A 56,275-nucleotide genomic window follows, 5' to 3' on the forward strand; every position below is an offset into this window, starting at 1 on the left:
GAGACGCTCGATTCGCACAAGCTGCGTCAGGCCTTTGGCATCATGCTGCTGCTGAACGGCGGACTGGCGCTGGCGCAGTTGCTGATCGCGCCCTGGGCGGCGGACTATTATGACCAACCCATGGTCGGCGATCTGCTGCGGGTACAGGCGCTGCTTTATCTATCGACGCCGTTCATATCGATTCCCGAAGCGCTGATGGGGCGGGCACTGGATTTCAAGCGGCCAGCGCTGGTCAATCTGATTGCGGCGATAGCGTCGGCAGCCGTGGCGCTGGCTGGCGCGCTGTCGGGATGGGGCGTGTGGACGCTGGTATTCGCACCGATGGCAGGATTCTGGGTAAAGGCCGTGGGCTATATATTCGCCACCGGCTTCCGGCCGATCCCAAGCTTCGATTTTAGGGGCACAGGGGCGATGGTGGCTTATGGCGCATCGCTGCTGGGCGGCCAGCTTTTCTGGATCGTGCAGAGCCAGGCGGATATTTTCATCGGCGGGCGCGTGCTCAACGCGCATCAGCTTGGCCTCTATGCCGAAGCCTTGTTCCTCACGCAGATTTTTGTGTCGAAATTCATCCCGCCGCTCAATGATGTCGCCTTTCCTGCCTATGCGCGCATGCAGAAAGATCCGGCACGAATCGCCTGGTCCTTCTGCAAGGCGGTGCGGCTGCTGCTGCTCATTTCCTGTCCGGTATATCTGGGGATGGCGGTGACAGCCGGGCCTCTAGTGGAAACGCTTTTCGGGACAAAATGGCTGGAGATGGCGCCCTTCGTTTCGGTATTGGCGCTCGCCATGCCGTTCATGACGCTACAGGTGATGTTCGCGCCTGTCAGCAATGCGCTGGGGCGGCCCGGCACGACCGCGCGAATCGCCGCGGTGGGCGCGGTTCTCATGCCCGCGGCTTTCCTGATCGGCATTCAGTTCGGCGCGATTGGCCTCGCATGGTCGTGGCTAGGCGCCTTCCCTGTCCTGACGATCGTTACGGCGCGCCTCGCCGGGGGACCGATGGGGCTCCGACTGTCCGACCTGATTCGGGCGGCGGCTCCGGGGCTGGGTTGTTCGATCCTGATGGCGGGCGCGGTCATGGCCATCGATTCGCAACTCCCCGCCATGTCAGCGCTGGCGCGGCTGAGCCTGCTGGTTCCGGCGGGCGGCCTCGCTTTTCTGGCCGCATTGATGCTGTGCGCGCGCGGCACGCTGATGGAATTGGTCAGCCTGGTGATTCGGCGAGCGCCGCCCCTGCCTGCCGCCGCCTGAATCAGGCCGACTGTATATAGTCGCGCAGCGATGCCGCTTCCGATTCGATGCTGTCGATCCGGAACTTGACCAAGTCGCCGATGGAAACGAGCCCGATAAGGACTCCGTCAACGACGACAGGCAGGTGACGCACCCGCTTCTTGGTCATGAGCGACAGGCAGTGAATTACCGGCGTCTTGTCATCCGTGGTGATGGCAGGCGCCGTCATCACTTCGCTCACCTTGCGATCCAGCACCGCCGCACCGTCCCGCGCGATTTGATGGACGAGGTCGCGTTCGGAAAAGATGCCCACCACCTGCCCGTCACCGACAACAGGCACGCAGCCGATCCGCCGTTCGGACAATAATTGAACCACGGAAAGAACGCTGTCGTCGGGCCGGACCTGAGTGACTTCGCGTCCTTTGCCCTGCAGAATCGCGGTGATCGTCATGCCCCGTCTCCTTGCCGTTCAGACATTATGTCTCAGTCCCTTGATGATCCCACTTTCGTTCCCCAAAGAAAAGAGATGAGAAACAAACAGGGCCTCGATGATCCTCTGATTGCCGCAACCGCATGGGGACGGTTCCGCCGCATCATGTTTTGGATGGCAATCGGTGGCGCGCTGTGCGTCGGCATCGCGCTTGTCTGCTTGCGGATATGGGCTGGACCGATGCCGTTGCACATGGTTCTGGCCACCATCATCGGGGTCTGGTTGACCTTCATGCTGGGGACCGGATTGATGGCGCTCGTGTTCCTGTCGAGCGGGACAGGACACGACGATCAGGTCATGGACCCGCTGAAGGACGAGGTATCGATTGATGACTGAAAAAAGGGGCGAACTGGTTCTGCGGGTGGTTCCCGGCATCACCCAGATCAACACCAACGGCCATATTTTTGGCGGGTGGATATTAAGCCAGATGGATATTGCGGGCGGCATCGTAGCGGGCCGACTGGCCGAAGGCGCGGTGGCGACCGTCGCGATCGATGGGATGAAATTCATATCGCCCATGCTGCTGGGCGATATCGTGACGGTCTATGCGCATGAGGAGCGCCGCGGGCGGACCTCGATGGGCATTCGTGTCGATGTGGTGGCAACGCGCGGGGCGGATCAGCAGCAGATCGACCTTACCAGCGGCCTCTTCACCTTCGTCGCTCTGGACGACCAGCATCGGCCCCGGGTTTTGCCCACGCGCTGAATTGCTACTGGTCGAATATGAAAAAGGGAGCGGCGCGAACGCCACTCCCTTTAATTCTATCCAGCCGCCTGTCTCAAGCAGCAGCTTAGATCATTCCGCCGCTTCGGCAGCCGGGCGCGCACGGCGAGTGCGCTTGCGCGGCGCTTCCTCTGCGGCGGGCTCGCTGTCATTGTCGGCACGCGCGATCGATGGCGGCAGGACGGAAAGATCCAGTCCTTCGCTGCCCTCCGACTTCACTGTATCGGCCTTGCGGGGGCGGCCCCGGCGGGCGCGGGGCGCTTCAGGCGCTGCCGCAGCTTCCGCTTCGGGCTGAGGCGCGGGCGAACGCTCCACCACAGGCGCGGGGGCTTCCGGCGCTTCCATTTCCTGTCGTTCGGCTGCTTCATAGGCAGGGCGGTCCCGGCGAGGCCGATCCCGACGATTCCGGTCGCGATTATCCTGCTGATCACGCGGCTGATCTCGGCGACGATCGCCTTCATAGCCACGCTCGAAATGCTGCTGCTGCTGCGGCTCGCCACGATTATCATCGCCCGCATATTCCGGAGCGTCGAAATCATCGCCTTCATAATCGCCATTGTCTTCCGGTCGGCGGTAGCGCTGCTGCTGCTCCTCCTGCCGGGCGCGATTGTCGGCCAGCACGCGGAAATAATGATCGGCAAACTGCAGATAATATTCCGCATTAACCCGGTCGCCCGCCATCTGGGCGTCACGAGCCATATTCTTGTATTTTTCCAGAAGCTGGACCGCGTTGCCGCGTGCGCGGTTGTCAATCCGGTTGCCGCTATCGCCACCGCCCCGGTTACCGCCGCTGGGACGTCCGTTATTGTTGTTCCGGCCGCGATTCCGGCGACCGGCCTGCCTGTTGTTGATCAAGAGCTGGTCCTTGCGTTCACTTTGCCATCATTCACTGAAAACATTGGTCAGTCGCTATCCTAAAGCACGGCCTGCTTATCAGGCCGGGTAGGGCTCCGCCGGACAGGGGCTGCGCGACAGCCCTTGCCCTTACGCTGCCAGAGGCGCCTGCGCAGCAGCGCCGTCGTGACTTTGAAGGAGCGGGAAAACGGCCTTTTCTCGGCTAAGCCCCACAGAGCAGATCCTCAGGATAATGCCGTCCCTGCTCCTCATGTAGTGTCTTTGGCGGGATAAACCAAGCAAATTTCACTTGCCCCCGAGCAATTCCGGCGTGTGCGGTTCGCAGGCTGATCAGCACGAGGATCAGGAGCGCTCAAAGCTGTGGAGAACGAGTAACGATCAGGCAACGGACATGTCCCGCCATATCCTTACGCACGGCCACGCCAAGTCCCTGTTCCTGAAGCAGGGCGGACACGCTTTTTCTCTGGTCATGACCGATCTCGATCGCCGCCACGCCGCCTTCGGCCAGCAGCCGGGCGATCATGGGCGCGATACGTCGATAGTCGTCAAGGCCGTCGACACCGGCGAAGAGGGCGCTTGCAGGTTCATGCAACACATCGCCCGCAAGGTCGGCGTCGCTTTCAATATAGGGCGGGTTAGCCAGGATGAGGTCGAACCGTTCAGCTATCCCCTCAGCCCAGTCGCCCAGTTGAAAGGCCGCGCGCCCGGCAAGCCCGAGATGTTCGGCATTGGCCCGGGCAACGGCGAGCGCGGCGGCGGAGCTGTCCACGCCGATGCCCGTCGCCTGCGGCCAATGATCCAAGGCCGCGAGCAGCAGCGCGCCCGATCCGGTGCCAAGGTCCAGGACGCGTGCCGGTGCGCGGCCTTGGAAATGGTCAATCGCGGCCTCGATCAGCGTTTCGGTGTCTGGGCGCGGGATTAGGACATCGGGCGTCACCCGCAGGCTGATCGTCCAGAAATCGCGCACGCCGGTGATATAGGCGATGGGTTCGCCTTCAATCCGTCGATCAATCAGCGCGCCAAAGCCGGAAGGCACCGTGAGGTCTTGCTGGCGAAGTAGCAATTCATTGCGACTGATGCCCAGCGCATGGGCGAGGAGCAGTTCCGCGTCGAGACGCCCTGTATCACTGACATTTTGGAGCCGGGCAGCCGCATCGCGAAGCGCCTGGGCGATGCTCACCCGATGCCGTCCAGTTGAGCGAGGCGCGCGGCCTCATCCTCGGCGATCAACGCGTCGATGATTTCAGCGAGCCCCGGCCCTTCCAATATTTCCGGCAGCCGGTGCAAGGTCAGGTTGATGCGGTGATCCGTCACGCGGCCCTGCGGGAAATTATAGGTGCGAATGCGTTCGGACCTGTCGCCTGACCCGACCATCGCCTTGCGCGCACCCGCTTGCTCGCTCTGCGTTCGTTCCCGCTCCGCTTCGTAAAGCCGGGCGCGGAGAACCTGCATGGCCTTGGCCTTGTTCTTGTGCTGCGATCGTTCGTCCTGCTGCGTCACCACGATGCCGCTCGGCAAGTGCGTGATACGCACGGCGCTGTCGGTCGTGTTCACATGCTGCCCGCCTGCGCCCGATGCCCGGTAGATGTCGATCTTGAGGTCGCCGTCGGCGATTTGCACATCGACCTCCTCTGGTTCAGGCAGCACCGCGACGGTCGCGGCAGAGGTGTGGATACGCCCACCGCTTTCGGTGACGGGCACGCGCTGCACGCGATGGACGCCGCTTTCGAACTTGAGCTTGGCAAAAACGCCGATGCCGTTGATGCTGGCCACGACTTCCTTGAAGCCGCCGACTTCAGCGGCATTGGCGGAGATCATCTCCATCTTCCAGCCCTGTGCATCAGCATAGCGCTGATACATGCGGAAAAGGTCACCGGCGAAGAGCGCGGCCTCATCGCCACCCGTTCCAGCGCGGATTTCCAGCATGGCCGGGCGCGCGTCGGCGGCGTCGCGGGGAAGCAGTTGAAGTGCCAGGGCGCGTTCGGCATCCGGCAGCTGACTCTTGATCAGCTGCATTTCCTCCTGCGCCATTTCGCGCATCCCGGCGTCGGCATCGGCATTGTCGCCCCCGGCCATATATTCGAGGGCCTGCAACTCCTGTCGAAGCCGCCGCACCTCATGCGCGGCGCGGGCTACCGGCTCAATCTCCGCATATTCCTTGGACAGCCGCACGAACTCCTCGGGCGCGAGGTCGGCGCGCGTCATCGACGCCTGCACCTCGTCCCGGCGCGCTTCGATCTGCGCGATGCGTTCGGCGGAGATTTGCATCAAAGAGCCGTCAGCTTCCCGACTAGATCGGCCAGCGGCACGGCCTGCTGTTCACCCGAACGCAGGTCGCGCAAACCCGCTTCGCCACGAACCAGTTCATCGTCGCCGATGATGACCGCCCAAGCGGCACCCGAAGCATTGGCGCGTTGCATCCGCTTCTTCATATTCCCCCGAAAACCCATGTCGCACATAATCCCGGCGCGGCGAAGATCAGCGACCAGGCCAATCGCCTTCGCTTCTGCCGCCTCGCCCAGCGGGATCATGACCACTGCGGGCGCGGAAGGTTCCGGCGCATCGATCAGCATCGCAAGCCTCTCTATCCCCGCAGCCCAGCCGACGGCCGGGGTCGAGGGACCACCGAGATTTTCGATCAGCCCGTCATAGCGGCCTCCGCCCAGCACGGTGCCCTGCGCGCCCAGCCGATCGGTGATGAATTCAAAAGCGGTGTGACGGTAATAATCGAGGCCGCGTACCAGACGCGCATCGCGTTCCCACGCCACGCCTGCCGCATCAAGGCCCGCCGTCACCTTGCCGAAGAAGTCGCGCGCTTCATCGGTCAGATAAGCGTCGATATCCGGCGCGCTGTCCGCCACGGGGCGGTCGCGCGGGTCCTTGCTGTCGAGGATGCGCAGCGGATTGCGATGCAGACGGTCGAGACTGTCCTCCGACAGCTGATCGCGATGCGCCTCGAAATGGGCGACCAGCGCGGCGCGCCACGCATCACGGCTGGCCGCGTCCCCCAGCGTATTGAGGTTCAGCGTGACGCCATCGGATACGCCAAGCTCGCGCAGCAACTGATCCGCGAAGACCAGCAATTCGATGTCAGCGCCCGGCTCGCCCGCGCCGATGACCTCGGCATCCAATTGGTGAAACTGGCGGAAACGGCCCTTTTGGGGGCGCTCATAGCGGAAGAGCGGTCCGTGGGTCGCCACTTTGAGCGGCGAATATTGCTGCCAGCCTTCGGTAATATAGGCGCGCGCGATCCCGGCGGTGAACTCGGGACGCAGGGTTATGCTGTCGCCGCCACGATCATCGAACGTGTACATTTCCTTGGAAACGACGTCAGTGCTTTCGCCAAGCGACCGGGCGAACACCGCCGTTGCTTCGAAGACCGGCACTTCAACGCGATGAAAGCCATAGAGCCTGCGGACCCGTTCAAAGGTCGCGACCACATGGGCGAAACGTTCCTGGAACGCTTCCGCCGTGCCCCCCAGCATGTCTTGCGTGCCGCGCACCGGGCGCGGGGTTTCAATTTTCGCCATGGGGATGCGCCTTTAACGGCAAAGAAGGCTCAAGGAAACGCGCTTTTTTTGTCAGATAATTTCGTCGCTGTTCTTCGCGGTGGACGCATAGATTTTGGTTCGTCATGCTGAGTTCATGAGGCAATTCCTGCCACGTCTTTCACGGAGACAGCCATGATCCGCAGCCTTGCTGCCGCTTTCCTGCTTTCCACAGCCATCATCACCCCGCTCGCCGCTCAGGATGCCGTAAGGTCACGGCCCGCTGCCCTGCCGGTGAATGACGCCAGCCCCGCGCCGCGCGACATCCCCTACCCCGGCGGCACCATAAGGCTGGAGGTGGACGCGACCGACACGACTCAACGAATCCTCCGGGTGAAGGAGCATATCCCCGTCGCGTCGAGCGGCCCAATGACCCTGCTGGTGCCCGAATGGCTGCCGGGCAACCATGCGCCGCGTGGCCAGATCGAGAAGATCAGCGGCCTCACCTTCACCGCCGATGGCAAGCCGGTCGGCTGGAAGCGCGATCCACTCAACGTCTACGGATTCGTCGTCGACGTACCGCAGGGCACGCGAGAAATCACCGCTTCCTTCCAGTTCCTATCAGCGACGCAGTCCAGTCAGGGGCGTGTCGTCGTCACGCCCAAGATGCTGAATATCCAATGGGAGTCGGTCTCGCTCTATCCCGCAGGCTATTATACTCGGCAGATTCCGGTTCAGGCCACGGTGACCTATCCCGATGGCTGGCAGGCGGCCACCGCGCTGCGCGGGCGGAAGACCGGATCGACCGTCGCTTATGAAACGATCGACTATGAAGCATTGCAGGATTCGCCGGTATTCGCCGGGCGTTATTTCAAGCCGGTGGACCTGGGCCATAACGTTACGCTGAATATCGTCGCCGATGATGCCGACGAGCTGGAGGCCAAGCCAGACCAGATCGCCAGGCACAAGAAGCTGGTCGATGAAGCAGGCGCGCTCTTCGGCACCTATCATTTCGATCATTATGACTTCCTGTTCGCCATCACCGACGAGATGGGCGGCATCGGGCTTGAACATCATCGATCATCGGAGAATCAGGTCGAGCCGGGCTATTTCAAGAAGTGGGGGGATGGCGAGGCGCTACTCGACCGCAACCTTTTGCCCCATGAGTTCACCCATAGCTGGGACGGCAAATTCCGCCGCCCGGACCTGCTGTGGACGCCCGACTTCAACGTGCCGATGCAGGACAATCTGCTGTGGGTCTATGAAGGGCAGACGCAATTTTGGGGCTATGTGCTGGGCGCGCGGTCGGGCCTGTTTTCCAAACAGGAGACGCTGGACGCCTATGCTCATATCGCGGCCAAGCTCGACACGACGCACGGGCGCGAGTGGCGGCCGATGGAGGATACCACCCACGATCCGATCATTTCCGCCCGCCGTCCCAAGGGGTGGACAAGCTGGCAGCGGTCGGAGGACTATTATAATGAAGGCCTGATGATCTGGCTGGAAGCGGACGCGATCATCCGCAAGCAGACGCGCGGGGCGAAGGGCCTCGATGACTTCGCCAAGGCGTTCTTTGGCATCAACCCCGGCGATTGGGGTCAGGTCGTCTATAATCGCGACGATGTCATCAAGACGCTGAACGGGGTTGCGCCCTATGATTGGGCCGGATTCTTCGCGCGATATGTCGATAGCACGACGCGCGAGACGCCCAAGGGCGGCTTTGCCATGGGCGGCTACAGGCTGGTCTATGGCGACACGCCCAACGCCTTCACCAAGGCCGCCGAGGGCAAGAATATCGACCAGAGCTTCGGCGTTGGCCTGATCGTCAAGGGCGACGGCGAAGTCTCCAACGTCGTCTGGGACAGCGCCGCGTTCAAGGCGGGGCTGGCGGTCGGCACGAAGATCGTCGCGATCAACGGAGACGAATATTCCGGCGAAGTGTTCAAGGCTGCTCTGAAGGCCGCCAAGCCGATGCAGATCATCGTCAAGCAGGACAGATATTACCGCACTTTGACGCTCGCTTATTCCGGCGGCCTGCGCTATCCGCGCCTCGAAAAATCAGGAGAGGGTGAAGGCAGCCTCGATCGGCTGCTCAAACCAAGGACATAATCACCCGCAACGCCAATTTGCATCAAAAGGCTTGAAGTCCATGAATATCGAACTGATCCCGGTTGGGGACGATCCGCCCAACAGCCTGAACGTCATCATCGAAGTGCCGATTGGCGGCGAGCCTGTGAAATATGAATTCGACAAGGCGTCGGGCGCACTGTTCGTCGATCGCATCCTGCATACTCCGATGCGTTATCCGGCCAATTACGGTTTCGTGCCGCACACCCTGTCGCCCGATGGCGATCCGCTGGACGCGCTGGTCATCGCCCGCTCGCCCTTCGTGCCGGGATCGGTCGTGCGCGCTCGCCCGATCGCCGTGCTCAATCTGGAAGATGAAGCGGGTGGTGACGAAAAGCTGGTCTGCGTTCCCGACAACAAGACCTTCCCCTATTATAGCGACGTCGATGAAAAGGACGATTTGCCCGGCATCGTGATGGAGCAGATCGAACATTTCTTCACCCACTATAAGGATCTGGAAAAGCAGAAGTGGGTGCGCATCGGCACATGGGGCGGCGCTGAAGATGCCCGCCGCATCACGCTGGAAGCGATCGAGCGCTATCAGGCTGACAAGAAGGCCGCGTAAGCGCCGTAGAGAGAGATAAGGGGCCGCGCGGGAGATGTCCTGCGCGGCCTTTTTTTTGTTTGGTTTATTCCGTCATGCCAGCGAAAGCTGGCATCTCAGGAGAGGGCGCGCGAGCAGGCCGGAGATCCCAGCTTCCGCTGGGATGACGTTTTGGGCAGAGGGAGCCGATCCCTGCTCTCCCATCAAATCAGCCGATCCGCCTCCAGCGCCGCCGCCAGCGAATCACGGCCGCGCGGCAGGCGGGCATGCAGCCGTGCATCAGCCTCGGCCAGCCGCTCGACCCCGATCGTCAGTTGCTCCTCCGGCAATGTGAAGGGCAGGCGCAAGAAGCGTTCGAACGCGCCGCTGACGCCGAAGCGCGGGCCGGGTGCGACGCGCACCCCATGACTTTCCGCTATCGCAGCAAGCGCCGTTGCCTCGGCGCGCGGTAGCTCGGCCCAGAGCGACAAACCTCCCGCAGGCGATTCGACACGCCAGTGCGGCATATGCCTGTCGATCTCGCTGATCAGATGATCCCGGCGGGAACGCAGCAGATCTGCCCGCGGCCCCAATCCCTCATCACTGTCGATCAACTGCGCGACGGCAAGCTGCTCCACCACCGGACTGGCCATATCCATTGTCGTGCGCAGGCGGCCGAGCGCCGCGACCGTCTGCGGATCGGCGCGAATCCAACCGACGCGCAGTCCGCCCCAGAAGATCTTGCTCGCCGATCCCATGGTGATGACCTGGCGCCCCGACGGATCATGAATCGCCACCGGCGGCGGGGCGGGAAAGTCGAGACCCATCGCTACCATGGTTTCATCGATAATCAGTGGCGTGTGCGTACGCGTGGCCGCTGCGACCAAGGCACGCCGGGTCGCCGGGTCCATGCTGCGGCCGGTCGGGTTATGAAAATCCGCGATGACATAGGCAAAGCGCGGGCTTGTCTGGCGGAACGCCGCCTCCATGGCGTCAATGTCCCAACCTTGCGCGGGAAGGCCAACGGGCACCGGAACGACATGCGCGCGCTGCAACGCCTGAATGACATTATGATAGGTGGGGTGGTCTATCACGGCCCGGTCGCCCGGCCCCGTCAGCCATTGCAGCAACAAGGCAAAGCCCTGCTGTGCGCCGTTGGTCACAATGATCTGGTCGGGACTGGTGGGGCAGCCACGCCGTTCGAACTGCGCGGCGATCGCGCGGCGCAGGGGCGGCAAGCCGAGCGGATCATAGCCGAGGTCGCCCAGAAAGGCCGGCAAGGCTTCAACCGCCGCCTGGCAGGCGCGCCCTACCCCCGGCGCGGCGGGCAGTGCGGCATGAGTCCAGTTGAGGATGTTCCCGCCAATGGGCAGGTCCAATTCAGGCGGTTCGGGATGTATCCGGCCGGGCGGCAGGCGCGTGACGCTGCCCGAACCCTGACGGCTTTCCAGATAGCCCTCATCGCGCAACCGGTCGAACGCAGCCGCGATCGTTGTCCGGCTGAGGCCCAGCGCGGCGGCTAGTTCCCGTTCGCCAGGCAGGCGCACGTTCAGCCCGACCCGCCCATCCAGCACCAGCATGCGCAGCGCGTCGGCCAATTGGCGATAGGCAGGTTCGGCGCTCTCCGCGACCCGCCAAACGCCCAGCAATCGAAGCAGCGAGGGCGGACGAAGAGCAGAATTGGACATGGACGCGACTCTTTCCGATCAGAAACAGAAGTCCACTTAGAAACCACAGGCTATTTTGTAAAAGGCCAATATATCTTCAGCGCATCAACCGGCCACCAACCGGATCGACGCGCTCGACACCCAGCCGCTAAGGCACGGCCCGGCATAGGCTTGCTTCCGGTCAACCGGCTCGGACAGGCCGCAATCGGTCGGCGCCTGCGGCACGACGACCACCCCAAGCCACTTTTGGTCCAGACTGCGGGTGCATACGAGGGCTCTCGCCCCTTCCGCCAGACGTCCGACCTCCTGCGCCTCGGCAAAAGGCGCAGCACGGATCGCCAGGCCCTGAGCGCCGACGCGCACCGCCTGCCCCATGGCGGCACAGGCATCCAGTCGCGGGCCATCCTCGCCAATGATGACAGGGCGTGTGATCTTCGCTTCCAGCCGGGTTTCGGGCATGTCATCGCGCGGTGCCCCGGCGATGGAGCTGTTGGGCAACTGCTCCAGCACGTCGCTGCTGTCGGAACAGGCGCCAAGCATCAGAAACAGGGGGATGATAGCGCGCATGCGCCCCTGATAGACCGGCCGATCCCCAAGCGGAAGTCGGCATGTTTCGCTTTAGTTTCCTTGGGGCTTTCCCTATATGCTCGGGCATGAGCGAGGAAAGTCAAAACAGCCCCAACGCCAACGCCTATGGCGCCGACAGCATCAAGGTCCTGAAAGGCCTGGATGCCGTGCGCAAACGGCCCGGCATGTATATCGGCGATACCGATGATGGCTCGGGCCTGCATCATATGGTGTTCGAGGTCAGCGACAATGCGATCGACGAGGCGCTGGCCGGACATTGCGACCGTATCCTGATCACGCTCAATCCCGATGGCTCTGTGAGCGTCGAGGATAATGGCCGGGGCATACCAACCGGCATCCACAAGGAAGAGGGCGTGTCGGCGGCCGAGGTCATCATGACCCAGCTTCACGCAGGCGGTAAGTTCGAAAATACCTCGGACGACAATGCCTACAAGGTGTCGGGCGGCCTGCACGGCGTGGGCGTTTCCGTTGTGAACGCGCTCAGCGAATTTCTGGACCTCAACATCTGGCGGGACGGCAAGGAGCATTATATGCGCTTTGCCTATGGCGATGCCGTCGCGCCGCTCAAGGTCATTGGGGACGCTCCCGAAGGCAAGAAAGGCACGCGCGTCACCTTCCTTCCCTCGACTGAAAAGGCCCCGGGCGACGGCGGCACCTTCAAGAACCATACCGAGTTCGACTTTGAAAAGCTGGAACATCGCTACCGCGAACTGGCCTTCCTGAACTCCGGCGTGCGGCTGTTCCTGGTCGATGCCCGGCATGAGGAAAAGAAGGAGGTCGAGCTATTTTATGAGGGCGGCATCGCGGCCTTCGTCAAATATCTTGATCGCAACAAGACGCCGCTAATGCCCGATCCGATCGCGATTTCGGGCAGCCGCGACGACGTCACTATCGACGTCGCGCTGGAGTGGAACGATTCTTATTATGAGAACGTCCTCTGCTTCACGAACAACATCCCGCAGCGCGACGGCGGCACGCACCTTGCCGCCTTCCGCGCGGCGCTGACCCGGACCCTCAACAATTATGCCGACAAGTCAGGCATGTTGAAGAAGGAGAAGGTGTCCCTGACCGGCGAGGACATGCGCGAAGGCCTGACCGCGATCGTGTCGGTGAAGCTGCCCGATCCCAAATTCTCGTCCCAGACCAAGGACAAGCTGGTCTCCTCCGAAGTCCGTCAGCCGCTCGAAAGCCTGATGGCCGACAAGATGGCGGAATGGCTGGAAGAGAATCCGGGCCACGGCAAGATGATCATCCAGAAGGTGATCGACGCCGCCGCCGCCCGTGAAGCCGCGAAGAAGGCGCGCGAACTGACCCGGCGCAAGGGTGTGATGGACATCGCCTCCCTGCCCGGCAAGCTGGCCGATTGTCAGGAACGCGACCCCGCCAAGTCTGAACTCTTCCTGGTCGAGGGCGATTCGGCAGGCGGTTCGGCCAAGCAGGGACGCAACCGGCATAATCAGGCGATCCTGCCTTTGAAGGGCAAGATCCTGAACGTCGAGCGCGCGCGCTTCGACCGGATGCTGTCGTCCAAGGAAGTCGGCACGCTCATTCAGGCGATGGGCACCGGCATCCGCGACGATTTCAACCTGGAAAAGCTGCGCTACCACAAGATCGTCATCATGACCGACGCCGACGTCGATGGCGCGCATATCCGCACGCTGCTGCTGACCTTCTTCTACCGCCAGATGCCGCAGATCATCGATGCCGGGCACCTCTACATCGCCCAGCCGCCGCTCTACAAAGCGACGCGGGGCCGTTCAGAAGTTTACCTGAAGAATGAAGCGGCGCTGGAGCAGTATCTGGTCGACAATGGCGTTGATTCCATGGCGCTGGAAACGACCGGCGGCATGCGTTCGGGCGAAGACCTGCGTTCGCTGATCGAGCATGGCCGACGCATGCGCGCAGTGATGCGCTATGTACCGCGTCGCTACAATCCTGCCATTATCGAGGCGCTGGCCATCAACGGCGCGCTTGATCCTGAACTCGGCCATGACGCGCAGGCAGAACGGCTGACGGCGACCGTCAAGTGGATGGACGCGCAGGATGACGAGGGCCGCTGGAGTGGCCGCATCGCCGAAGAGGGCGGTTTCCATTTCGAGCGGCTCTGGCGCGGCGTGACCGATCACCACATGATCGAACATGGCTTCATCGGCTCCGCCGAAGCGCGCAAGCTACACTCCATCGCTGCCGAGGAAGCCGACAGCTATCGCACCACCAGCCGCCTGGTCACTGCAAAGGCTGCGGCCGCTGCGGAAGAGGCGGGGGAAGACGATCTGCCCGTGCTATCCAAGGGCGCGGTCGTCGTCACCCGGCCCAGCGAATTGCTGGAAGCGGTACTGACGGCAGGTCGCAAGGGCCTCGCCATTCAGCGTTACAAGGGTCTGGGCGAGATGAATGCCGAGCAGCTGTGGGAAACGACGCTGGACCCCGACAACCGCTCGATGCTGCGCGTCGAGGTTGAGCAGGCGGATGTCGCCGACGAGATCTTCACCCGTCTGATGGGCGATGTCGTCGAACCCCGGCGCGAGTTCATTCAGGACAATGCGCTGAACGTCGCCAATCTGGACGTCTGATCCTGGTAGAGTGAAGCGGCTCTTACAGCCGCTTCAACTTATCAGCCTGACAGCAGTCAACGACCATTTGGACGCTCCACCCGGGGGGTCGCACGTGTTCGTGATCGTCGCGTTTCCGCTGAAGGACAGGCGCAGCGCGACCATCTGGAAGCAGGTGAGCGACATGCCCGATGTGCCGTTGAACGTCAGTGTGTCGTTCGGGAAATAGAAGGCGCCACTGAGGGTCGAATTGGAATTGCCGTTGACTTGGCAGCACTGATTGCTCGCCGCAGCCCTGCTGTCCCGATAGATTGTGATGCCGCTATAGGTGCCGCTGGTGGATTGAGAAAGATCGACCTCCGCTCCACCGTTGATATCCATCGTCGCGAAACTGTTCGCGTTATTGGGCGTGGTGCTGGTCAGCACGAAAGTGCAGCCCATGCAGGTAAGATGGCCCTGAGCGCCAACTTGCAGGCCCGCATTATTCGCCCCATTGGCCAGGTAGTAGACGCCCGGCTTCAGCGTCAGGGTGCCTTGGACATTGATCGTTCCATAGCAGCCCGGTGCATAAGGACTTCCGCTGCTGCTATCGACAGTCGCCCCCGAAGAGACATTAATGACATTCCAATTGCTGCCGCTCTTGCACTTCCCATTGGAAACGTCGTTGGTGCTGGGATCCAAGCTCATATCGGCAAAGGGATCGGTCAGCGCTGCATGATTGGGCATGAGCATGGTGCCTGCGGCATAGGCGGTGGATGACGGGATTCCACCCATAGCTACGATGGGCGAAACCTTCACGGTCGGCTGGCCGTTCACGTTCACCGCATTGCTGCTGATCGAATTGGTGCCCGCGCCACATCCCAGATCGAGTGTCGAGTTGCCCGCAAAGGTGATCCCGGTGTTGTTGCCACTCTCCTTGGCAAGGAAACATACCTTGCCATCGGAAACGACCGCCGCCCGGGCCTCAGCGGCCACGGTGGACGTAGACATTCCAAACAGGGCCATCAAGGCCGTGGGCTGAGTGCTGGCCAAACGGACATACATTGCCGAGGTGTAAGTGGTGCCACCACTGGTAGTATAAGCCCCCGGCGTTATCGTGGACGTGGCTCCCGGGACAAGAGCATTCTGTGTCAGCGCCTTGTTCGCCTGAGCGGTCGCAGCGCTATTGCCTTGGCTCTGGTAAAGCGAATAGGCGCCTGCCATCGCCGCCGAGTCAGCCTCCCGCTGCAATTCCCGCTTCACATGCGAAAGCTGCATGGTGTGGACGCCAAGCCCCGCCGCTCCGATCATGACGGGAAGCGCCAGCGCCGTCAGCATGAGCGCATTGCCCCGGGCGTCAGACCAAAGCGTGCGAAGACGGGACAAGCAATTGAGCAATGGCATCGTCAGCTCCTCGGCTTTAGCTCGTGACATAGGCTCTGCGCGTTTCGGACAGCGCGATCGTCTTGCTGCCGAGCAGGAAGTTGATGGTGACATTGTAGCCCATCGTTATGGTGACATAATTGGGCTTCGAACTGGTCGTGAACGTGACGGTCGGCGCAACGATGTTGGCCGAGTTCATCCCGAACTGCTTTGACGCTATTCTTGCCTGTATGTCGGCCTCACTCGGCTTGGGCCACGTCGTTGCATAACGCGCGGCATCCTCGACAGTGCTCCTGAGCCCAGCCTGCGCATAAAAGAGTATCCCGAGCGCCGGAATCCCGATCAGCATGCCCAGCAGGACAGGCGCTACAAGCGCGAATTCGAGCACACCGGCGCCACGGCAATCGCACGCAAGCTGATGAAGAAGGCGAAAAAACCGTGTCATTGGATTCTCAGAACCCCCGTCGCCGATATCGGCACGACGCCATTCGAGTTGGCCAGCATCTTCGCCAGCGAACCCAGCGCAAAGGATGGCGTGAAGGTCGTTGAAATCTGAATCTGCGTGTAGCGCGCTGTTTCGCCAGAGGCGCAGGGATTGGCATTGGTGGTCCAGGTTGTTGCCGTGCCCCCGCACTCAAGTGTCTGGGTGACTGTAACGGCACTGGTCGGCACATTCGCCTGCGCTGCCGCCTGCGCCTGAATGTCGGTTGCGACAACGTCGGTCCCGCCCATCCATGACATCTCCAGACCGCGATTGACGGCTTGTTGGATTTTCATCTTGGCCGCGCCGTAACGGGCCGCATCGACCGTGCCCATGAGGATGATGGCCAGGAATGGCGCGACCAGCGCCGTTTCTACAAGGGCGATGCCTGATGTGTCGGCCCGGAAAGCGGTCAACAACGCCCGGACGGACGCCCGATCGGCGGCAGACGTGGGGCAACGCGGCGAACCAGCGCTCGCCTCACTGCCCAACAATCGGCCAAATATAGAAGGACGCATTGAAAATCCCCTTCGCTCGGGGATTTTCTACTCAACACATGCTGTTCATTTGCCTAAACAACATGGTTAATCATCTGCTAAGATGCTGTTTATGCTTCGGTATATATCCGAGGGTATATTAATTAACAGTAAAGAGGCGAGGGAAATATGAAGGCATGGCTGTTCGTTGCAGGCGCTCTTCTGCTCGCGGGTTGCGGCCGGAAGGAAGACATGGGTGAACATCGTGCGAAAGATACGCCAGTCGCGGAAACGCCCATTTTGAACCAGCAGGCGGATCATGACGAACCAGCAAATGTCGCTGACGCGCCAACCCCGCAACCTCCCCCGGAAAGAGTGAACACCGCACCGCTCAGCAACGAAACGCGCTATCGCGCTCTGGGAACCGAACCCTTTTGGGCGGTAACGGTCAAAGGCTCGGTTGCCACGCTGGAGCGCCCGGACAAGGCGCCCGTTCATGTCTCCGTCAACCGGACGGATGACGGTCGCGCCGTGCGGTATCTGGCGGACGGATTTTCGATGACCGTGACGGACGGACCATGCAACGACGGCATGAGCGATGCGCATTGGGCCGATCGCGTCGCGCTGTCTTTTGGCGAAGGAACTTTGAAGGGCTGCGGCGGAGTGCGCGAAGACTTCTAATCCGTCCGCATCGCCTCTGCCACCAGCGCTTCGGCCTCCATTAGCAAGGCATCTTCGGCCGCCGCCTGCGCGACCTGTTCGCGGCCGATCAGGATCAGCACCGGCACCGCCAGCGGGCTTACTCTATCCAGATCGATATGCAGCATCGTTGCCGATGCCCGATCGATCAGGTCTCCCAGCCGCCCGACATCCGTCATGCGCGCGCGGGCGTCGGCCCAGGCAGCCTTCAACAGCAAATGATCCGGCTGATATTTGCGCAGAACGTCATAGATGAGGTCGGTCGAGAAAGTGACCTGTCGCCCGGTCTTTCGCTTGCCAGGATGCTGACGCTCGATCAGGCCAGCTATGACCGCGACGTCCCGGAAAGCGCGCTTCAACAGGCTCGATTGTTCGACCCATTCGACAAATTCATGATCCAGAATGTCGGCGGAAAACAGGCTCTGCGGGTCCGTCACGGGTTTGAGCCCGTAGACGGCGAGCGCATAGTCATTGGATACGAAACCCAGCGGCATCAAACCCTGCGCATCCATCCGGCGGGTGAGCAGCATGCCGAGCGACTGATGCGCATTCCATCCTTCAAAACTGTAGCAGATCAGATAATGCCGCCCCTCGTGTGGGAAGGTTTCAATCAGCAGCTGCCCCGGCTCCGGCAGGGCTGAGCGATATTTCTGCACCTCCAGCCACTCCCGCACATCATCGGGAAAGCGGTGCCATTCCTCCGGCTCGGCCAGAAAATGCCGCACCCGGTCGGCTAGCCGCGTGGACATTGCCATCCGCGTCCCACCCCATGCCGGGACCCGCGCCTGCTTCGACGTCGCGCGCACGACCAGGTCGGTGACATCCATCCGCACCACCTCCAGCGCAAGACCTGAAAAGAAGAAGCTGTCGCCGGGCCTCAGCGTCGCGGCGAAACCCTCCTCCACCGTCCCGAGCTTGCGGCCGTTAGCAAACCGGACGTCCAGCACCGGCTGGTCGACGATGATCCCGGCATTCATACGATGCTGCTGAATGAAGCGCGGGTGCGACACGCGCCATATCCCGTCCGCATCATGGGTTAGTCGCTTGAACCGGTCATAAGCGCGCAAGGCATAACCGCCCCCTTCGATGAAGTGCAGGACGTTGGCAAAGCCCTCATCGGTGAGCGCACTGTAGGGGGTGGCTGATCGGATTTCCTCCAGCAACTCTTGTTCCGCGAACGGCGCGGCGCAGGCGAGCGCCATCACATGCTGGGCCAGAACGTCAAGGCTGCCGGTACGAAAGTCATCGGCATCCCGCTCCCCCGCCTCCACCGCGTCGAGCGCTGCCCGCGCCTCTAGATATTCAAAGCGGTTGCCGGGAATGATGATGGCCTCGCTCGGCTGGTCCAGCCGGTGATTGGCGCGGCCGATGCGCTGGAGCAGGCGGGACGATCCCTTGGGCGCGCCCATCTGGATCACGCAATCGACATTGCCCCAATCGACGCCCAGGTCGAGGCTCGCGGTCGCGACGAGCGCGCGAAGCCTGCCATCGGCCATCGCATTTTCCACCTTGCGCCGGGCCTCCACCGACAGGCTTCCATGATGGATGCCGATGGGCAGGTTCGCCTCATTCGCGGTCCACAATTCCTGGAAGATCAGCTCGGCAAGCCCCCGCGTATTGCAAAAGACCAGCGTCGTCTGCCGCCGTTCGATTTCGGTCATCACCTGCTTTGCGGCATATTTGCCGGAATGGCCCGACCAGGGGATGCGCCCTTCCGGAATCAGGATTGCGACATGGGGATCAGCGCCCTGCTCCCCCATGAGCGGCGTCACACTGTTGATGTCACCGTCGGGCGCGAGCCAGGCCCGATAGGCGTCGACATCCGCCACGGTCGCGGATAGCGCGACGCGGCGCAGTCCGGGATTGATCCTCTGCAACCGCGCGAGCGACAGGCTGAGCAGATCGCCGCGCTTTTGGGTGGCAAAGGCGTGGACCTCATCAATGATCACCGTCTTGAGCTGCGCGAACATCAGGAAGCTGTCGGGATAGCTCAAGAGCAGCGATAGCGATTCAGGCGTGGTCAGCAGTATCTGCGGCGGTCGCGCCCGCTGCCGCGCCTTGCGATCCGAAGGCGTGTCGCCGGTGCGCGTCTCGACCCGGATCGGCAGGTCCATCTCCTCGATCGGGGTAAGCAGATTGCGGCGCACATCGACCGCCAACGCCTTCAGCGGCGACACATAGAGGGTGTGGAGACCCTCGGCCGGTTCTTCGATCAGGTCGGCAAGCGTAGGCAGGAACCCCGCCAATGTCTTTCCCGCCCCTGTAGGCGCCACCAGCAGCGCATGATCGCCGACACGTGCGGCTGCCAGCATGTCCATCTGATGACGACGCGGCGACCATCCGCGCGCGGTGAACCATTGCTCCAGCGGTTCGGGAAGGCGTTGGTTCATATCGATAGATGTAGGAACGCGCGCAGCCCCTGTCACGATCCCCGCGCGATGTCATGGCGATAACATAATTGCCGGAATGGCTGATCTCTTTCCCCTCGAAAGGCGTTACACTCCTGGCATCATAAAGAGGCGGCAAAGGCCGCAAACGCAGGAGAAACAGCGATGACCGGCGAGACAGAGGCCGACCTTTCCGGGGCCGAGCCCCCGCGCAAGCGCCGACGCGCCAAGCCAGCCATTATGGAAATCGGTGGACGCAAGCTGAAGCCCGCGACGCTGATGATGGGCCATGGCTATGACCCGATGCTGTCGGAAGGATCGCTCAAGCCGCCCATATTCCTCACCTCCACCTTCGCTTTCGAAAGCGCCGCCGCAGGCAAGCGGCACTTCGAAGGCGTCACCGGGATCAGGCCCGGCGGCGCGGAAGGATTGGTCTATTCCCGCTTCAACGGCCCCAATCAGGAAATCGCCGAAGACCGGCTGGCTGTGTGGGAAGAAGCGGAAGACGCCCTGCTTTTTTCCAGCGGCATGTCGGCAATCGCGACCACGCTGCTCGCCCTCGTCCAGCCCGGCGATGTGATCGTCCATTCCGCGCCGCTTTATGCCGCGACCGAATCGCTGATCGGCCGCATTCTCGGCAAGTTCGGGGTGCAATGGCTCGATTTCCCGGCCGGTTCTACGGAGGAGGAAATCAGCGCGGTTATCGAACGGGCAAAATCGCTCGGCCGCGTCGCGCTCATCTATCTGGAGAGCCCGGCCAACCCCACCAATGTGCTCGTGGATGTGGAGGCGGTCGTGGCCCGCCGTGACCATCTCTTCGCCGGAGAGGCGCATTTGCCTCCGGTTGCGATCGACAACACCTTCCTCGGCCCGCTCTGGCACCACCCGCTGGCCCATGGCGCGGACCTCGTCATCTACAGCCTCACCAAATATGCGGGCGGCCATAGCGACCTTGTGGCGGGCGGGGTTCTGGGGCCAAAAGACCTCATCAACACCATCCGGCTGATGCGCAATACGATCGGCACGATCCTCGACCCGCACAGCGCCTGGATGCTGCTCCGCAGTCTCGAAACGCTGGAGTTGCGCATGAGCCGGGCTGGCGAAAATGCGGCGAAGGTCTGCGCCTGGCTGAAAGACCAGCCGCAGGTGGAAAAGGTCGTCTATCTTGGCTTCCCCGAAACGGAACGTCAGGCGGACATCTACAACCGCCACTGCACGGGCGCGGGATCGACCTTCTCGCTTTATCTGAAGGGTGGTGAGGCTGAGGCTTTCGCCTTCCTCGATGCGCTGAAGATTGCCAAGCTGGCCGTCAGCCTTGGCGGCACGGAGACGCTCGCCAGCCACCCGGCGGCCATGACGCACCTGTCCGTGCCCGCCGAGCGCAAAAAGGCTCTGGCGATCACCGACAATATGGTGCGCATCTCGATCGGCTGCGAGGATGCCGACGACCTGATCGCAGACTTCGCGCAGGCGCTGCAGGCCGTGGGATGAGCGGCAGTCGACCTTTAGTCCTGGTCGGGCAGCCACTGCTGGCGCCGTTGCTGAATATCCTTTCACCCTTCTACGACGCCCGGCCGCTGTGGGAGGAGGAGGCCCAGCGGCAAGCCGATGCCAAGGCCATGGTCTGGGCTGGCGAATTCCCGCTTTCCGTGGCTCTGCTCGACGCCATGCCGCAGCTCGGTCTCATCGCCTGCTTCACCGTCGGCTATGACGGCATCGATCTGGAAGAGGCGGAAAGGCGCGGCATAGCCGTCACGCATGGCGCGGATGCCAATGCCGAGGACGTTGCGGACCATGCGATCGGCCTGATGCTCGCGCAGCGGCGTGCGATCGTAGAAGGCGACCGGCAATTGCGCGCGGGCCTTTGGACAGCAGAATCAGACCGGCTTACCCGTTCCATGAATCAGACCCGGCTTGGCATCGTCGGTATGGGGCATATCGGGCAGGCTGTCGCCCGGCGAGCGGAAGCGATGCGGATGCAGATCGGCTGGTGGGGTCCGCGCGACAAGCCCGGCTTGCCCTGGCCGCGATCCGAAAGCCTGAAGGCTCTGGCACAGGACAGCGACATATTGCTGGTCGCGGCCCGCGCCGACAGCAGCAATCGTGGGATGATCAGTGCCGGCGTCATGGATGCAATCGGTCGCGACGGGCTGCTCGTCAATGTCGCGCGCGGGCAATTGGTGGATGAAGAGGCCTTGAGGCAGGCTTTGCGTGAGGGAAGACTGGGCGGAGCGGCACTTGATGTGTTCCGGCAGGAACCTACCCCCGCCGACATCTGGAAGGACGTGCCCAACTGCGTCCTGACGCCACATATCGGCGGAGCCACGCAGGAAGCAGTCGCGCGCATGGCCGCGATGGTACTGGCGAATCTGGAGGCCTTCTTCGCGGGAAAAGCTCTACCCAACCGGGTCCGTTTTCACTGAGCCTGCACCTAGAGCATGATCCGAGCCAGCAGATGATGCCATCTGCTTCGAAAATGCTCTACGCCCAGTCCACCCGCGTCCACCCGCGCTTCGCCGCCAGTCTGGCGAGCGGCTTATGCGGATTGGAAGCGAAAGGCATGTCGGCGAACTCCAGCATGGGCGCATCGGACACATGGTCGGAATAGGCCCGGATCTGCGCATGGTCACGGTCGATCGCTTCCGCCGCCATCCACGCCTTGATCATCCGCAGCTTGCCGGTGTCGTAGCAATTCTCGCCCGCAATTTTCGCGCGCACATAACGCAGGTCCTGGCTCAAATGGTCGGTCGCGATCACCGCGTCGAACCCCAGCCTGCGGGCGATCGGCTCCACATACAGGCGGTAGGATGCGGTGGCGAGCACCAGCCGGTATCCATCGGCCCTGTCCCGTGCGATCTGGTCGAGGGCGCCCATGCGGACATTGGTCGCAACAACCTTCGCGGCATAGCTTTCAACATGCGGCATCAACTTGGCGCGCTCGACATTGAAACCGATCATCAGCGCCTGATTCAGCTCCTTCAGTCGCTGCCGACTGATGAGCCTCATCACATAGGCGAGCATCAGCAGGATGACGCAGGGCAGCAGCACCAGCCGCCATGGGGCCAAGCCTTTTGAAACATGTATCAGGAAGCCCGTATAGGTGCCCGAAAAGGTCACCGTGCGGTCCATATCGTATATTGCCAGACGGTGCGTCATGCCGTTTCCGAAACTTTTGCGCCTTGCTATCGTTCTACCGTGCGGATGGGCCGTTTCGGCTTGCCGTGCAACCGATAATGGACCACTAAACCGCCTTGATGAACAAAGCCGCCGATCTTGCCGAAGAAACGCGCGATGGCGGTGCTGTCATTCGGCTTCTCGGGCATTTTTCCATTGCCTGCCTGGGCGATCTGCCCGCCCGCCTCGACGCGGTGGCGGGGCCGGTCGCTGCCATCGACCTGTCCGGCATCGACCATATGGACACGATCGGCGCCTGGACGGTCCACCGTACCGCGAAAAGGCTGAGTTGCGAGCTTACCGGCAGCAATGAAGATGCGCGACGCCTGATCGAGGCCGTAGGAAAGCTGGACGAGCCGGTCAACATCAGGCCCGACTATGTTCCCCCTCTTCAGCGCGTCGTCGGCCAGATCGGCGAAGCGGTGGTCAACTCCTTCACCACGCTTCTCGGCCTCCTTGGCTTTTTCGGCGCGACCTTGGTCGCGAGCTGGAACGTCATCCGGCATCCCAGCAAGTTCCGTGTCAACGCCGTCGTGCAGCGGTTCGAGGTCGTCGGCGTCTCCGCGCTCGGCATCATCGGCCTCATGAGCTTCCTGATCGGGATCGTCATCGCCCAGCAGGGATCGGTGCAGTTGCGCCAGTTCGGCATGGAGATGCTGACGATCAACCTCGTCGGCCGCCTGACCTTCCGCGAACTCGGTGTACTGATGACGGCGATCATGGTCGCGGGCCGATCCGGCTCAGCCTTCGCCGCGCAGCTCGGCACGATGAAGCTGACCGAGGAAGTGGACGCGATGCGCACCATCGGCGTGTCGCCCATGGAGGCGCTGGTGCTCCCCCGGACGCTGGCGGTTGTCATCATGATGCCGCTGCTCGGCTTCTATTCCTCCATCGTCGCGGTAATCGGCGGCGGGTTCCTGTGCGCCGTCTCGCTGGACATCCCGCCGATCACCTTCATCCAGCGGTTGCGAGAGGTGGTGCCGATCACAGACCTTTGGGTTGGCCTGCTAAAGGCTCCCGTCTTCGGTATCATCATCGCGCTTTCCGGCTGCTTCCAGGGGATGCAGGTGAAGGGCAACGCTGAGGAAGTCGGGCTGCGAACCACGGCTGCCGTTGTCCAGGCGATCTTTTTGGTGATTGTGATCGATGCGTTTTTCGCTGTCTTCTTCACTTGGCTAGGGTGGAACTGATGGCCGAGGAAGAAGAAGCGGCCGCCGAAGAGGCGCGCGTCGACAATGCCGTCGCAAAAAGCGAGATCGCCATCTCCGTCAGGGGCCTTAAGAACAGCTTCGGCGATCAGGTCGTGCATGAAAATCTCGACCTCGACGTGCGCAAGGGCGAGATATTGGGCGTCGTCGGCGGCTCGGGCACCGGCAAGTCGGTATTGATGCGCTCGATCATCGGCCTCCAGACACCTGACGAAGGCGAAATCCACGTATTTGGCGAATCGATGATCGGCCGCCTGGATGACGAGGCGCTGGCCATCCGCAAGCGCTGGGGCGTGTTGTTCCAAGGCGGCGCGCTCTTCTCCACCCTTACGGTGGCTGAAAATGTCGAGGTGCCGATCCGCGAATATTATCCCAATATCGGGCCGCAACTGCGCGACGAGATCGCCGCCTACAAGATCCGGCTGACGGGTCTCCCCGCCGAAGCTGGTCCTAAATATCCCGCCGAGCTTTCAGGCGGCATGAAGAAGCGGGCGGGCCTAGCCCGCGCGCTGGCGCTCGACCCCGACCTGCTGTTTCTTGACGAACCCACTGCCGGGCTAGATCCGATCGGCGCAGCGGCCTTCGACGATCAGACGCGCAAGCTTCAACAGACGCTTGGCCTCACCGTCTTCCTCATTACCCATGACCTCGACACGCTATATTCCATCTGCGACCGCGTAGCGGTGCTGGCGGACAGAAAGGTCATCGCGGTCGGCACCATTGATGAACTATTGGCGACCGATCACCCTTGGATTCAGGAATATTTCAACGGTCCTCGCGGCCGCGCCGCGACGGCGGCCGTGACCCGCGAACGGGAAAAGACGGCGGCACAGCCATCGGACGGAAGGCGATAATATAATGGAAACCCGCTCCAACCATGTGCTGGTGGGCACGGTCACATTGCTGCTGCTGGCGGCGATCATGGTCGCCGCCTTCTGGTTCTCTCGCCTCTCCGAAGGCGACAACATGGAATATGACATCTTCTTCAAACAGTCGGTGAACGGCCTCGCCAAGGGGTCGAGCGTCAATTATTCCGGCGTTCCTTCCGGACAGGTCGAAAAGATCGAGCTGTGGAAACGTGACCCCAGCTTCGTAAAAGTGCGCATTTCGGTGAAGGAAGGCACGCCCGTTCTTCAAGGCACCACCGCCACCATCGCGGGCGTCGGCTTCACCGGCGTCAGCGAGATCGTGCTGGACGGCGCCGTAAAGGGTGCGCCGCCCATCGGCTGCCCCGAGGAAAATCCCCTGTCCGCCTGCCCCGACGGTATCCCGGTCATTCCGACCAAGCCAGGGGCGCTTGGCGAACTGTTGAACAACGCGCCGCAACTGCTGGAGCGACTCTCAACCCTGACCGAGCGTCTGACCGAACTGCTGAACGACAAGAACCAGCAATCGATCGCGGGCATCCTCGCCAATGTCGAACGCGTATCGGGCGCCCTCGCCGATCGCAGCCCGGAGATTGCAGCCACCCTTGCCGAAGCGCGCATCGCGGTCCAGCGCACGGGCATAGCGGCGGAACAGATCGGCAAGCTCGCCGCTACCACGGACTCGATGCTGACCGACGAAGGCAAGCCGCTGATGGCCGACTTGCGCAAGAGCGTGCAGTCCGCGACCCGCAGCATCGAAACGCTCGACAAGACGATCGCCGAAGCACAGCCGGGCGTGCGCGCGTTCAGCAACCAGACCATGCCGGAAGTCAATCAGCTGGTCCGCGACCTGCGGGAAATGTCGCGCGCCTTCCGCGGCGTTGCCGAAAAACTCGATCAACAGGGCGCGGGGTCGATCGTTGGATCGCCCAAACTGCCCGATTACAAGCAATGAGAGGGACAGCGATGACGTTCCACAAGAAGCCTGCCGCCCTTCCCCTCATGCTGGCGCTCGCCGCAGCGCTGTCAGGCTGCGTTTCCTTCGGCGGGAAGCCGCCGGAACGGCTGCTGTCACTTGACGCGGCGCAGAAGGTCGCTCCGGGCACGCTCCGCAGCGCCACCGCAGGGACAACCATCACCGTTGCCGACCCGGAGGCGCCCAAGCTCCTCGACACCGTACGCGTTCCGGTGCGCACGTCGCCCACATCGATCGCCTATGTCACCAAGGTGCAGTGGGCCGACACGCCGCGTCACCTGTTCCAGAAGCTGCTGTCCGAAACCATCGCCGCGAGCAGCAACCGTATCGTGCTAGATCCCGGTCAATATTCGGCAGATGCGGGCCAGCGCCTGATGGGTGACTTGGTCGATTTCGGCCTGGATGAAGCAAGCAACAGCGCGGTGGTCACCTATGACGCTATCCTCGCGGGACCCGGCGGCACCGCGATCGCGCGCCAGCGGTTCACGGCGAGCGCCCCCATAGGTGGCAAGATCGATGCGACGACCATTGGCGCTCCGCTTAACAGCGCAGCTAACAAGGTGGCTGCCGACGTCGCGGCATGGCTGGCGGCCAGCGGGCGCTAAGGGACGACACGCCATGCTGAACCTGTATCGGCATGGCGCATTCCGCCTTAGTCGAGGCTCTTGCTCACCTGCTCGGTAACGTCCTTCGACAGGCCCGGTTGACCCAATATTCTCTGTAACTCGCCGCGCATCAGGGCAGCCCTTCCCTCGTCGAAACGCCGCCACCGCCCCAGCGGCGGCACCAACCGCGCTGCGGTTTGCGGATTGAGCTTGTCGAGCGCGATGATGCAGTCGGCAACAAGTCGATAGCCCTTGCCCGAACGGTGATAGAACGCCCACTGGTTACCGGCGAACGCGCCAAAAAGCGAACGGACCCGGTTGGGATTGGCCAGGGTGAAATCCGGATGCCGCCCCAATTCCTCCACCAGATCGACGGTATCAGGGTGGGAAGCAAAAGCCTGCGTCTGGAACCACTTGTCGAGCGTCAGCGGATCATCCCGGTAGCGGTTATAGAAAATGTCGAGCGCCGCCTCCCGCTCGTCACTGCGGCCGTTGGCAAGGGTCGCGAGAGCCGATTGCCGCTCCGTCATGTTATCGGCTTCATCAAATTGGGAGAAGGCCAGCCCCGCTGCATCGGCCGCGCCTGAAGCGACCAAATAGACCAAGGCGCCGTTGCGCAGCTTGCGCGCGCCCTTCGCCGCCGAGGACAGCGAAAAGCCGTTCGCCCTGTTTCGCGCGTGCACGTCGCGCCAAAGGGGCTCCAACTCGCGGCCGATCCGGCGCTGCAACGCATCGCGTGCCTCATGGATGGCATCCGGATCGACCTGCGCCATCTGATCGCCCAGATAGGCTTCGCTCGGCAAGCGAATGGCTTCCGCGATGAACGCCCCATCAAGATGCGGGTCGGTGACGGTATCCCGGATCGCCGTGACGATTGCCGCCGCGTCCAACGCCTGTCCGGCGACATGGCCAACCAAGGCATTGACCATCAACTGCTGCATCGCTTCATAGCGGGCGAAGGGATCGTCATCATGCGCGGACAGGAAAGCCAGATCGGCTTGGCTCCTGTCTGTTTCGACGATCACCGGCGCTGAGAAGCCACGATTGATGGACAGAATCGGCGCAGCAACACAGTTCTTGAAGGTGAAGCGCTGCTGCTTCTCCGTCAGGATCAACAGCGTCTCGCCCGAACTTCCGCCGCTGCCGCGATCGAACAAGGCTGTCCGAAGCGGGAGGGCGAACGGAAGCTTTTCCGGCTGGCCCGGCGTCGGCGGCGTGCTTTGCTCCAACAGCAGCTCAGCGGTCTGGGTAACGGGGTCATGCGTCAGGCTCGCCCGGACATGCGGCGTTCCGGCCTGCTCATACCAGCGGCGGAACTGGGTAAGGTCCACCCCGCCCCCCTCTTCCATCGCCCGGACGAAATCCTCGCAAGTCGCCGCCTCGCCATCGTGCCGCTCGAAATAAAGGTCGGTCGCGGTGCGGAAGCGATCTGGCCCCAGCATCAGCGCGATCATCCTGATCAGTTCAGCGCCCTTGTTGTAGATGGTCGCCGTATAGAAGTTACTGATTTCCATGTAGGATTCCGGCCTGACCGGATGGGCTAGCGGACCTGCATCTTCCTGAAACTGCGCCGCGCGCAGCACCCGCACGTCCTCGATGCGCTTGACCGCCTCGCTACCCATGTCCGCCGAGAAGTTCTGATCGCGAAAGACGGTGAACCCTTCCTTCAACGACAACTGGAACCAGTCCCGGCAAGTGACGCGATTTCCTGACCAGTTGTGGAAATATTCATGCGCCACCACCCCTTCGACGCCGTCATAATCGGCATCCGTCGCGGTCTCGGGATCGGCCAGAATGTAGCGCGAATTGAAGATGTTAAGGCCTTTATTCTCCATCGCACCGAAGTTGAAGTCCGCCACGGCGACGATGTTGAAGACGTCCAGGTCATATTCGCGGCCATAGACGCGCTCGTCCCAAGCCATGCTGTTCTTCAACGCCTGCATGGCGTGGCGCGTGCGCGGCAAGTCGGCTTCCTTCACCCAGATGCCCAACTTCACCTCGCGTCCGCTCATCGTCACGAAGCTGTCGCTGTTGCAAGCAAGATCGCCAGCAACCAGCGCGAAGAGATAGCAGGGCTTGGGATATGGATCGGTCCATCGTGCCCAATGCCGCCCGCTGGAAAGTTCGCCCCGCCCGACCGGATCACCGTTGGAAAGCAGGATCGGATAGCGCGCCTTGTCAGCCTCCATTCGAACGGAATAGCGGGAGAGGATGTCCGGTCGATCCGGGAAGAAGGTGATCCGACGAAATCCTTCCGCCTCACATTGGGTGCAAAGCAGCCCGCCGCTGGCATAAAGGCCCATCAGCTTGCTGTTGTGCTCCGGAGCAAGCTCTACCAGTGTTTCCACCTGATGAACCCCGCCCGAAAGCGGGATAATCAAGGTGCCGCCGTCCATCTTCCACTCGTCAGGGCCGAGGGCGCGGCCGTCCACCTTTACTTCGACGGGCGTCAGTTCATCTCCGTCCAGCCTTAGCGCGCGATCATGCGCACCATTGCGGCTAACGTTCAGCCTTGCCCTTACCGTCGTGCGCGCGGGGTCCAAAAGGAAGTCCAGCTCAATCTCGGGGACGAGCCAGTCGGGCGGCCTATAGTCCTGACGTCGAACGACAATGGGCGCGGAAGCATTTGCAGATTGTATGTCAGCCATCGCGGCAATCTAAAGCATTTTCCAGGCAGGTGGTATCACCCGCTGGCCCGGAAAATGCGGAAAACAAGAGTTAAACCGAGCATTTCCGAGGCAAGGCGGCGTGCCTGCCGACTCAGACAGCGCCGCAATAAAAATAGAGCATGATCCCATGCAGTTTTGATCGGGTCATGCTCTGGGCAAGACCCTCGTCAGATGCCAGTGGCGCGCGGCGGATCATGCCACGCTTGCCTGTTCAGATGCGCTCTCCGGACAGTCGCTGACACAGCATGTCGAGCTGGTCGAGGGTCGAATAGCGCAACGACAGCGTGCCGCCCGCGCCCTCCCCATGTCCAATGTCCACTTTGACGCCAAGAATATCGGCAAGATGCTGTTCGAGCGCCGCGATATCGGGATCCTTGCTGACCAGTCCCGACGAGGCCCGGCCTCGCGGCGCCGCCCCTTCCCCCTTTTTCGAGCGGCGCACCAAGTCCTCGGTATCGCGCACCGACAGGCCCTTGGCCTCCACGGTCTTTGCGAGCGTCTCACAATCCGGCGCGCCGATCAGCGCCCGAGCGTGCCCCATCGACAGCTTCTGCTCAACGACCTGTTGCTGCACCGAAGCCGGAAGATCGAGCAACCGAATAAGATTGGCGATGTGGCTGCGCGATTTGCCAACGATCCGTCCCAGCGCTTCCTGGCTGTGATTAAAGTCCGCGATCAGCTTGCGATAGGCTTCCGCCTCTTCGATCGGGTTCAGGTCTTCGCGCTGGATATTCTCGACCAGCGCGATTTCCAGCGTTTCGGCTTCGTCAAAATCGCGGACGATAGCCGGGATGCGGTGCAATTGCGCACGCTGCGCCGCCCGCCAACGTCGTTCCCCCGCGACGATCTGAAATCCGCCACCATGGGGACGCACGATGATCGGCTGAATAACGCCGCGCTTGCCAATGCTATCCGCCAGCTCCGCCAAGGCACCTTCGTCAAAATGACGGCGGGGCTGCTCCGGATGCGGCTGGATCAAAGCGACTTCGATGCTCTGGATAGCCTTGGTCGAAGCGGAAACGGCCTGTGGTGCGACCGGCTCTTCTCTCGTTACGTCGCCCAGCAGCGCTGAAAGGCCCCGTCCCAGTCCATGGGGACGCTTGATAACCTTCAGCTTTTCATCATTCTCGTTGCTCAAGCCGCAACCTCCTGTGGGGGCAGACGCGAAATCAGTTCACGGGCGAGGCGCATATAGGCCTCCGAACCAGAACAGCGGAAGTCGTAGATGAGCGCCGGAACGCCATGGCTTGGCGCTTCTGAAAGCCGAACGTTCCGCGGAATAACCGTCGAGAAGACCAAGTCGCCCAGACAGGCCCGCACATCGTCCGCGACCTGATCTGTGAGGCGATTACGCCGATCATACATGGTCAGCGCCACACCCATGATCGAAAGCCCCGGATTGAAGCGGCCGCGAATGCGCTCCACCGTTTGCAACAGCTGGGACAGGCCTTCCAGCGCGAAGAATTCACACTGAAGCGGAACGAGCAGGGATTGGGCCGCCACCATCGCATTGATGGTCAGGAGGCCGAGCGAAGGCGGACAATCTATGAGGCAGATATCCCACCTACCGGCCTGCGCTTCGCTGAGCACCCGCTCCAGTCGGTGGGTCCGTTCCTCATATTCGATCAATTCGATCTCGGCCCCCGACAAATCCTGCGTAGCCGCGATGATATCGAGTTTCGGCACACGGGTCGGGAGGATCGCGTCTTCAATAGCGCAATTCCCGACGAGCAAGTCGTAGCTCGACCAGGTACGATCGGATTGATGGACCCCCAATCCTGTCGAAGCATTTCCCTGGGGATCGAGGTCGATCAACAACACTCTCAGGCCAGTAGCGGCAAGCCCGGTTGCCAAGTTGATCGCCGTTGTGGTCTTCCCCACCCCACCCTTTTGATTCGCAATGGCGATACGGATCATTTGCGACCTTTCTTGCCCCTTGGCGCTACCGACTGCGCTATGATGATTGCGCTTTCCGGGTCGGTGATGCTGCGTTCCACGTGAAACACACCTTGCCACGAGGATCGCGCCGCCTCCAGTTCATTCTGCGCATTACGCCCCTTTGGCAACACCCAAAGGGTTCGATTATCGGACAAATGGAGCGCCGAGGGGAAAAGGCGCTCCAACGGAGCGTAAGCGCGCGCACTGATTACCGCCGCCGCCTTTGAGGAAGCACCTTCCACTCGTCCGCCGTAAACTTGGGCATTCTTGATGCCGACACTGTCGATCACCTCATTCAGGAAATCTATTCTCTTACGCCGCGATTCTATCATCAGCACGGGCCGGTCGCTCAAGATGGCGATCACGATTGCGGGCAAACCCGCTCCCGATCCGAGGTCGATCCAAAGACCCTCACCCGCGCTATCGGCCAATGTGAGAAGCTGAGCCGAATCCGCAATATGCCTCGCCCAGACATGATCACGCGTGGACTCTGCAATCAAATTCTGCTGATCCATCTCGGACAGCAAGATTTGCACATAGCCGTCCAGCTTCTCCCATGTTTCACGTGAAACGGGGAAATGCTGCTCCAGCCATGCCTTCGCTTCATCCTCCGTCATGCGGCTCGACGCCGAACATGTACCAGCAACGCCGCCAAAGCCGCTGGGGTAATGCCCCGAATGCGGCCCGCAGCCGCCAGCGTATCGGGGCGAGCCTTATCAAGCCTCTCGATCATCTCGCTCGACAGTCCACCGATTGCCCCGAAGTCAAAGTCGGCCGGGATCGACACCCGCTCGTCGCGACGCAAGGCAGCAATCTCTGCCGCTTGGCGTTCGAGATACGGAGCGTAATGGGCGTCCTCCAGGATTTCGTCTCGCACACTCTCGTCCACTGATGTGAGCGACGGCGCCAAAGCGAACAGCAATTCCCGCTGGACTTCCGGAAACCGCGCCCATTCAAACAACGTTCTTCGCGAGCCATCCTGCCGGACATTCGCACCCGCGCGGGCAAGCTGAGTGGCGCTCAGCTGCTGCCCCAGCGCCTCATCCACACTGGCGCGCTGCGAAGCCCGCCGATCATAATGAGCGAGCCGATCCTCGCCCAATATGCCATGCACCCGACCAACGTCTGCCAGCCTACTCACGGCATTGTCCGCTCGAAGCCGCAATCGATACTCCGCCCGCGCAGTCAGCATGCGGTACGGCTCAGTCACGCCTTGCAGCACCAGGTCATCGACCATGACGCCGATATAACTGCTCGCCCGATCGAGGATCATCGGCGCATCACCCTTGGCACGCGCCGCCGCATTCACACCGGCAACCAGCCCTTGCGCCGCCGCTTCCTCATATCCCGTGGTGCCATTTATCTGCCCTGCGCAGAACAGGCCGGGGACCTCTCGCATTTCCAGACTGTGGTCCAATGCGCGCGGATCGATATGATCATATTCGACCGCATAGCCCGGCACCACAATCTCGGCACACTCCAGCCCCACCATCGACCTGACCATCTGCTCCTGTACATCGGCAGGCAGGGAGGTACTGATCCCATTGGGATAAACCAGATGGCTTCCCAGCCCTTCCGGCTCCAGAAAAATCTGATGCCCGTCACGATCGCCGAAACGGATCACCTTGTCCTCGATCGACGGGCAGTACCGAGGACCGCGCCCCTCGATCGCCCCGCTGAACAATGGCGAGCGCCCCAGGCCCCCACGGATGATCGCGTGGGTCGCCTCATTGGTACGCGTGATCGCGCAGCTCAACTGAGGAAGCTGCCGCCCTGCAGAGATGGCGGACATGGTCCAATCGCCACCGTCAGACGGCTGCTCCTCCAGCACCCCCCAATTTATCGATCGCCCATCCAGCCTCGGCGGGGTCCCAGTCTTCAGCCGCGCGATTGGCAGGCCCAGCCCACGAATCTGAACACCTAGTACCGTTGCCGCCCGCTCCCCGGTTCGACCGCCCGTCAGAGTCTCCTCGCCCCGGAATAATTTGCCGCCCAGAAATGTGCCCGTTGCCAACACGATGGCTGGCGCGGACAAGCGGCGTCCGTCTGCCAGCTCCATCCCATCAACCTCGCCATTCTTCAGCAGCAGCGCCGCAGCCTCACCCTCGATGATTTCGATCCCGCGCTGCGCATCGATCATGCGGTGAATGGCGGCCCGGTAATGTGATCGATCGGCCTGCACGCGCGGCCCCTGAACGGCCGCACCTTTGCTGCTGTTCAACATCCGATAATGTATCGCGGCGGCATCGGCGGCACGCGCTATCAAGCCATCCAGCGCATCAACCTCGCGCACCAAATGACCTTTGCCTAAACCCCCGATCGCCGGGTTGCACGACATCGCCCCCACCGTTGCTTTTTCGAAGGTGAGAAGCGCGACCCGCGCACCCTTGCGAGCAGCCGCAGCCGCCGCTTCGCACCCGGCATGGCCGCCGCCCACCACTATCACGTCAAAAGCTGTCTGCATGTCGGCGCCCTTATCAGAATTGGGGCCTCGCGGTCAAAACTGTTCCACGTGGAACAGCGGTCATTTGCCGATGCAAAATCCTGCAAAGAGCCGGTCGAGCATATGCTCGGTGCTTGCCCGCCCCGTCAGCGCGTCGATGGCCGCACGCGCATGGCGAAGCTCTTCAGCGACAATGAGAAGGTCCGACTGCGGCAAGGCGTTTTCCAAATGACCGACGAGCAGCGCAACACCCTCTCGCTGCCTTTCATGCAGGGCATATTCACACTCTCCGGGCAGCAACGCCGCCGCTCGCTCCAGAAGCAATGCGACGAGAGCTTCCATTCCCTCGCCCGTGACCGCCGATATGGGTAGCCCTCTGGCCACCGCGTACCGGTCACATTGGGCAGCAACAATCATTGCGTCGGCGCGCGGTGCTTCATCCGGATCGCCAAGCCACAAAATGATGTCGGCACTGTCCAGCGCCGCGCGAGCCCGGTCCATCCCCATCGCCTCAATAACGTCCGATGTCCCGTCTCTCAGACCGGCGGTATCGGTAAACAGAAAAGCCGTGCCGCCGAGCGCTGCGGGCACTTCTATGCGGTCGCGCGTCGTACCCGCCACATCGGACACAATCGCCGCCTCCCGCCCCACCAGCGCATTCAAAAGCGTCGACTTCCCCGCATTGGGCGGCCCAGCCAGCACCACCCGGATACCATCCCGCAAACGCTCGGCCGAAGGCGCACTTAGCGCCGACCGCACCTCATCAATGAGCGCAGCTATACCGGAGCCGATACGTTCCTCGGCCCCATGTTCAGGCACATCATCCTCATCGGAAAAATCGAGCGCTGCCTCTGCCATGGCGGAAAGATCAAGCAAGCTCCCTTGCCACTGCTCCAGCCGACGAGAAAAATGCCCCTCGGACATAAGCAGAGCCGCGCGCCGTTGCTGCTGGGTTTCGGCGGCGAGAAGATCGGCCAGCCCCTCCACCTCATTGAGATCCATGCGCCCATTCATGAAGGCCCGGCGGGTAAACTCACCCGGCTGGGCCTGCCGCACGCCTTCAAAGGACCTGAGCGCATCCTCCAGCCCCGCAATCACGGCCCGCCCGCCATGGCAATGCAGCTCCGCCAGGTCTTCGCCGGTCGCAGTGCCGGGGCGAGGAAACCAGAGAATGAGCGCACGATCGAGAGGAGCGCCGTTGCGCGGGTCTTTCAGCAAAGCCAGCCGCGCTCGCCGGGGTTCGGGAAGATGTCCCGCAAGCCCCTGCAAGGCGGCAGCAGCAGCAGGGCCACTTATCCGAATGACCCCAATCCCTGCCGGTGGCGCACCACTCGACAGGGCGAAAATCGTATCTGCCATTAACGGATCAGGACTTGTCGCCATTCTTCCCAGCAACGCCAGAAAGGCCGATGTCCATCATCTGCCGGAACAGGCGCATCCCCGCGTCCCCCAGAGGAGAAAAGCTCTTGAACATCGTTTCCATCTGTTCGGCGCTGGCGATGCCGTCAAAGCTGTCCAGCATGGTTTTCACATATTTGTCGTGAATGGGTGTGACATCGGGCAGGCCCAGAAAGGCCCGCGCCTCGGTTGGGGTGCAATCTACGTCGACCGTTACTTTCATCCTGCGCACCTTCAATTGCCAGCGATCGTCGTCATGCCGCAACATGGCCCCTGAACGCAAATAATTTGGGCACAGCAGCGTTGGCGGTTCTGCAAAAGCCGCTTATCCTCAAACACAGTGCAGCGAACGAAAGGACATCCGCCATGGGATCATTTACGCCGATTTCGACCCTTGAGGGCGATGCGCAATTCGACACCTATGTCGCTCGACCCGACGGAACCCCGCGCGGGGCGATTATCGTCATTCAGGAAATCTTCGGCGTGAATGAAGGCATTCGCCGCAAATGCGACAATTGGGCCACCCAAGGTTATCTGGCGGTTTCTCCCGACTTGTTCTGGCGCGACACCGCGCATGTCGAACTGGATGCAGACGTTCCGGAACAATTTCAGGCGGCAATCGGCCACATGCAAAAGCTGGATCAGGACCTCGCCATCTACGACATTGAATCAGCGATCAAATTCGCTCGGGCCGAACTGAGTGGCACAGGCAAGGTCGGCGTGGTCGGCTATTGCCTTGGCGGGCGACTGACCTTCATGGCCGCCTGCCGGACGGATGGCGACGCCTTTGTCGGCTATTATGGCGTGGGCATCGACAATCTTCTGGGCGAGCAGCATGCGATCGGCAAACCCGTCCTACTGCACATCCCCACCGCTGACGGATTCGTGCCGCCGGAAGTCCAGAAGACGATGCATGACGGCCTGAAGGACAATCGCCATGTAACCCTTCACGATTATGAGGGGCTGGACCATGGCTTCGCCGCTGAAATGGGCGCGCGCCGGGTCGAGGATGCCGCGCAACTGGCCGATCAGCGCACGGCCGACTTCTTCGCCACGCATCTCTGACCGACGCGCCGCCCATGACACGAGCTTGGCGCATGATCGTCCGCGCGACCGGTGGTCCGGAGGTGATCGAGCGGGAGTATTTCGATCCCGCGCCTCCGGCCGAGGGTGAGGTGCTGATCGCTCAAGATGCAATCGGCTTGAACTTCATCGACACCTATCATCGGTCGGGCCTCTACGAAGCATCGCTCCCCCTCACCCTCGGAGTCGAAGGCGCGGGCTATGTCGCGGCCTTGGGACCGGGTGTCAGCGGGCTGGCGATCGGCGATAAGGCAGGCTCGGCGGGCGGCATGGGCGCCTATGCCACCCATCGCACGGTCGCCGCCGACCGCGTCATAAGGATTCCAGACGAAATCGGCACGGATGAAGCCGCCGCGATGATGCTGAAGGGCATGACCGCCTGCTTCCTTGCGGAGGATATATTGCCGCTGCGGCAGGGTCAGGTCGCTCTCGTCCATGCAGCCGCGGGTGGCGTAGGTTCCGTGCTGGTGCCTTGGCTTCGGGACAAGGGCGTCGTGGTCATCGCCCATAGCGGTTCAGCAGAAAAGGCCGCAACCGTGCAAGCGGATCACAGCCTACACTGCCCGTTACCGGACCTCGCCGACCGGGTGCGCGCCCTGACGGAAGGTCATGGCGTGGACGTCGTCTATGATGGCGTGGGGAAGGATAGCTGGAGCGCTTCGCTTGGCTCGCTCAGGCGGCGCGGCATGATGGTGAGCTATGGCAATGCGTCTGGCCCAGTACCGCCGGTCAGCCTGCTGGAACTCAGTCGCGCTGGGTCCCTCTATGTGACCCGCCCCACCCTGTTCGACTATATCGTGACGCAGGAGGAACTGAAACATGTCAGTGACCGCCTGTTCGATCGCATGTTGAGGGGCGTCGTTCGCGCCCATATCGGCCAGCGTTTCGCCCTTTCGGAGGCTGCTGACGCCCACCGCGCGCTGGAAGGGCGACAGACCGTCGGTAGCACCATCCTGGTGCCATAGGCGCGCTGAAGAAGTCTGAAACGGGTTGAGCAGGTGACGGGCTCAAGCCCGCCCCTGCTCGCCTCAATCACACAAAGAGGGTCAGAATGCCGACCTGATGGTCGATAATACCCTCATAGATCATCTTGACGGCGACATAGATGATGACGGCCAGACCCAGATAAGCGATCCACCGGAAACGCTCGATATATTTGGCGATGATGTTCGCCGCGATACCCATCAGGGCAACCGACAGGATAAGCCCGATAATCAGGATGCCAGGGTGATCGCGCGCCGCACCCGCGACGGCCAGCACATTGTCCAGGCTCATCGACACGTCGGCAACGGCGACAGCCCAAGCGGCGGCTGCGAAGCTCTTGGCGGGACGCAGCCCCGATATGTCATCGTCGCTGGGATCGTCCGGCGTGTCCGCACCCCGCTTCGGGTGCAGTTCGCGCCACATCTTCCAGCTGACCCACAGCAGCAGCAGGCCACCAGCCAGGATCAGGCCGACGATCTGCATCAACTGCGTCACGACCAGGGCAAAACCGATACGCAGCACCAATGCGGCGATGATACCGATCATGATGACGCGCTGACGCTGCTGCACCGGCAGGCCCGCCGCCAATGCGCCCACGACGATCGCATTGTCGCCAGCCAGCAGGATGTCGATCATCAGCACCTGGCCAAAGGCCGACAAGGCAGCCGGAGAACCGATATTGCTGAAATCGTTGACGATGTGCCCCCAAATATCGGCGGGCGAACCCATACCCTGCGCGGCAGCGGCGGCAGTCGTAAGAAGGTCGATCATAACGGCCTGATATAACTCCGCTTACTGGTTCATCGAATCGAAGAAATCTTCGTTGGTCTTGGAATCCTTCATCTTGTCGAGCAGGAACTCCATTGCGTCGACGGTGCCCATCTGCATCAGGATGCGACGCAGCACCCACATTTTGGATAGCTTGGCCTTGTCGACCAGCAGCTCTTCCTTGCGCGTACCCGACTTGCCGACATCCAGCGCCGGGAAGATGCGCTTGTCCGCGACCTTGCGGTCCAGCACGATTTCCGAGTTGCCGGTGCCCTTGAACTCTTCGAAAATGACTTCGTCCATGCGGCTGCCAGTGTCGATCAGGGCCGTCGCGATGATGGAGAGCGAACCGCCCTCTTCGATGTTGCGCGCCGCACCGAAGAAGCGCTTGGGACGCTGAAGCGCATTGGCGTCAACGCCGCCCGTCAGCACCTTGCCCGACGAGGGCACGACGGTATTGTAGGCACGACCGAGGCGGGTGATCGAATCAAGCAGGATCACCACATCCTTCTTATGTTCCACGAGGCGCTTGGCCTTTTCGAGCACCATTTCGGCGACTTGGACGTGCCGCTGCGCGGGTTCATCGAAGGTTGAGGAAACCACCTCGCCCTTCACGCTACGCTGCATGTCGGTGACTTCTTCCGGGCGCTCGTCGATCAGAAGGACGATCAGGAAGACTTCGGGATGATTGTCGGTGATCGCCTTGGCGATGTTCTGGAGCAGGACGGTCTTACCGGTGCGCGGCGGCGCGACGATCAGGGCGCGCTGGCCCTTGCCCTGTGGCGAGACGATGTCGATGACGCGGGCCGACTTGTCCTTGACCGTGGGGTCGAGCGTGTCGAGCACCAGCTTCTGGGTCGGATAGAGCGGCGTCAGGTTGTCGAAGTTGACGCGATGCCGGACGACATCCGGGTCATCGAAGTTGACGGAGATAAGCTTCGTCAGCGCGAAATAACGCTCGCCATCCTTGGGCGCGCGGATTTCGCCTTCCACCGTATCACCCGTGCGCAGGCCGAACTTGCGGACCTGATTGGGCGACACATAAATGTCGTCGGGACCGGCAAGGAAGTTCGCTTCGGGCGAGCGCAGGAAGCCGAAGCCATCGGCCAGCACCTCGATCGTGCCCTCACCCATGATCTGCTCGCCATTTTCCGCCTCAGCCTTGAGGATCGCGAACATCAGGTCCTGTTTGCGCAGGGTCGATGCGCCTTCGACGCCCAGTTCTTCCGCCGTGGTGACCAGGTCGGCGGGTGATTTCTTCTTGAGGTCTTTAAGGTGCATTCGACTTAAGTCCGATGACGAGAGATGAAGATTGGAAATACGAAAAAGGAGAGTCGCCCGGTATGGAAAACACGGGACTCCGGCGCTGGACGGCCGGGATAGACCGTCCGCGTTTAGCGATCAGCCCCCCCCAAAGTCAAGGTGTCGCTTGGCCCTGCCTTGCTGGAAATGCTGGCTCCCGCCGCCTTCGTCGGCAAATGGTGCAGCAGTTGCGGCAATGGACCGGCCTTGACGATCCATGCTATGACTTGGCGCTCTAGCTGAAGAGGCGAAGGGTATGAGAAGGCCTTATCTCGTCCCTGCAATGGCCATGCTGATGATGTGCCCGCCCGCCGCGGGGCAGCCGGTCCCTGCGGCCGATCCGCCCGCCGTGGTCCGCACCCTCTCAACCAGTGACGACCGCGTCTCCATCCCCATCCACATCGATGGACGCGGCCCCTGGAACTTCATCGTCGATACCGGATCGCAGCGCACCGTCATCTCCCGTGATCTTGCCGATCGCCTCTCCCTGCCCGCCCGCCGCCATGTCACCATCGTCAGCATGGCGGGTCGCCAGGAAACGCGCACCGTCGCTGTTCCGCGGCTCGGCTATGGCGCGGAAACGGTCGATGACATCGAAGCGCCCGTGCTGGAGGGGGACCATCTCGGCGCGGCTGGGCTGCTCGGGCTCGACAGCCTGCATGCCAAGCGCCTCCTCCTGAATTTCCGCACCGGCCGAATGGAAATCGGCGCCAGCCGTCCCTCATGGCGGGACCCCAACGCCATCATCGTCGAGGCACGGCGCCGCAAGGGGCAGCTGATCCTGCTGCATTCCGACGCCAACGGGTTGAAGGTCAACATCATCCTCGACACCGGCACGCATCTAAGCGTTGGCAATCTCGCCCTGCGCGACAAACTGATCCGCAAGAAACGCGCCCCGGCGATGAGCGAGATCAGCCTGATGAGCGTAACCGGCGAGACCCTGACGGGTCAGCTTGGACGCATCGGCAGGATCCGCATGGGACCCATCGTCTTGACCGACCTGCCAGTCATGTTCGCCGATGCCCAGCCGTTCAGCGAACTTGGGCTGAAGGACAAGCCGACCCTGCTACTGGGCATTCAGGCCCTCAGAATGTTCGATCGCGTCGCCATCGACTTCGGCCGGGGCAAGGTCGATTTCCTGATGCCGGACGCCAGCGCGCTTGATCCTCGGCGCTTTGCCGGAGCGCCCCGTCAAGCCGGTTAGAGCACTTTAGAGCCTCTTACCCTTATCTCCATCACTCAACTCCGTTCGGGCTGAGCTTGTCGAAGCCCTCTTCTTTCTAAAGGGAAGCAGAACCCTCGGCAGGCTCAGGGCGAACGGTAACGGGGGGAGTGCCGATTTAGGGATCAATACCCTAGCGCGGCGCAGTCCGCTGCCTGTCGCGGCCGAGCACCTGATCGATCCATTGCTGGTCCAGCTTTGGCGGCGCCGTCCGGGCAGGAGGCGCCTGATCGACCGACTGATCGTCTTGCTGGGGCTCCTGATCCTGCTGCTGCTGCTGCGGGTCCTGACTGATCGGCAATCCATTTTCATCGACCATCATGCCCCCACCCGTTCCATTATCGGGCTGGCCATAATAGGCCTCGTCGTCGGGCTCCAACTGCCATTCGGGCAGCGTCACCTGCGTCTCGAACTGCTCGACCGGGCGGCGGCCAACGGCGACCTTCATATAGTCGGCAAAGGCGTGCGCGGGCGCGCGGCCACCCTGCAAAACACCCACCGGCCGCGCATCGTCCCTGCCCATCCAGACGCCCGTCGTGATCCCGCTGGAAAAGCCCAGGAACCATCCATCCTTGTTGCTGCTGGTGGTGCCCGTCTTGCCCGCGACCGGCCTGCCAATCTGCGCCGCCTTGCCCGTGCCCGTGCTGACCGCCGTCTGCATCAGATCCGTCATCCCCGCCGCTACCCAGGGCGCGACAAGCACCCGGCTGGTATCATCCTGATGCTGGTAGAGCATCCGCCCATCGGCCGTTGTCACCTTGGTGATGCCATAGGGCGTCACCGCCACGCCCTTGCGCGCGATGGACGCAAAGGCGCGCGTCATGTCGATCAGGCGCACGTCGGACGTGCCCAGCACCATTGAGGGATGCGTATTGATCGGCGTCGTCACGCCAAAGCGCCGCGCCATGTCCGCCACGGTCGGAAAGCCCACTTCGACCCCCAACTGCGCCGCAACCGTGTTGATGGAGTAAGCGAAGGCCGTCCGAACATCGATGTCGCCAGAATAGCGGCCCGAACTGTTGCGTGGGCTCCATCCGTTGATCGTCACCGGCTTGTCCGTGACACCGGTATCAGGCGTATATCCCGCCTCCAGCGCCGCCATATAGACGAATATCTTCCAAGCCGAACCCGGCTGTCGCGTGGCTGTCGTCGCCCGGTTATAGTTGGACGTCACATAGTCGAGCCCCCCGACCATCGCCCGCACCGCGCCATCGCGATCGAGCGAAACCAACGCCCCCTGCGCACCCCCCGGCACGTTGGCCTGAATCGCCGCCGTCGCTGCCTCCTGCATGCCCAGATCGATGGTGGTATAGACTTCCAGCGGTTCATTGGGCTCATCCACCAGCACATCAAGCTGCGGCAATGCCCAGTCGGTAAAGTAACGCACGCTGTTTTGCGGAGGCTCCGGCGCCATCTTGACGTCGTTCAGGTCGATACTCGCCCGCTGCGCCGCGCTGATCGCGCCATTTTCCTGCATCAGTTCCAGCACGACGCCCGCACGGCCGATCGCCGCTTCGGCATCGGCGGTGGGCGAATAGCTTGACGGCGCCTTCACCAGCCCCGCGATGATCGCCGCTTCCGGCAGACTAAGCGCCGCGGCAGGATGACCGAAGAATTTACGGCTTGCGGCGTCGATGCCATAGGCGCCGCCGCCGAAATACACCTTGTTGAGGTACAGCTCCAAAATCTGCCGCTTGGAAAATTTCCGCTCCAGCGCCAGCGCCAGGATCATTTCCCGAACCTTGCGGCCCCAACTATAGCTGTTGTTGAGGAAGATGTTGCGCGTCACCTGCTGGGTGATGGTCGACGCACCCTGCCAGCGGCGGCCCTTGCCCCGATTCTCCAACGCCACCCAGGTCGCGCGCGCCATGCCGATCGGATCGACGCCGGGATGCAGGTAAAAGCGCCTGTCCTCCGTCGAAACCATCGCATCGACCATCACCGTCGGTATCTGGTCATAGGACAGCCAGCGGCCAAAGCTCGGCCCCAGCGACACGATCACGCTGCCGTCGGCGGCATGGACACGGATCATCTGTCCATTGGGCGATGATTTCAGCGATTCATAATCGGGCAGCGACTGGTAGGCGATCACCACCGCCACGACGATCGCGAACAAAGCGCCCACCGTCGCGACCAGTCCGAACTTGATGCCCCGGATCAGCCACCGCTTCGCGCCCCCGGGCGTGTCCTTGCTCTTGCCTGCTCGTGCCATCTACATCGCCCGGATACGCGCTAAGGGATCAAGCCACCAGCGCAAAACGGACGCTGACAACCCTGTGATCTTGGTTCTCAAGAGAAGCGACGCTTTACCGGCGATGAATGATTATTCAACCTCGTTGCGCGGCTTGAAGTCCAGCGACGCACTGTTCATGCAATAGCGCAGGCCGTTGACGCCCGGACCATCGGGAAAGACATGGCCCAAATGCCCTTCGCACTTGGCGCAACGCACTTCGGTGCGGATCATGCCGTGGCTGCTGTCGCGAATCTCCTCCACCGCGTCGATGTCGACCGGTGCGGTAAAGCTCGGCCAGCCAGAGCCGCTGTCATATTTTTCCTCGGCATCGAACAATTCAGCCCCACAACCGGCGCAAAAATAGACGCCGTCAGCCTTGTTGCTGTTATATTTGCCGGTAAAGGCCCGCTCCGTCCCCGCCTCTCGCAACACATGAAATTGGTCGGAAGAAAGGCGCTCGCGCCATTCGGCGTCGGTCAGGTTGAGCTTGTCCATGGCCGCAATATGGCGACGCGACTTCCTGCGATCAAGCGCTTAGCGCTCCCGTGCCGCCTGCCGCGCAATGGCTAGCAGTTCATGGCGCACCATCAGGTCGCCAAGCCCCCTGCCCGACCGGCTCGCGCGCTCCGCCTGCGCCAGCCGCTGGATCACCCGCGCTATGCCATGCGCGTCCCACAGCCGCACCTGCCGGGTGACGACGCCCTTTTCCTTCCAGAACACCTGCTTGCCCGCAGCTTCGACCGCTCCCTCCAGCCGTCCGCTGTCATCGAAGGACGAACGGATATTGGCGAGCAGCATCGCACGGGTCAGAAGCGGACGCAGCACCGCCGCCATCGCGGTCCCTGCCTCAGCCAGACGCCCCAGTTCCCGATGCATGGCGCGCAGGTCGCCCCCCAGCACGGCATTGACCAGCGGCGCCGCGTCCGAATCGGGATTGTCGGCCGACAGGGCGTCCAGCGCTTCCGCCGTCGCCTCGGCTGGCCGATCGGGCGCAGCGTCCAGATAAAGGATCAGCTTCTCGATCTCACCGCCCATCAACGCGCGGTCGCCATTGGCAAGGTCCACTATCCGCTTCGCCAACTCGGCGGGCAGGCGCAGTCCCCCTTCGCGCGCGATCGCGACGGCAATCTGCTCCGCCTCCCGCGCATCCGGCTGATAGGAGGCGAACGCCATGGCCAGCGGACTGTCGAGCGCCAGTTTCAGCAGCTTGGACGTACCCTTCAGCGCCCCTGCGGTAGCGATCACAGGATTGCCTGCCGCCAGCGCTTCGAACAATGCCGTCACCGCGGGCAGCGACTCCTCGCCCATGCCATTGACGCGTATCCAGCGCCGGTCACCGAACATGGAAAAGGACGCGGCCTCATCCGCCAGCCGGGCGGGATCGTCCCGCAATGTCTGCCCATCCAGATCGACGCGCTCCGCCTCCGGCCCCATCGCCCGTTCAAGCCGCTTGCCCAGCGCCGCGCTCCCCGCCTCATCGGGGCCGTAGAGCAGGAAGAAACGGATATCGGCCGGGGGTGCGTCCAGTGCCTTTTCAATCTGGCCGCGATTAGCCTTCAACGCTGCTGGTCCCTCGCCGCGAACAGCGCCAGCCGGGATACGATCTGGTCCGCAATCGTCTGCGACAGCCGTTCCAGCGCTGTATCCTCCGCCGCGATGGTCGCATATTCGCTGGAGGTCACGTCGATGCCCGCGTCCGACCCCGCCGTATCGTCGATCACCTGCGCCCCGGTGGCCGCATCGATCAACTGATAGCGCGCCCGCAACGTCCGCCGTTCGCGCGTAATCGCCTGGTCAGCGCGCAAGCCAAAGCCGCTGATCTGGTCATCCAGCTTCACCACCAGCCTGTAGCTTGGTCCCGCACCGCTCATTGCGGACAGGCGGTCGTTGAGCGCATTGCGCACCAGCCAGCCGCCCTTCCCCTCGATCGGAGCAACTTCGACATTGCCCAGCTTCTGCGCGACCGCGCCATGACTGCCGCCACTATAGACGGGACGCAGACCACAAGCGGAGAGGATGACGGTGGCAGCGAGCAGGGGCAAAATGCGCTTCATGGGACACTCTCTACCCGTTCGGGCTGAGCCTGTCGAAGCCCTGTTCTTCTTTTGAAGAAAAGAGAGCCCTTCGACAAGCTCAGGGCGAACGGTTCGTTGTTAAATGACTAGGTTGACCAGCCTGTCAGGCACCACGATCACCTTCGTCGGGGTCGCGCCATCCAGCGTCCGCGCCACATTGGGCGCCGCAAGGGCGAGCCGTTCCAGCTCATCCTTGCTCGTCCCCTTGGGCACGGTGATGGTGTCGCGCAGCTTGCCCATGACCTGGCAGGCGATCGTCACCTCATCCTCGACCAGTAGCGCCGGATCGACCTGCGGCCAGGCTGCGTCGGCAATCAGGCCTTCCTCACCCATGTCCGCCCAGGCTTCCTCGGCCAGATGCGGCGTCATCGGCGCGACCAGCAGCGCCAGCGCCCGGATCGCCGCGCTACGGCTCGCCGAAGGCTTCGCCTTCTCGACAGCGTTGGTCAGTTCGTAGATCTTCGCCACCGCCTTGTTAAAGGACAGCGCCTCGATATCCTTGGCGATGCCGTCGATCGTCTGGTGCAGCTTGCGGTCCAGCGCCTTGTCGTCACCCTCGGCCGCCTTGTCCGCCTCTCCAAACAGCCTCCAAAGCCGGTTGATGAAGCGCCACGACCCTTCGATGCCGCTCTCCGTCCAAGGCAGGTCGCGCTCGGGCGGGCTGTCGGACAGCATGAACCAGCGCACCGCGTCCGCGCCATATTGGGCGATGATGTCATCGGGATCGACGACATTCTTCTTGGACTTGGACATCTTCTCGACGCGGCCCACCGTCACAGGGCCACCGCCATCGACCATAACGATCTTTTCACCTTGCCGCGCCACGTCCTGCGGTGCGAGCCACGTGCCTTCGGGCGACTTGTACGTCTCGTGCGTCACCATGCCCTGCGTGAACAGACCCGTGAACGGCTCGGCAAAGCCCAACTGCCCCATATGCTGGAGCGCCCGCGTCCAGAACCGCGCGTAGAGCAGATGCAAAATCGCATGTTCCACGCCGCCGATATATTGCCCCACCGGCAGCCACTTCTCGACCGTCTCGCGATCGAAGGGCTTGTCCTTGGGCTGGCTGGCGAAGCGGATGAAATACCAGCTGGAGTCCGCAAAAGTATCCAACGTATCGGTCTCACGCCGCGCCGCCTTGCCGCACTTCGGGCAATCGACATGCTTCCATGTCGGATGGCGGTCGAGCGGATTGCCCGGAATGTCGAAGCTGACATCCTCCGGCAGCACGACGGGCAGCTGATCCTTGGGCACGCCCACGACCCCGCAATCCTCGCAATGGATCACCGGGATCGGCGTCCCCCAGTAGCGCTGGCGCGACACGCCCCAGTCGCGCAGGCGGAACACGGTCGTGCCGTTGCCCCAGCCTTCGCCCTCGGCACGGCGGATCACCTCAGCCTTCGCATCCTCGACGCTCATGCCGTTGAGGAAGTCCGAATTCACGAGGCGGCCCGGCCCGGCATAGGCTTCGTCGCCGATACCCTTGTCCTCATCACCCTCGGCCGCGACCACGCGGTCGACCGGCAGCATATATTTGCGCGCGAAGTCGAGGTCGCGCTGGTCATGCCCCGGCACCGCCATAACGGCGCCCGTGCCATATTCCATCAGCACGAAATTCGCGACGAACAACGGCAACTTGCGACCCGTAAAGGGATGGATCACCGACCGCCCGGTGTCATAGCCCTTCTTCTCCTGCGTCTCGATCTCCGCAGCGGCGGTGCCGCTATGACGGCATTCCTCAGCGAACGCAGCCAGACCCGCATCCTTGGCCTCCAGCGCCAAAGCGATCGGATGGTCCGCCGCAATCGCCGCAAAGCTAGCGCCAAAGATCGTATCGGGCCGGGTCGAAAAGACCTCCAGCTCCCCAATGCCGTCCACCGCCTCGTCCAGCTTGAACCGGAACTGCAAACCGACCGACTTGCCGATCCAGTTCTCCTGCATCAGCCGCACCTTTTCGGGCCACTGATCCAGCGTCTTCAACCCACTCAGCAGATCATCGGCAAATTGCGTGATCTTGAGGAACCACTGGCTGAGCTTGCGCTTCTCGACCAGCGCACCGGATCGCCAGCCCTTGCCGTCGATCACCTGCTCATTGGCCAGCACGGTCATATCGACCGGGTCCCAGTTGACCGCGCTTTCCTTCCGGTAAACCAGCCCCGCTTCCAGCATATCGAGGAACAGCGCCTGCTCCTGCCCATAATAATCCGGCTCGCAGGTCGCCAGTTCCCGGCTCCAATCCAGCGCAAAGCCCAGCTTTTTCAGCTGCGCCCGCATCGTCGCGATATTGGAGCGGGTCCAGTCGCCCGGATGCACCTTCTTTTCCATCGCCGCATTCTCGGCGGGCATGCCAAAAGCGTCCCAACCCATCGGATGCAGCACTTCATGCCCCGTCATCCGACGGAACCGCGCCAGCACGTCGCCCATCGAATAGTTGCGGACATGACCGATATGGATGCGCCCGGACGGATAGGGGAACATCTCCAGCACATAGGAACGCGGCTTGTCGCTCGTATCCGACGCCTTGAACGTCTGCTTCTCGTCCCAAACGGCCTGCCAGCGGGCATCGGCCTCAAGCGGGTTGAAGCGCCTTTGCATCTGTTCACGTCCCCAAAATGCATGCGGGCTGAGCTCTTCCAAGCCCAGCCCCTTTGTTGTTCAAGAAATTGGATGAAAGGAAGGGCTTAGCCTGCGATCGCCATGCGGCGCAGGTCGCGCGCCTTGGTCAGGATGATCTCTTCCAGCTTCTGCACGGTCGCCGCCTGCACCGGCGCATCGACCCACTGGCCGCCCTGATTGACCTGGCGGCTGGCCGCGACGCGCAGCGCATCGGCGCGCAGGTCCTGGTCCAGGATCGACACGGTCAGCTTCATCCGTTCATTGGGCGTGTTCGGATTGGCGTACCAGTCCGTCACGATCACGCCACCGTTGGAATCGGTCTGCACCATCGGCATGAAGGACAGCGTGTCCAGCGTCGCGCGCCACAAATAGCTGTTGACGCCGATCGTCGTCACTTTGGACGCGGCCAGATCGGCCTTGGGACGTTCCTTGGCCCCGCCGCCGCAGGCAGCGAGCGGCAAAAGCGCGGCCAGCAGCAGACCGGCGGAAATAGAAGCGGGTAGGCGGCGGACCATCAGGGCATGTCCCATATTGAAGAAAAACGCCCCGCTTCTATAGAGAAGCCGTCGCAATGGGCAAGGGGGCCGTGGCAGCAGTTGCAACGCTTGGCCGCCAGCCGCGTTTTGGACTCTGTGTGTTCCGTGCAACAGCCCGGACAAAAAGGTCATGACGTACTACCCATCGCGGCTCGACGGGTGTACAAGTTTTGAAAATAAGTCGGTGGGGAAGAGATTCGCGTTATGCGCATGAATAGGGGATATTTGGCATTGGCAAGCGCGGCAGTTGCCGTCGCTGGCTTTATGCTGTCTCCTGCTATTGGCGCCGCGACCGATCTTGCCCGGCTACGCGCCGACGTGCCCGTGTCGCTTGGCGCTCTGGGCAGCATTTCCTCCTTCACCCCGACGACCAAGGACCCGCGCCTGGCTGCCGCCTATGCCCGGATCGCAGCGTCGGCTGGCCGTCAGAATTTCCGCTTCACACCCACCAGCGGCTCGCTCAGCGGGCAGCGTTCGGTGACGGTGATGGTCCGCGCCGCCGATCTCAACGATCGCGTCACGGTCAGCCGCACGATCGACCCGGTCGGCATCGCCCCCGTCGCCTTCAGCCTGAACAATGCGCATAACTGGCGCAAATTCGCTTTGCCAGAGGCTGTGGGCCGCAAGGAACTGGACCCGGTTTCGATCGAGCAGATGGCTGGCGCAAAGAATTTCTCGCTGGATCAGGGAAACAAGAATCGTTTCAGCACCAAGGTGATGATCGAAAGCCGCCGCGATCCGGGCACGGCTGTGCGCCCCAATGCGGACAAGGATTATTCGCTGGACCTCGCCAGCTCCTACTCGCTGACGCGCAACCTGAACGTCACCGCTGGCCTACGCTACAACAACAGCGTCATCGGCCGCCTGACCCCGATGACCGACGAGCGGCAGGATAACCAGGCCGTCTATCTGGGCACCGTGTTCAAGTTCTGATCTTGGTGAACTGATACCCGGATTCTGTAAATCGCTATCCGGGTTAAGGCCATTTTGGTGGCTCGACCGTAACTGCTTCCACAGATAGCTATTGCCGCTCCTTCGTCATCCCAGCGGACGCTGGGATCTCGTTAGGCTTGGTCGAACACTCGACACAAAAGCGCGGCGTTCACGCATGGATGACAGCTGATGACGATATCTTGCCATGGAACTTAGCCAATCGTTCACCCAAAGCAGTCGTTGTCTCGCCGTCGGCTGACAAGTAGGCTGGCTCAATGACGTACGATCTGAGCCCAAGGTTGCGAACGGTCAGCGGCAGATTTTTCCGGTCTGTTCTCGCAAATCGGGTAGATGACGTCCTTACGCCCCCCAGGCCCGAGAGCGCAGGACGCTACCATCGTCCGGGCCAAGCGGTGCTCTACATGAGTCCGCAACTGGAATGGGCAATGATCGCGGTTTCGGGCTACATCCGAGAAGATGGTCGGTCCCGTGTCGTGGTACCATTGATCGTAGGCGAGGCTCACGTGCTCGATCAGCACGACGAACATGCCTGTCGCCTCCTCGGCATCGATCGCGATTTATCGAATGCACAGTGGCGACAGGCCTTGGAGGCCGGACAGGAGCCTCCATCGTGGCGTAACGCGGATAAAACGCGTGCGGCGGGCGCAGATGGCATAATTGATCGTTCGCGCATGATCTCGGGCGGATGGCACGTGAACCTATTTCAGTGGAATGAGCTTGGCGGCCCATCAGTGTCAGTGACCGGAGATCCAATTCCCATTCACCTATCGAACGACGGGCCGAAATGGGGTTTGTAGTCGGCGGCAAGCGACCAGATCTGACCTTGAAATCCTCCCTACGCGAAGCGTGGGGAGGGGGACCGCCGCGCAGCGGTGGTGGAGGGGAAATCACACGACCGGCGCATTTTCCCCTCCACCAGCCTGCGGGCGGCTCCCCCTCCCCATCTAGCGATTAGGAGGACAAGCCATGACCGCTTCCGCACCCAGATAGCCGCTATCACCCCACCACCGATCCCCCCGTCAGACCATCAATCGCCGCCCACCCCAAAGCACCCAGTCCTTTCAACATCCGCCGATGCCCCGCGCGAACACCGCCCAAGGCAACGACCGGCACACTCGCTTTATGCGCCAACGCCGCGAATCCCACCCGTCCCAGCACCCTTCCCTCCGGGTGCGACCGCGTGGCAAATAGCGGCGACAGGAAGATAAGATCCGCCCCCGCGCGCTCGGCCCCTCGCAACTCCCGCGCATCGTGAACGGCCATGCTGCGCAACAACGGCCGTGCAGTCCACCCGGCCCCACGCCCATGCCAACCATCAGCGCCCCAGGCCGCTGCCTCCCGCGCCGATCCCGCCAACAGCAGCTTCAAGCGCCGCCGCCGTGCGACCTCCGCCACCCGGTCGAATAGCCCCCGCCGTTCACGCGGCCCCGTGCGATAGTGCCGGAACAGGATTCCCCCCCGCCCCTTCGGCAACCGCGCGGCACTTGCCAGCAGCACTGCGGACGGAACGCGCTCATCCGTCACCAACCAGATGGAGTGCATATTTTTAGCGTAGCGACCTGTCATCGCCCTCGCCTATAGCAGCCCCCATGACGACCGACAGCATCGAAGCCGCGAACCGCCTGCACGCCGTGCGCGAAACCATGGGCCGCGCCGCTCGCCTCACTGGCCGCACCGCCGATGACATCACCCTGATCGCTGTGTCCAAAACACAGGAGGCCGCCGCCATCCAGCCGCTGATCGCCGCCGGGCAGCGCGTCTTTGGCGAGAACCGGGTTCAGGAAGCGCAAGCCAAATGGCCTGCCCTCCGCGAGCAAACGCCGGACATCGCCCTGCACCTCGTCGGCCAGCTTCAATCCAATAAGGCGGCCGACGCCGTCGCCCTGTTCGACGCCATTCATTCGCTTGATCGCCCTTCCCTGCTGACCGCTCTCGCCAAGGCGATGGACGCAGCGGGCAAGCGCGTCCCCTGTTTCATTCAGGTCAATATCGGCGCGGAAGAGCAGAAGGGCGGCTGTCCGATCGCTGAAACCCCGTCCCTGATCCGCGCCGCACGCAACGCCGATGTCCCGGTCGAAGGCCTGATGTGTGTCCCGCCCGCAGCCGTAGAACCCGCGCCCTATTTCGCGTTACTGGCAAAGATCGCCCGCGATGAGGGCGTCGACCAGCTTTCCATGGGCATGTCAGGCGATTTCGAAACCGCCATCATGCTGGGCGCAACCCACATTCGCGTGGGCACCGCCTTGTTCGGAGAAAGACCCTCTCCCGCCCGCCCTGTTCCGACGAGCGGGAGAGGTATGATCAGAAACTCCCGCGAAGCGTGATGCCGTAGGTGCGGGGTTCGGCCAGATAGGCCGAGATCAGCTGGTTTGCCATCGGCGCCGAGGGGGTCAACGCAAACTGCCCGGTCGTCGACGTGCCAGGGCTGCTAGATTGCAACGGGCTGCTGAAGGCAACCTGGGTGTAATCCTGGTTGAAGATATTTTGGCCCCAGAATTCGACGGCCCAGCTCTGCTGCGGCCCGCGGATGCCTACGCGGGCATTAAATACCGCATAGCCGTCCTGTTTCTTCTCAGGGAACAGGTCGGAACCGCTATTATAATCGCTGGTCATGCGACCATCGACATAGAAGAGCGCGGATAGTCCGCTCGAACCAATCTCCGGCGTCCACGATGCGCTGACCGTCGTCACTAGCTGAGGCGCTTGCGAATTAATCTGGCCAGGAAGCAGGATCAGGCCCGACCGGCCGTCGGCGCCTTGATCGAGCGGCACTGACCCATCGCTGCTGCCCACCAGCCGGTTGGCGAACTTCGCCCGTGCATAGGTCAACCCACCGGCCAGCCGCACATTACGCACCGGTGATGCCGCCAGTTCCAGCTCGACGCCTTGACTGATCAGGCCCGGCCCCACATCGCCGCTGTCGCAGGTGCGGCCAGCCGAAAGCGATCCGTCGCACCCATTGATATTCTGAACCACGAAGCTGGTGCCGTTGAAGGTGTTCAACTGGAAATTCTTGAACTCCTGCCGGAACGCCGCGATGTTCACACTCCACTTGGGCTGGCTGTATTTCAGGCCCACTTCGAACGCATCGACCTTCTCCGCAGCGAAGCGAAGGCTGGTCACATCCGCATTGCTACGTGGCGAAAAGACAGCAGGCACCGGGTTGAGGCCTGTCGATCCCAGTTGGAAGCGATCAAGATTATAACCGCCCGCCTTATAACCCTTCGAATAGCTGCCATAGATCAGCATCTCATCCAAAGGCTTCCACGACAGCACGGCCGTGCCGGAAAACTCGCCATCGCTGATCTTGTCATTGAGGTTCAGGGCGTTGAGCCCGGTCGAGCCGTTGCCTAGGCACCCAAGCGTTAGGATACCGCCCGCCAGCGCGGCTGCCTGGCCCAGAGCAGGCGTGGTCGCCAATGTGGGCAGGCTCGTTCCCTGCAATGCCGCGCAAATGGCATTGTTATTGTCGAAATCGGCCGAGAAACGCTTGCTTTCATGCGTGTAGCGCAGCCCCAGCGTCAGTTCGAGCTGCTTAGTGATGTGGATGATATTATGAGTGAAGAGCGCCCAATTCTCGCTCTTCTGATGATAGACGGAAGCAAAATCGCCGGTTCCCGACGGGATCGCCGCCAGCGCGCGCAGCCCATTGCCCAGCCCGGTGGAAATGGCGTCGGCCTGCGGACTCGACAGTCCAGCGTTCAGGAGACGCGTGTTCAGCGTTGCCTGCGTACCAGCGATCAAGGTCGAAGTGGCCAACCCGCTTCCGCAAGCTGCCAGTTGCGGGGCAGTAAAGTTGCTGACCGTATCGGCCCCCGCCATCAGTCGGCACGCAGCAAAGCGGCCATAGTCGTCGCCGAAGACAATATTGTCCTCCAGCGTCAGCTTCTCATGCGCATAATAGCCGCCAACCAGCCAGTCGAGCACCTCGCCAAAGGCAGAACCCTGTGCGCGCAGCTCCTGCGTGAAGGTGCGGAACTGACGATAGGTATTGGGATCGCGATACAGCAGGTCCGCCCCGCTATAATCATAATCGCCATAATCCTGGCTCTTATAGTCGCGATAGGCGGTGATGCTGGTCAGCTTTGCGCCGCCCAGATCATAATTGACCTCACCCGACAGACCCCAATCCTTGACCTTGCTGACATAGTCGCGCCCGGGCGTGATCGTCAGTTCGCGGTCATAGGGATCGGCCGCGAACACGCTGCCCTGTCCGGCAAGGATCGCCGCGATGCGGTTGAACGACGCGGTGCTGTATCCGCCACCGGCGACCGGCCGCCGCTCGCGCGTTTCGATATAGGCTGCGCCACAGCAGCTTTCATCGCGGTTGGTATAATCGCCGATCAAGCGGATCGACAGCGCATCATTGGGCTCGAACAGCGCCTGTCCGCGCACGAAATAGCGATCGCGATCGTTGGTTTCGCCAACCTTGTTGCCGCTCGTGTCCACCAGGTCGTAAAAGCCGTCCCGCTTCGACCACACGCCATCCAGGCTTAGCGCCAGCTTGTCGGAAACCGGCCCGGTGATACGCCCCGCCAGCCGCCAATAATCATAATTGCCGTAAGTGACCTCGGCCTTGCCGCCCAGTTTGAATTCGGGCGCCTTGCTGATGACGTTGATCATACCCGCCGAAGCGTTTCGCCCAAACAGCGTCCCTTGCGGTCCGCGTAGCACTTCGACCCGCTCGATCTCGCCAAGTTCGTTAAGCCCCGCACCCGTGCGGGAACGGTAGACGCCATCGATGAACAGCGCGACCGAGCTTTCAAGGCCCGGATTGTCACCCACCGTGCCGATGCCGCGAACACGTGCGGACGCATTGGCTTCCGACCCGGTCGATGACACCAGCAGCGATGGCGCCAGCTGGTTGAGCGCCCGGATGTCGCTCGCGCCGCTATTCTGCATTGCCTGTGCGGAAACAGCCGATACCGCGATGGGCACGTCGGACAGAGGGCTGGGGCGGCGCGTCGCGGTGACGATGATGATGCCATCATCGTCCGCCACGCCGTTCTGCGGTTGTGCTTCCTGCGCCTGGGCATGGGACACCGACCCGGCCAGCGCTATCATGCCAGCGGACAACAGCCAGAGATTTTTCTTGTTCATGGGACCCTTTCCTCTCCTTCAGCGCATGATTTTCTCATGTCGATTTTAGGAGTGCGATTATGCGGACACAGCAGACTGAAGGCAAGGCAACCGAGCCTTTCCAACCCTTTGCGTCCGGCGTTTGACCTTATTACCGGCTTCTGTGTCTTAGCAGCAACAGCTTAACGCGGGGTTTCCGTAGCGTTTCTAGCCAAGCGGAAAGCGCAGCATCCTGTCCGCGACCGGCACCATCGCCATGGCGCCGGGACCCACCGCGCGGCGGATTTCTCTATGGCTTGCATCCAGTCCACCGGTGAGCGCGCCCAAGGCTGGCAGGATCAACTTGGATGATGATCCCACAAAGCAGCGCCGCGACACCCTTCGCCCCCGCACCGACAGCCGCAGCTTCGGGTGAAAATGCCCCGAAATCTCAGGCCGCGGATCGACCGGATCAGCCTCATGCCGCAGCCAGATGCCATCGACCTCGGCCTCCACCAGGCGCCGCCCGCCCGGCGTCCCATTCATGCCTGCATCGTGATTGCCGGTGATCCACAGCCAATCGAGCCGCGCCGTCAGCGCCTCCAGCCGCTCACGCGCCTTGGATGGCAACCGCGCCGCCCCATCGGCGTCGTGAAAGCTGTCACCCAGCGACCAGACGGCCTTTGCCCCCGTCCGCGCCACCAGCGCCTCGATCACGTCCAGCGTCGCCTGACTATCATGCGGCGGCAGGAACTGGCCGAAACGGCTGAACCAGCTCGCCTTCTCGAAATGCAGGTCCGCCACCAGCAACGCCGACCGCGCGGGCCAGAACAGCGCCGCTTCAGGCAAAGCCAGAAACTCGTGACCCGCGAACGAAAAGGGAACCATGGCCCGCCTATGCGCGCTCGCGCCCGCCCTTTCAAGAGGGCCGTGAAGTCGCTATGGCGCACGCCATGGCTCCGCCTTTCACCATCGCCGCGCTCTACCGCTTCGCCAGCTTCGCCGATCCAGAAGCGCTGGCAGCACAGCTGCGCGATCTCTGCGCGCAGCTTGGCACATGCGGCACGCTGATCCTCGCGCGCGAAGGCATCAACGGCACGGTCGCGGGCAGCGAGCAGGCAATCGACGCCCTCCTCTCCCATATCCGCACCCTTCCGGGCTGCGCCGATCTGGACGTAAAATTCGCCACGGCGGACGAAGCGCCCTTCGCCCGCATGAAGGTCAAGGTGAAGGCGGAGATCGTGACCCTGGGCGCAGGCGATCTCGACCCCGCCTCCCAAGCCGGGCGCTATCTCGACCCGTCTGAATGGAATGCGCTGATCGCCGATCCCGACACGATCGTCATCGACACGCGCAATGCCTATGAAGTCGCCGTCGGCAGCTTCGACCGCGCGATCGATCCCGGCACCCGATCCTTCCGCGAATTTCCCGCTTGGTTCGATCGCTTCGCTGAGCAGCTGCGGGAGGAAGGGCGCGAACCCCGCATCGCCATGTTCTGCACCGGGGGCATCCGCTGCGAAAAATCGACGGCGCTGGTGCGCTCACGCGGCTTTGAAGATGTCTATCACCTGCGCGGCGGCATCCTGCGCTATCTGGAAGAAACCCCCAAAGACCAGAGCCGCTGGCAGGGCGACTGCTACGTGTTCGACGAACGCGTGTCGGTCGGCCACGGCTTGGCCCCCGGTAATCATGTCATCTGCCGCGACTGCGGCCTGGCCTATCAACCTGATGCCGCGCATGAGTGCCCGGCGGGTGACGCCGCACTCTAAACCATATAGCGGTGCAGCCCCGCCCCATGCTCCCTCAACCAGGCACGGGCAGGCTTGGGATCCTCCCCCAATATCCGCGCATGGGCCGCATGGAATGCCGGGCTGTGATCCATGTGCAGCAAATGAGCGAGCTCATGCGCCACCGTCGCCCGCCGGACATGCGGCGGGCACAGGATCAGACGCCAGCTATAGCGGATCGCCCCGCTCGACGCGCAACTCGCCCAGCGACTGCGCGGATCGCCGATGCCAACCGAAGCCACGATCAAGTCATGATCGCCCGCCATCGCATGACTCTCCTCTTCCAGCACAGCCCTCGCCCGCGTCTTCAGCCAGCGCAGCACACGCGGCCCGACCGACTCGCGCACGCCCCCCAGCATCAGCCGATCACCCTCGATCCGCACGGTGCGCGACGCATCCGCCATCCAGCAGATCCGCACCTCCCGCCCTTCGAGCGGAAAGCATATCCCATCCTCCAACCGCACCGTTGCAGGCCGCGCCGCCATCTGCGACCGGACCCAGCCCTCATGCCCCTGCGCCCATCCCAGCGCGCGATTGAGATTGGCCCGCATCGGCAGCGACAGCCGCAACTCCCCGCGCGCATGATCCAGTGACAGGCGGTAGGCCTTCGCCCGCGCCGAACGGCGGATTCGAACCGGAACGGCAATGCCGTCGATAGTGATGCTGTTGTCAGAGTTCCCGGTCGACAAGATGATTTTCCCAATCGCCCGCGTCCGCCTCAGCGATCGTCC

General features: G+C 62.3%; 52 protein-coding genes (2 of these 52 cut by a window edge). 20 read left to right on the plus strand and 32 right to left on the minus strand.

The window, feature by feature from the left end:
• On the plus strand, nt 1-1,251 hold the 3' portion of the coding sequence (locus ACYU81_RS07185) for a lipopolysaccharide biosynthesis protein (protein ID WP_460987018.1). Its footprint begins 237 nt before the window's first position; only the last 1,251 of its 1,488 coding nucleotides appear in the window; its start codon lies off the left edge, out of view; it ends in the stop codon at nt 1,249-1,251.
• Nucleotide 1,252: 1 nt separating this feature from the next.
• On the opposite strand, the gene ACYU81_RS07190 is transcribed toward ACYU81_RS07185, so the two are convergent.
• A complete protein-coding gene (locus ACYU81_RS07190; RefSeq protein ID WP_460987019.1) occupies nt 1,253-1,681 on the minus strand; it encodes a CBS domain-containing protein in 429 nt (142 codons plus the stop codon).
• A gap of 75 nt (nt 1,682-1,756) precedes the next feature.
• On the opposite strand from ACYU81_RS07190, the gene ACYU81_RS07195 reads away from it, so the two are divergent.
• Nucleotides 1,757-2,056, plus strand: a complete 300-nt coding sequence (locus tag ACYU81_RS07195) for a hypothetical protein (protein ID WP_460987020.1) — start codon at nt 1,757-1,759, stop codon at nt 2,054-2,056.
• On the plus strand, nt 2,049-2,426 hold the full coding sequence (locus ACYU81_RS07200; RefSeq protein WP_449474480.1) for an acyl-CoA thioesterase: 378 nt from the start codon (nt 2,049-2,051) through the stop codon (nt 2,424-2,426). The genes ACYU81_RS07195 and ACYU81_RS07200 overlap by 8 nt, the downstream gene beginning before the upstream one ends.
• 90 nt (nt 2,427-2,516) lie before the next feature.
• Here the strand turns inward: ACYU81_RS07200 and ACYU81_RS07205 are convergent, their stop codons facing one another.
• From ACYU81_RS07205 to hisS, 4 genes are all read right to left on the minus strand, one after another.
• Nucleotides 2,517-3,299, minus strand: coding sequence for a DUF4167 domain-containing protein (locus ACYU81_RS07205; RefSeq protein WP_460987021.1), 783 nt, complete (start codon nt 3,297-3,299; stop codon nt 2,517-2,519).
• Between the two features lie 352 nt (nt 3,300-3,651).
• Entirely contained in the window at nt 3,652-4,479 is an 828-nt protein-coding gene (prmC, locus tag ACYU81_RS07210) for a peptide chain release factor N(5)-glutamine methyltransferase (RefSeq protein ID WP_460987022.1), read from the minus strand.
• A complete protein-coding gene (prfA, locus tag ACYU81_RS07215; RefSeq protein WP_460987023.1) occupies nt 4,476-5,567 on the minus strand; it encodes a peptide chain release factor 1 in 1,092 nt (363 codons plus the stop codon). Before prfA ends, prmC begins: the two co-directional genes overlap by 4 nt.
• Nucleotides 5,567-6,829 (minus strand): histidine--tRNA ligase, encoded by a 1,263-nt coding sequence (hisS, locus tag ACYU81_RS07220; RefSeq protein WP_460987024.1) that lies wholly within the window; start codon nt 6,827-6,829, stop codon nt 5,567-5,569. The genes prfA and hisS overlap by 1 nt, the downstream gene beginning before the upstream one ends.
• A gap of 153 nt (nt 6,830-6,982) precedes the next feature.
• Between hisS and ACYU81_RS07225 the strand changes: the two genes are divergently transcribed.
• Both ACYU81_RS07225 and ppa read left to right on the plus strand, forming a co-directional pair.
• On the plus strand, nt 6,983-8,896 hold the full coding sequence (locus ACYU81_RS07225) for a M61 family metallopeptidase (RefSeq protein ID WP_460987025.1): 1,914 nt from the start codon (nt 6,983-6,985) through the stop codon (nt 8,894-8,896).
• A 40-nt stretch (nt 8,897-8,936) separates the two neighbouring features.
• On the plus strand, nt 8,937-9,479 hold the full coding sequence (gene ppa / locus ACYU81_RS07230; RefSeq protein ID WP_449474486.1) for an inorganic diphosphatase: 543 nt from the start codon (nt 8,937-8,939) through the stop codon (nt 9,477-9,479).
• A gap of 182 nt (nt 9,480-9,661) precedes the next feature.
• Here ppa and yczR read toward each other — a convergent pair whose 3' ends face one another.
• Both yczR and ACYU81_RS07240 read right to left on the minus strand, forming a co-directional pair.
• A complete protein-coding gene (gene yczR, locus ACYU81_RS07235) occupies nt 9,662-11,125 on the minus strand; it encodes a MocR-like transcription factor YczR (protein ID WP_460987026.1) in 1,464 nt (487 codons plus the stop codon).
• Nucleotides 11,126-11,209: 84 nt separating this feature from the next.
• Entirely contained in the window at nt 11,210-11,671 is a 462-nt protein-coding gene (locus ACYU81_RS07240; RefSeq protein WP_460987027.1) for a hypothetical protein, read from the minus strand.
• An 86-nt stretch (nt 11,672-11,757) separates the two neighbouring features.
• On the opposite strand from ACYU81_RS07240, the gene gyrB reads away from it, so the two are divergent.
• Nucleotides 11,758-14,265, plus strand: a complete 2,508-nt coding sequence (gene gyrB, locus ACYU81_RS07245; RefSeq protein WP_460987028.1) for a DNA topoisomerase (ATP-hydrolyzing) subunit B — start codon at nt 11,758-11,760, stop codon at nt 14,263-14,265.
• Nucleotides 14,266-14,298: 33 nt separating this feature from the next.
• Here the strand turns inward: gyrB and ACYU81_RS07250 are convergent, their stop codons facing one another.
• From ACYU81_RS07250 to ACYU81_RS07260, 3 genes are read right to left on the minus strand one after another with little or no spacing between them, the layout of a single operon-like run.
• On the minus strand, nt 14,299-15,627 hold the full coding sequence (locus tag ACYU81_RS07250; RefSeq protein WP_460987029.1) for a pilus assembly protein TadG-related protein: 1,329 nt from the start codon (nt 15,625-15,627) through the stop codon (nt 14,299-14,301).
• Between the two features lie 16 nt (nt 15,628-15,643).
• Nucleotides 15,644-15,994, minus strand: a complete 351-nt coding sequence (locus ACYU81_RS07255; RefSeq protein ID WP_460987030.1) for a TadE/TadG family type IV pilus assembly protein — start codon at nt 15,992-15,994, stop codon at nt 15,644-15,646.
• A gap of 53 nt (nt 15,995-16,047) precedes the next feature.
• On the minus strand, nt 16,048-16,605 hold the full coding sequence (locus ACYU81_RS07260) for a TadE/TadG family type IV pilus assembly protein (protein WP_460987031.1): 558 nt from the start codon (nt 16,603-16,605) through the stop codon (nt 16,048-16,050).
• Between the two features lie 147 nt (nt 16,606-16,752).
• Here ACYU81_RS07260 and ACYU81_RS07265 point away from each other — a divergent pair, with 147 nt between their 5' ends.
• The gene (locus tag ACYU81_RS07265) at nt 16,753-17,244 is read left to right on the plus strand and encodes a membrane-like protein (RefSeq protein WP_449474493.1); all 492 of its coding nucleotides are present in this window, start codon (nt 16,753-16,755) and stop codon (nt 17,242-17,244) included.
• Here ACYU81_RS07265 and ACYU81_RS07270 read toward each other — a convergent pair.
• Nucleotides 17,241-19,652, minus strand: a complete 2,412-nt coding sequence (locus ACYU81_RS07270) for a ligase-associated DNA damage response DEXH box helicase (protein ID WP_460987032.1) — start codon at nt 19,650-19,652, stop codon at nt 17,241-17,243. The genes ACYU81_RS07265 and ACYU81_RS07270 overlap by 4 nt on opposite strands.
• Nucleotides 19,653-19,814: 162 nt before the next feature.
• On the opposite strand from ACYU81_RS07270, the gene ACYU81_RS07275 reads away from it, so the two are divergent.
• Entirely contained in the window at nt 19,815-21,140 is a 1,326-nt protein-coding gene (locus ACYU81_RS07275) for a cystathionine gamma-synthase family protein (RefSeq protein ID WP_449474495.1), read from the plus strand.
• Nucleotides 21,137-22,072, plus strand: a complete 936-nt coding sequence (locus tag ACYU81_RS07280) for a 2-hydroxyacid dehydrogenase (RefSeq protein WP_460987033.1) — start codon at nt 21,137-21,139, stop codon at nt 22,070-22,072. The genes ACYU81_RS07275 and ACYU81_RS07280 overlap by 4 nt, the downstream gene beginning before the upstream one ends.
• A 58-nt stretch (nt 22,073-22,130) precedes the next feature.
• Here ACYU81_RS07280 and ACYU81_RS07285 read toward each other — a convergent pair whose 3' ends face one another.
• Nucleotides 22,131-22,805, minus strand: coding sequence for an HAD family hydrolase (locus ACYU81_RS07285; protein ID WP_460987034.1), 675 nt, complete (start codon nt 22,803-22,805; stop codon nt 22,131-22,133).
• A 98-nt stretch (nt 22,806-22,903) separates the two neighbouring features.
• Between ACYU81_RS07285 and ACYU81_RS07290 the strand changes: the two genes are divergently transcribed.
• Genes ACYU81_RS07290 through ACYU81_RS07305 form a run of 4 tightly spaced genes read left to right on the plus strand, consistent with a single transcriptional unit; the run spans nt 22,904 to nt 26,478 of the window.
• Complete coding sequence (locus ACYU81_RS07290; RefSeq protein ID WP_460988132.1) at nt 22,904-24,013, plus strand: MlaE family lipid ABC transporter permease subunit; 1,110 nt, start codon at nt 22,904-22,906, stop codon at nt 24,011-24,013.
• A complete protein-coding gene (locus ACYU81_RS07295; RefSeq protein ID WP_460987035.1) occupies nt 24,013-24,885 on the plus strand; it encodes an ABC transporter ATP-binding protein in 873 nt (290 codons plus the stop codon). Before ACYU81_RS07290 ends, ACYU81_RS07295 begins: the two co-directional genes overlap by 1 nt.
• Before the next feature lie 4 nt (nt 24,886-24,889).
• Nucleotides 24,890-25,852: an MlaD family protein gene (locus ACYU81_RS07300; RefSeq protein WP_460987036.1), complete on the plus strand. Its 963-nt coding sequence runs from the start codon at nt 24,890-24,892 to the stop codon at nt 25,850-25,852.
• Nucleotides 25,853-25,863: 11 nt separating this feature from the next.
• Nucleotides 25,864-26,478 (plus strand): ABC-type transport auxiliary lipoprotein family protein, encoded by a 615-nt coding sequence (locus ACYU81_RS07305; RefSeq protein ID WP_460987037.1) that lies wholly within the window; start codon nt 25,864-25,866, stop codon nt 26,476-26,478.
• A 47-nt stretch (nt 26,479-26,525) separates the two neighbouring features.
• On the opposite strand, the gene pepN is transcribed toward ACYU81_RS07305, so the two are convergent.
• The 7 genes from pepN to ACYU81_RS07340 form a co-directional block, all read right to left on the minus strand.
• Nucleotides 26,526-29,126 carry an aminopeptidase N gene (pepN, locus tag ACYU81_RS07310; protein WP_460987038.1) on the minus strand — a complete coding sequence of 867 codons (2,601 nt, stop codon included), beginning with the start codon at nt 29,124-29,126 and terminating at the stop codon, nt 26,526-26,528.
• A gap of 232 nt (nt 29,127-29,358) precedes the next feature.
• Nucleotides 29,359-30,285 carry a ParB/RepB/Spo0J family partition protein gene (locus ACYU81_RS07315; RefSeq protein WP_460987039.1) on the minus strand — a complete coding sequence of 309 codons (927 nt, stop codon included), beginning with the start codon at nt 30,283-30,285 and terminating at the stop codon, nt 29,359-29,361.
• Nucleotides 30,282-31,064 (minus strand): ParA family protein, encoded by a 783-nt coding sequence (locus tag ACYU81_RS07320; protein WP_449474503.1) that lies wholly within the window; start codon nt 31,062-31,064, stop codon nt 30,282-30,284. The genes ACYU81_RS07315 and ACYU81_RS07320 overlap by 4 nt, the downstream gene beginning before the upstream one ends.
• A complete protein-coding gene (gene rsmG / locus ACYU81_RS07325; RefSeq protein WP_460987040.1) occupies nt 31,061-31,702 on the minus strand; it encodes a 16S rRNA (guanine(527)-N(7))-methyltransferase RsmG in 642 nt (213 codons plus the stop codon). Before rsmG ends, ACYU81_RS07320 begins: the two co-directional genes overlap by 4 nt.
• On the minus strand, nt 31,699-33,549 hold the full coding sequence (gene mnmG / locus ACYU81_RS07330) for a tRNA uridine-5-carboxymethylaminomethyl(34) synthesis enzyme MnmG (RefSeq protein ID WP_460987041.1): 1,851 nt from the start codon (nt 33,547-33,549) through the stop codon (nt 31,699-31,701). Before mnmG ends, rsmG begins: the two co-directional genes overlap by 4 nt.
• Before the next feature lie 60 nt (nt 33,550-33,609).
• Nucleotides 33,610-34,887, minus strand: a complete 1,278-nt coding sequence (gene mnmE, locus ACYU81_RS07335; protein WP_460987042.1) for a tRNA uridine-5-carboxymethylaminomethyl(34) synthesis GTPase MnmE — start codon at nt 34,885-34,887, stop codon at nt 33,610-33,612.
• A 7-nt stretch (nt 34,888-34,894) separates the two neighbouring features.
• Entirely contained in the window at nt 34,895-35,149 is a 255-nt protein-coding gene (locus ACYU81_RS07340; protein ID WP_196226641.1) for a DUF6489 family protein, read from the minus strand.
• A gap of 143 nt (nt 35,150-35,292) precedes the next feature.
• Between ACYU81_RS07340 and ACYU81_RS07345 the strand changes: the two genes are divergently transcribed.
• Both ACYU81_RS07345 and ACYU81_RS07350 read left to right on the plus strand, forming a co-directional pair.
• A complete protein-coding gene (locus tag ACYU81_RS07345; protein WP_460987043.1) occupies nt 35,293-35,991 on the plus strand; it encodes a dienelactone hydrolase family protein in 699 nt (232 codons plus the stop codon).
• Nucleotides 35,992-36,005: 14 nt separating this feature from the next.
• Nucleotides 36,006-36,974 carry a quinone oxidoreductase family protein gene (locus tag ACYU81_RS07350; protein ID WP_460987044.1) on the plus strand — a complete coding sequence of 323 codons (969 nt, stop codon included), beginning with the start codon at nt 36,006-36,008 and terminating at the stop codon, nt 36,972-36,974.
• A gap of 67 nt (nt 36,975-37,041) precedes the next feature.
• Here ACYU81_RS07350 and ACYU81_RS07355 read toward each other — a convergent pair whose 3' ends face one another.
• Both ACYU81_RS07355 and rho read right to left on the minus strand, forming a co-directional pair.
• On the minus strand, nt 37,042-37,764 hold the full coding sequence (locus ACYU81_RS07355; RefSeq protein ID WP_449474509.1) for a YjbE family putative metal transport protein: 723 nt from the start codon (nt 37,762-37,764) through the stop codon (nt 37,042-37,044).
• A 21-nt stretch (nt 37,765-37,785) separates the two neighbouring features.
• Nucleotides 37,786-39,042, minus strand: coding sequence for a transcription termination factor Rho (rho, locus tag ACYU81_RS07360; RefSeq protein WP_449474510.1), 1,257 nt, complete (start codon nt 39,040-39,042; stop codon nt 37,786-37,788).
• A 304-nt stretch (nt 39,043-39,346) separates the two neighbouring features.
• On the opposite strand from rho, the gene ACYU81_RS07365 reads away from it, so the two are divergent.
• Nucleotides 39,347-40,267: a retroviral-like aspartic protease family protein gene (locus ACYU81_RS07365; RefSeq protein WP_460988133.1), complete on the plus strand. Its 921-nt coding sequence runs from the start codon at nt 39,347-39,349 to the stop codon at nt 40,265-40,267.
• Between the two features lie 151 nt (nt 40,268-40,418).
• Here ACYU81_RS07365 and ACYU81_RS07370 read toward each other — a convergent pair whose 3' ends face one another.
• The 6 genes from ACYU81_RS07370 to ACYU81_RS07395 form a co-directional block, all read right to left on the minus strand.
• Nucleotides 40,419-42,497 (minus strand): transglycosylase domain-containing protein, encoded by a 2,079-nt coding sequence (locus ACYU81_RS07370; RefSeq protein WP_460987045.1) that lies wholly within the window; start codon nt 42,495-42,497, stop codon nt 40,419-40,421.
• Between the two features lie 111 nt (nt 42,498-42,608).
• A complete protein-coding gene (gene msrB, locus ACYU81_RS07375; protein ID WP_460987046.1) occupies nt 42,609-43,013 on the minus strand; it encodes a peptide-methionine (R)-S-oxide reductase MsrB in 405 nt (134 codons plus the stop codon).
• Nucleotides 43,014-43,052: 39 nt separating this feature from the next.
• Complete coding sequence (gene holA / locus ACYU81_RS07380) at nt 43,053-44,078, minus strand: DNA polymerase III subunit delta (RefSeq protein ID WP_460987047.1); 1,026 nt, start codon at nt 44,076-44,078, stop codon at nt 43,053-43,055.
• Complete coding sequence (lptE, locus tag ACYU81_RS07385; RefSeq protein WP_449474515.1) at nt 44,075-44,572, minus strand: LPS assembly lipoprotein LptE; 498 nt, start codon at nt 44,570-44,572, stop codon at nt 44,075-44,077. Before lptE ends, holA begins: the two co-directional genes overlap by 4 nt.
• A 99-nt stretch (nt 44,573-44,671) precedes the next feature.
• Nucleotides 44,672-47,188, minus strand: coding sequence for a leucine--tRNA ligase (gene leuS / locus ACYU81_RS07390; RefSeq protein WP_460987048.1), 2,517 nt, complete (start codon nt 47,186-47,188; stop codon nt 44,672-44,674).
• Nucleotides 47,189-47,274: 86 nt separating this feature from the next.
• Nucleotides 47,275-47,724, minus strand: coding sequence for a DUF3576 domain-containing protein (locus ACYU81_RS07395; RefSeq protein ID WP_460987049.1), 450 nt, complete (start codon nt 47,722-47,724; stop codon nt 47,275-47,277).
• Nucleotides 47,725-47,949: 225 nt separating this feature from the next.
• Between ACYU81_RS07395 and ACYU81_RS07400 the strand changes: the two genes are divergently transcribed.
• Nucleotides 47,950-48,678 (plus strand): hypothetical protein, encoded by a 729-nt coding sequence (locus tag ACYU81_RS07400; RefSeq protein WP_460987050.1) that lies wholly within the window; start codon nt 47,950-47,952, stop codon nt 48,676-48,678.
• A gap of 275 nt (nt 48,679-48,953) precedes the next feature.
• A complete protein-coding gene (locus tag ACYU81_RS07405; RefSeq protein WP_460987051.1) occupies nt 48,954-49,496 on the plus strand; it encodes an RES family NAD+ phosphorylase in 543 nt (180 codons plus the stop codon).
• Between the two features lie 199 nt (nt 49,497-49,695).
• On the opposite strand, the gene ACYU81_RS07410 is transcribed toward ACYU81_RS07405, so the two are convergent.
• Nucleotides 49,696-50,265 (minus strand): thiamine phosphate synthase, encoded by a 570-nt coding sequence (locus tag ACYU81_RS07410; protein WP_460987052.1) that lies wholly within the window; start codon nt 50,263-50,265, stop codon nt 49,696-49,698.
• Nucleotides 50,266-50,288: 23 nt separating this feature from the next.
• On the opposite strand from ACYU81_RS07410, the gene ACYU81_RS07415 reads away from it, so the two are divergent.
• On the plus strand, nt 50,289-51,023 hold the full coding sequence (locus tag ACYU81_RS07415; RefSeq protein WP_460987053.1) for a YggS family pyridoxal phosphate-dependent enzyme: 735 nt from the start codon (nt 50,289-50,291) through the stop codon (nt 51,021-51,023).
• On the opposite strand, the gene ACYU81_RS07420 is transcribed toward ACYU81_RS07415, so the two are convergent.
• Entirely contained in the window at nt 51,001-53,799 is a 2,799-nt protein-coding gene (locus ACYU81_RS07420; RefSeq protein WP_460987054.1) for a TonB-dependent receptor, read from the minus strand. The genes ACYU81_RS07415 and ACYU81_RS07420 overlap by 23 nt on opposite strands.
• Before the next feature lie 186 nt (nt 53,800-53,985).
• Complete coding sequence (gene pdeM / locus ACYU81_RS07425; RefSeq protein WP_460987055.1) at nt 53,986-54,645, minus strand: ligase-associated DNA damage response endonuclease PdeM; 660 nt, start codon at nt 54,643-54,645, stop codon at nt 53,986-53,988.
• Nucleotides 54,646-54,710: 65 nt separating this feature from the next.
• Between pdeM and trhO the strand changes: the two genes are divergently transcribed.
• On the plus strand, nt 54,711-55,526 hold the full coding sequence (trhO, locus tag ACYU81_RS07430) for an oxygen-dependent tRNA uridine(34) hydroxylase TrhO (protein WP_460987056.1): 816 nt from the start codon (nt 54,711-54,713) through the stop codon (nt 55,524-55,526).
• On the opposite strand, the gene ACYU81_RS07435 is transcribed toward trhO, so the two are convergent.
• Nucleotides 55,523-56,233: a M48 family metallopeptidase gene (locus tag ACYU81_RS07435; protein WP_460987057.1), complete on the minus strand. Its 711-nt coding sequence runs from the start codon at nt 56,231-56,233 to the stop codon at nt 55,523-55,525. The genes trhO and ACYU81_RS07435 overlap by 4 nt on opposite strands.
• Nucleotides 56,214-56,275 carry the 3' portion of a YcgN family cysteine cluster protein gene (locus ACYU81_RS07440; RefSeq protein WP_230463201.1) on the minus strand. It continues 364 nt past the right edge of the window, so the window shows 62 of its 426 coding nt (coding positions 365-426); its start codon lies off the right edge, out of view — the gene reads right to left on this strand; the stop codon is at nt 56,214-56,216. The genes ACYU81_RS07435 and ACYU81_RS07440 overlap by 20 nt, the downstream gene beginning before the upstream one ends.

The sequence above is a fragment of the Sphingobium sp. TomTYG75 genome, from assembly GCF_054771635.1.

Excerpts from the sequence above, each read along its gene's own strand:
- ACYU81_RS07260 (WP_460987031.1), bottom strand. The coding sequence starts at position 16,605 with ATGCGTCCTTCTATATTTGGCCGATTGTTGGGCAGTGAGGCGAGCGCT.
- ACYU81_RS07240 (WP_460987027.1), bottom strand. The coding sequence starts at position 11,671 with ATGCGCGCTATCATCCCCCTGTTTCTGATGCTTGGCGCCTGTTCCGAC.
- ACYU81_RS07285 (WP_460987034.1), bottom strand. The coding sequence starts at position 22,805 with ATGACGCACCGTCTGGCAATATACGATATGGACCGCACGGTGACCTTT.
- ACYU81_RS07265 (WP_449474493.1), top strand. The coding sequence starts at position 16,753 with ATGAAGGCATGGCTGTTCGTTGCAGGCGCTCTTCTGCTCGCGGGTTGC.
- rho (WP_449474510.1), bottom strand. The coding sequence starts at position 39,042 with ATGCACCTTAAAGACCTCAAGAAGAAATCACCCGCCGACCTGGTCACC.
- ACYU81_RS07305 (WP_460987037.1), top strand. The coding sequence starts at position 25,864 with ATGACGTTCCACAAGAAGCCTGCCGCCCTTCCCCTCATGCTGGCGCTC.
- gyrB (WP_460987028.1), top strand. The coding sequence starts at position 11,758 with ATGAGCGAGGAAAGTCAAAACAGCCCCAACGCCAACGCCTATGGCGCC.
- ppa (WP_449474486.1), top strand. The coding sequence starts at position 8,937 with ATGAATATCGAACTGATCCCGGTTGGGGACGATCCGCCCAACAGCCTG.
- ACYU81_RS07295 (WP_460987035.1), top strand. The coding sequence starts at position 24,013 with ATGGCCGAGGAAGAAGAAGCGGCCGCCGAAGAGGCGCGCGTCGACAAT.
- rsmG (WP_460987040.1), bottom strand. The coding sequence starts at position 31,702 with ATGACGGAGGATGAAGCGAAGGCATGGCTGGAGCAGCATTTCCCCGTT.
- yczR (WP_460987026.1), bottom strand. The coding sequence starts at position 11,125 with ATGTCCAATTCTGCTCTTCGTCCGCCCTCGCTGCTTCGATTGCTGGGC.
- ACYU81_RS07420 (WP_460987054.1), bottom strand. The coding sequence starts at position 53,799 with ATGAACAAGAAAAATCTCTGGCTGTTGTCCGCTGGCATGATAGCGCTG.
- ACYU81_RS07410 (WP_460987052.1), bottom strand. The coding sequence starts at position 50,265 with ATGACAGGTCGCTACGCTAAAAATATGCACTCCATCTGGTTGGTGACG.
- hisS (WP_460987024.1), bottom strand. The coding sequence starts at position 6,829 with ATGGCGAAAATTGAAACCCCGCGCCCGGTGCGCGGCACGCAAGACATG.
- msrB (WP_460987046.1), bottom strand. The coding sequence starts at position 43,013 with ATGGACAAGCTCAACCTGACCGACGCCGAATGGCGCGAGCGCCTTTCT.
- mnmE (WP_460987042.1), bottom strand. The coding sequence starts at position 34,887 with ATGGCAGATACGATTTTCGCCCTGTCGAGTGGTGCGCCACCGGCAGGG.
- ACYU81_RS07345 (WP_460987043.1), top strand. The coding sequence starts at position 35,293 with ATGGGATCATTTACGCCGATTTCGACCCTTGAGGGCGATGCGCAATTC.
- ACYU81_RS07370 (WP_460987045.1), bottom strand. The coding sequence starts at position 42,497 with ATGGCACGAGCAGGCAAGAGCAAGGACACGCCCGGGGGCGCGAAGCGG.
- lptE (WP_449474515.1), bottom strand. The coding sequence starts at position 44,572 with ATGAAGCGCATTTTGCCCCTGCTCGCTGCCACCGTCATCCTCTCCGCT.
- ACYU81_RS07200 (WP_449474480.1), top strand. The coding sequence starts at position 2,049 with ATGACTGAAAAAAGGGGCGAACTGGTTCTGCGGGTGGTTCCCGGCATC.
- ACYU81_RS07280 (WP_460987033.1), top strand. The coding sequence starts at position 21,137 with ATGAGCGGCAGTCGACCTTTAGTCCTGGTCGGGCAGCCACTGCTGGCG.
- ACYU81_RS07340 (WP_196226641.1), bottom strand. The coding sequence starts at position 35,149 with ATGAAAGTAACGGTCGACGTAGATTGCACCCCAACCGAGGCGCGGGCC.
- leuS (WP_460987048.1), bottom strand. The coding sequence starts at position 47,188 with ATGCAAAGGCGCTTCAACCCGCTTGAGGCCGATGCCCGCTGGCAGGCC.
- ACYU81_RS07225 (WP_460987025.1), top strand. The coding sequence starts at position 6,983 with ATGATCCGCAGCCTTGCTGCCGCTTTCCTGCTTTCCACAGCCATCATC.
- pepN (WP_460987038.1), bottom strand. The coding sequence starts at position 29,126 with ATGGCTGACATACAATCTGCAAATGCTTCCGCGCCCATTGTCGTTCGA.
- pdeM (WP_460987055.1), bottom strand. The coding sequence starts at position 54,645 with ATGGTTCCCTTTTCGTTCGCGGGTCACGAGTTTCTGGCTTTGCCTGAA.
- ACYU81_RS07275 (WP_449474495.1), top strand. The coding sequence starts at position 19,815 with ATGACCGGCGAGACAGAGGCCGACCTTTCCGGGGCCGAGCCCCCGCGC.
- ACYU81_RS07400 (WP_460987050.1), top strand. The coding sequence starts at position 47,950 with ATGCGCATGAATAGGGGATATTTGGCATTGGCAAGCGCGGCAGTTGCC.
- ACYU81_RS07355 (WP_449474509.1), bottom strand. The coding sequence starts at position 37,764 with ATGATCGACCTTCTTACGACTGCCGCCGCTGCCGCGCAGGGTATGGGT.
- ACYU81_RS07415 (WP_460987053.1), top strand. The coding sequence starts at position 50,289 with ATGACGACCGACAGCATCGAAGCCGCGAACCGCCTGCACGCCGTGCGC.
- trhO (WP_460987056.1), top strand. The coding sequence starts at position 54,711 with ATGGCTCCGCCTTTCACCATCGCCGCGCTCTACCGCTTCGCCAGCTTC.
- mnmG (WP_460987041.1), bottom strand. The coding sequence starts at position 33,549 with ATGCAGACAGCTTTTGACGTGATAGTGGTGGGCGGCGGCCATGCCGGG.
- ACYU81_RS07250 (WP_460987029.1), bottom strand. The coding sequence starts at position 15,627 with ATGCCATTGCTCAATTGCTTGTCCCGTCTTCGCACGCTTTGGTCTGAC.
- ACYU81_RS07395 (WP_460987049.1), bottom strand. The coding sequence starts at position 47,724 with ATGGTCCGCCGCCTACCCGCTTCTATTTCCGCCGGTCTGCTGCTGGCC.
- ACYU81_RS07350 (WP_460987044.1), top strand. The coding sequence starts at position 36,006 with ATGACACGAGCTTGGCGCATGATCGTCCGCGCGACCGGTGGTCCGGAG.
- ACYU81_RS07190 (WP_460987019.1), bottom strand. The coding sequence starts at position 1,681 with ATGACGATCACCGCGATTCTGCAGGGCAAAGGACGCGAAGTCACTCAG.
- prfA (WP_460987023.1), bottom strand. The coding sequence starts at position 5,567 with ATGCAAATCTCCGCCGAACGCATCGCGCAGATCGAAGCGCGCCGGGAC.
- ACYU81_RS07195 (WP_460987020.1), top strand. The coding sequence starts at position 1,757 with ATGAGAAACAAACAGGGCCTCGATGATCCTCTGATTGCCGCAACCGCA.
- ACYU81_RS07405 (WP_460987051.1), top strand. The coding sequence starts at position 48,954 with ATGACGTACGATCTGAGCCCAAGGTTGCGAACGGTCAGCGGCAGATTT.
- ACYU81_RS07300 (WP_460987036.1), top strand. The coding sequence starts at position 24,890 with ATGGAAACCCGCTCCAACCATGTGCTGGTGGGCACGGTCACATTGCTG.
- ACYU81_RS07270 (WP_460987032.1), bottom strand. The coding sequence starts at position 19,652 with ATGAACCAACGCCTTCCCGAACCGCTGGAGCAATGGTTCACCGCGCGC.
- ACYU81_RS07320 (WP_449474503.1), bottom strand. The coding sequence starts at position 31,064 with ATGATCCGTATCGCCATTGCGAATCAAAAGGGTGGGGTGGGGAAGACC.
- ACYU81_RS07365 (WP_460988133.1), top strand. The coding sequence starts at position 39,347 with ATGGCCATGCTGATGATGTGCCCGCCCGCCGCGGGGCAGCCGGTCCCT.
- ACYU81_RS07290 (WP_460988132.1), top strand. The coding sequence starts at position 22,904 with ATGAACAAAGCCGCCGATCTTGCCGAAGAAACGCGCGATGGCGGTGCT.